At 37.1% G+C, this 56855-nt stretch carries 67 protein-coding genes, 1 other RNA gene and 2 other annotated features (2 of these 70 running past the window's edge); of the genes, 16 read left to right on the top strand and 52 right to left on the bottom strand.

Features of this window, described 5'->3' with window-relative positions; genetic code table 11:
* From QGM71_RS01570 to sigK, 8 genes are all read left to right on the top strand, one after another.
* Positions 1-991: the final stretch of a Na+/H+ antiporter subunit A gene (locus QGM71_RS01570; protein ID WP_327605753.1), read on the top strand. The gene continues 1331 nt to the left of window position 1, outside the view; 991 of the gene's 2322 nt are visible here — the last part of the coding sequence; the start codon falls outside the window, past its left edge; its stop codon occupies positions 989-991.
* A complete protein-coding gene (locus QGM71_RS01565) occupies positions 992-1330 on the top strand; it encodes a Na(+)/H(+) antiporter subunit C (RefSeq protein ID WP_327605752.1) in 339 nt (112 codons plus the stop codon).
* Entirely contained in the window at positions 1323-2804 is a 1482-nt protein-coding gene (locus tag QGM71_RS01560) for a Na+/H+ antiporter subunit D (protein ID WP_327605751.1), read from the top strand. Before QGM71_RS01565 ends, QGM71_RS01560 begins: the two co-directional genes overlap by 8 nt.
* Before the next feature lie 6 nt (positions 2805-2810).
* Positions 2811-3287, top strand: a complete 477-nt coding sequence (locus QGM71_RS01555; protein ID WP_327605750.1) for a Na+/H+ antiporter subunit E — start codon at positions 2811-2813, stop codon at positions 3285-3287.
* Positions 3284-3595 (top strand): Na(+)/H(+) antiporter subunit F1, encoded by a 312-nt coding sequence (locus QGM71_RS01550; RefSeq protein ID WP_327605749.1) that lies wholly within the window; start codon positions 3284-3286, stop codon positions 3593-3595. Before QGM71_RS01555 ends, QGM71_RS01550 begins: the two co-directional genes overlap by 4 nt.
* Positions 3576-3962: a monovalent cation/H(+) antiporter subunit G gene (gene mnhG / locus QGM71_RS01545; RefSeq protein WP_327605748.1), complete on the top strand. Its 387-nt coding sequence runs from the start codon at positions 3576-3578 to the stop codon at positions 3960-3962. Before QGM71_RS01550 ends, mnhG begins: the two co-directional genes overlap by 20 nt.
* A 210-nt stretch (positions 3963-4172) precedes the next feature.
* Positions 4173-5651: a UDP-N-acetylmuramoyl-L-alanyl-D-glutamate--2,6-diaminopimelate ligase gene (locus QGM71_RS01540; protein ID WP_327605747.1), complete on the top strand. Its 1479-nt coding sequence runs from the start codon at positions 4173-4175 to the stop codon at positions 5649-5651.
* Between the two features lie 101 nt (positions 5652-5752).
* Complete coding sequence (sigK, locus tag QGM71_RS01535; protein WP_327605746.1) at positions 5753-6457, top strand: RNA polymerase sporulation sigma factor SigK; 705 nt, start codon at positions 5753-5755, stop codon at positions 6455-6457.
* A 24-nt stretch (positions 6458-6481) separates the two neighbouring features.
* Here sigK and QGM71_RS01530 read toward each other — a convergent pair whose 3' ends face one another.
* From QGM71_RS01530 to cymR, 18 genes are all read right to left on the bottom strand, one after another.
* Entirely contained in the window at positions 6482-6715 is a 234-nt protein-coding gene (locus QGM71_RS01530) for a YrhC family protein (protein WP_327605745.1), read from the bottom strand.
* Between the two features lie 73 nt (positions 6716-6788).
* Positions 6789-7478: a 5'-methylthioadenosine/S-adenosylhomocysteine nucleosidase gene (gene mtnN, locus QGM71_RS01525; protein ID WP_327605744.1), complete on the bottom strand. Its 690-nt coding sequence runs from the start codon at positions 7476-7478 to the stop codon at positions 6789-6791.
* 27 nt (positions 7479-7505) lie between these two features.
* Positions 7506-8180, bottom strand: coding sequence for a YrrS family protein (locus QGM71_RS01520; protein WP_327605743.1), 675 nt, complete (start codon positions 8178-8180; stop codon positions 7506-7508).
* Positions 8181-8514: 334 nt separating this feature from the next.
* The gene (greA, locus tag QGM71_RS01515) at positions 8515-8991 is read right to left on the bottom strand and encodes a transcription elongation factor GreA (protein WP_327605742.1); all 477 of its coding nucleotides are present in this window, start codon (positions 8989-8991) and stop codon (positions 8515-8517) included.
* A gap of 216 nt (positions 8992-9207) precedes the next feature.
* Entirely contained in the window at positions 9208-9858 is a 651-nt protein-coding gene (gene udk, locus QGM71_RS01510) for a uridine kinase (protein WP_327605741.1), read from the bottom strand.
* Between the two features lie 16 nt (positions 9859-9874).
* Positions 9875-10522 (bottom strand): O-methyltransferase, encoded by a 648-nt coding sequence (locus QGM71_RS01505; protein ID WP_327605740.1) that lies wholly within the window; start codon positions 10520-10522, stop codon positions 9875-9877.
* Positions 10523-10684: 162 nt separating this feature from the next.
* A complete protein-coding gene (mltG, locus tag QGM71_RS01500) occupies positions 10685-11803 on the bottom strand; it encodes an endolytic transglycosylase MltG (RefSeq protein ID WP_327605739.1) in 1119 nt (372 codons plus the stop codon).
* A gap of 121 nt (positions 11804-11924) precedes the next feature.
* A complete protein-coding gene (locus QGM71_RS01495; protein ID WP_327605738.1) occupies positions 11925-12212 on the bottom strand; it encodes a DUF1292 domain-containing protein in 288 nt (95 codons plus the stop codon).
* Positions 12213-12226: 14 nt separating this feature from the next.
* The gene (gene ruvX, locus QGM71_RS01490; RefSeq protein ID WP_327605737.1) at positions 12227-12640 is read right to left on the bottom strand and encodes a Holliday junction resolvase RuvX; all 414 of its coding nucleotides are present in this window, start codon (positions 12638-12640) and stop codon (positions 12227-12229) included.
* Positions 12641-12907 (bottom strand): IreB family regulatory phosphoprotein, encoded by a 267-nt coding sequence (locus QGM71_RS01485; RefSeq protein WP_327605736.1) that lies wholly within the window; start codon positions 12905-12907, stop codon positions 12641-12643.
* 185 nt (positions 12908-13092) lie between these two features.
* Positions 13093-15732, bottom strand: a complete 2640-nt coding sequence (gene alaS / locus QGM71_RS01480) for an alanine--tRNA ligase (RefSeq protein WP_327605735.1) — start codon at positions 15730-15732, stop codon at positions 13093-13095.
* A 61-nt stretch (positions 15733-15793) separates the two neighbouring features.
* Positions 15794-16005: a binding site (T-box leader), on the bottom strand.
* A gap of 51 nt (positions 16006-16056) precedes the next feature.
* Positions 16057-17115, bottom strand: coding sequence for an AI-2E family transporter (locus QGM71_RS01475; protein WP_327605734.1), 1059 nt, complete (start codon positions 17113-17115; stop codon positions 16057-16059).
* 48 nt (positions 17116-17163) lie between these two features.
* Entirely contained in the window at positions 17164-17355 is a 192-nt protein-coding gene (locus QGM71_RS01470) for a hypothetical protein (RefSeq protein WP_327606393.1), read from the bottom strand.
* Between the two features lie 76 nt (positions 17356-17431).
* Complete coding sequence (gene recD2, locus QGM71_RS01465) at positions 17432-19744, bottom strand: SF1B family DNA helicase RecD2 (RefSeq protein WP_327605733.1); 2313 nt, start codon at positions 19742-19744, stop codon at positions 17432-17434.
* Between the two features lie 22 nt (positions 19745-19766).
* A complete protein-coding gene (locus QGM71_RS01460) occupies positions 19767-20435 on the bottom strand; it encodes a tetratricopeptide repeat protein (RefSeq protein WP_327605732.1) in 669 nt (222 codons plus the stop codon).
* Between the two features lie 36 nt (positions 20436-20471).
* Positions 20472-21584 (bottom strand): tRNA 2-thiouridine(34) synthase MnmA, encoded by a 1113-nt coding sequence (gene mnmA, locus QGM71_RS01455; RefSeq protein ID WP_327605731.1) that lies wholly within the window; start codon positions 21582-21584, stop codon positions 20472-20474.
* 15 nt (positions 21585-21599) lie between these two features.
* Positions 21600-22742: a cysteine desulfurase family protein gene (locus tag QGM71_RS01450; protein ID WP_327605730.1), complete on the bottom strand. Its 1143-nt coding sequence runs from the start codon at positions 22740-22742 to the stop codon at positions 21600-21602.
* A 27-nt stretch (positions 22743-22769) separates the two neighbouring features.
* Positions 22770-23189 (bottom strand): cysteine metabolism transcriptional regulator CymR, encoded by a 420-nt coding sequence (gene cymR / locus QGM71_RS01445; RefSeq protein ID WP_327605729.1) that lies wholly within the window; start codon positions 23187-23189, stop codon positions 22770-22772.
* A gap of 210 nt (positions 23190-23399) precedes the next feature.
* Between cymR and QGM71_RS01440 the strand changes: the two genes are divergently transcribed.
* Positions 23400-24674, top strand: a complete 1275-nt coding sequence (locus QGM71_RS01440; RefSeq protein WP_327605728.1) for a replication-associated recombination protein A — start codon at positions 23400-23402, stop codon at positions 24672-24674.
* A gap of 103 nt (positions 24675-24777) precedes the next feature.
* Positions 24778-25446 (top strand): RsfA family transcriptional regulator, encoded by a 669-nt coding sequence (locus tag QGM71_RS01435; RefSeq protein WP_327605727.1) that lies wholly within the window; start codon positions 24778-24780, stop codon positions 25444-25446.
* Positions 25447-25578: 132 nt separating this feature from the next.
* On the opposite strand, the gene ssrS is transcribed toward QGM71_RS01435, so the two are convergent.
* The 4 genes from ssrS to QGM71_RS01415 form a co-directional block, all read right to left on the bottom strand.
* A non-coding RNA gene (ssrS, locus tag QGM71_RS01430) (6S RNA) lies at positions 25579-25768 on the bottom strand.
* Positions 25769-25881: 113 nt separating this feature from the next.
* Positions 25882-27651, bottom strand: coding sequence for an aspartate--tRNA ligase (aspS, locus tag QGM71_RS01425; protein ID WP_327605726.1), 1770 nt, complete (start codon positions 27649-27651; stop codon positions 25882-25884).
* Positions 27644-28933, bottom strand: coding sequence for a histidine--tRNA ligase (hisS, locus tag QGM71_RS01420; protein WP_327605725.1), 1290 nt, complete (start codon positions 28931-28933; stop codon positions 27644-27646). Before hisS ends, aspS begins: the two co-directional genes overlap by 8 nt.
* A gap of 53 nt (positions 28934-28986) precedes the next feature.
* Positions 28987-29208, bottom strand: a binding site (T-box leader).
* 60 nt (positions 29209-29268) lie between these two features.
* Positions 29269-29442 carry a hypothetical protein gene (locus tag QGM71_RS01415; RefSeq protein WP_327605724.1) on the bottom strand — a complete coding sequence of 58 codons (174 nt, stop codon included), beginning with the start codon at positions 29440-29442 and terminating at the stop codon, positions 29269-29271.
* A 93-nt stretch (positions 29443-29535) separates the two neighbouring features.
* Between QGM71_RS01415 and QGM71_RS01410 the strand changes: the two genes are divergently transcribed.
* Positions 29536-30588 carry an N-acetylmuramoyl-L-alanine amidase gene (locus QGM71_RS01410; protein WP_327605723.1) on the top strand — a complete coding sequence of 351 codons (1053 nt, stop codon included), beginning with the start codon at positions 29536-29538 and terminating at the stop codon, positions 30586-30588.
* Between the two features lie 182 nt (positions 30589-30770).
* Here the strand turns inward: QGM71_RS01410 and dtd are convergent, their stop codons facing one another.
* The 11 genes from dtd to QGM71_RS01355 form a co-directional block, all read right to left on the bottom strand.
* Positions 30771-31220, bottom strand: coding sequence for a D-aminoacyl-tRNA deacylase (gene dtd / locus QGM71_RS01405; protein ID WP_327605722.1), 450 nt, complete (start codon positions 31218-31220; stop codon positions 30771-30773).
* 33 nt (positions 31221-31253) lie between these two features.
* Positions 31254-33455: a RelA/SpoT family protein gene (locus QGM71_RS01400; RefSeq protein WP_327605721.1), complete on the bottom strand. Its 2202-nt coding sequence runs from the start codon at positions 33453-33455 to the stop codon at positions 31254-31256.
* 202 nt (positions 33456-33657) lie between these two features.
* On the bottom strand, positions 33658-34170 hold the full coding sequence (locus QGM71_RS01395) for an adenine phosphoribosyltransferase (protein WP_327605720.1): 513 nt from the start codon (positions 34168-34170) through the stop codon (positions 33658-33660).
* Entirely contained in the window at positions 34160-36484 is a 2325-nt protein-coding gene (gene recJ, locus QGM71_RS01390; RefSeq protein ID WP_327605719.1) for a single-stranded-DNA-specific exonuclease RecJ, read from the bottom strand. The genes QGM71_RS01395 and recJ overlap by 11 nt, the downstream gene beginning before the upstream one ends.
* A 201-nt stretch (positions 36485-36685) precedes the next feature.
* On the bottom strand, positions 36686-36847 hold the full coding sequence (locus tag QGM71_RS01385; protein ID WP_327605718.1) for a hypothetical protein: 162 nt from the start codon (positions 36845-36847) through the stop codon (positions 36686-36688).
* Between the two features lie 11 nt (positions 36848-36858).
* Positions 36859-37275, bottom strand: coding sequence for a hypothetical protein (locus tag QGM71_RS01380; RefSeq protein WP_327605717.1), 417 nt, complete (start codon positions 37273-37275; stop codon positions 36859-36861).
* Between the two features lie 12 nt (positions 37276-37287).
* On the bottom strand, positions 37288-37875 hold the full coding sequence (locus QGM71_RS01375) for a replication-relaxation family protein (RefSeq protein ID WP_327605716.1): 588 nt from the start codon (positions 37873-37875) through the stop codon (positions 37288-37290).
* On the bottom strand, positions 37817-39040 hold the full coding sequence (locus tag QGM71_RS01370) for an FtsK/SpoIIIE domain-containing protein (protein ID WP_327605715.1): 1224 nt from the start codon (positions 39038-39040) through the stop codon (positions 37817-37819). The genes QGM71_RS01375 and QGM71_RS01370 overlap by 59 nt, the downstream gene beginning before the upstream one ends.
* A complete protein-coding gene (locus tag QGM71_RS01365) occupies positions 39040-39276 on the bottom strand; it encodes a hypothetical protein (RefSeq protein ID WP_327605714.1) in 237 nt (78 codons plus the stop codon). The genes QGM71_RS01370 and QGM71_RS01365 overlap by 1 nt, the downstream gene beginning before the upstream one ends.
* A gap of 153 nt (positions 39277-39429) precedes the next feature.
* Positions 39430-39609: a hypothetical protein gene (locus QGM71_RS01360; RefSeq protein WP_327605713.1), complete on the bottom strand. Its 180-nt coding sequence runs from the start codon at positions 39607-39609 to the stop codon at positions 39430-39432.
* On the bottom strand, positions 39606-39842 hold the full coding sequence (locus QGM71_RS01355) for a hypothetical protein (protein WP_327605712.1): 237 nt from the start codon (positions 39840-39842) through the stop codon (positions 39606-39608). The genes QGM71_RS01360 and QGM71_RS01355 overlap by 4 nt, the downstream gene beginning before the upstream one ends.
* Positions 39843-40014: 172 nt before the next feature.
* On the opposite strand from QGM71_RS01355, the gene QGM71_RS01350 reads away from it, so the two are divergent.
* Both QGM71_RS01350 and QGM71_RS01345 read left to right on the top strand, forming a co-directional pair.
* On the top strand, positions 40015-40206 hold the full coding sequence (locus QGM71_RS01350; RefSeq protein WP_327605711.1) for a helix-turn-helix transcriptional regulator: 192 nt from the start codon (positions 40015-40017) through the stop codon (positions 40204-40206).
* Positions 40207-40209: 3 nt separating this feature from the next.
* Positions 40210-40386 carry a hypothetical protein gene (locus tag QGM71_RS01345; RefSeq protein ID WP_327605710.1) on the top strand — a complete coding sequence of 59 codons (177 nt, stop codon included), beginning with the start codon at positions 40210-40212 and terminating at the stop codon, positions 40384-40386.
* Between the two features lie 32 nt (positions 40387-40418).
* Here QGM71_RS01345 and QGM71_RS01340 read toward each other — a convergent pair whose 3' ends face one another.
* The 4 genes from QGM71_RS01340 to QGM71_RS01325 form a co-directional block, all read right to left on the bottom strand.
* Positions 40419-40985: a D-Ala-D-Ala carboxypeptidase family metallohydrolase gene (locus QGM71_RS01340; protein WP_327605709.1), complete on the bottom strand. Its 567-nt coding sequence runs from the start codon at positions 40983-40985 to the stop codon at positions 40419-40421.
* On the bottom strand, positions 40985-41410 hold the full coding sequence (locus QGM71_RS01335; RefSeq protein WP_327605708.1) for a phage holin family protein: 426 nt from the start codon (positions 41408-41410) through the stop codon (positions 40985-40987). Before QGM71_RS01335 ends, QGM71_RS01340 begins: the two co-directional genes overlap by 1 nt.
* 137 nt (positions 41411-41547) lie before the next feature.
* Complete coding sequence (locus QGM71_RS01330; RefSeq protein ID WP_327605707.1) at positions 41548-41748, bottom strand: hypothetical protein; 201 nt, start codon at positions 41746-41748, stop codon at positions 41548-41550.
* Entirely contained in the window at positions 41735-44017 is a 2283-nt protein-coding gene (locus QGM71_RS01325) for a phage tail protein (RefSeq protein ID WP_327605706.1), read from the bottom strand. Before QGM71_RS01325 ends, QGM71_RS01330 begins: the two co-directional genes overlap by 14 nt.
* A gap of 152 nt (positions 44018-44169) precedes the next feature.
* Here QGM71_RS01325 and QGM71_RS01320 point away from each other — a divergent pair, with 152 nt between their 5' ends.
* Positions 44170-45531 (top strand): O-antigen polymerase, encoded by a 1362-nt coding sequence (locus tag QGM71_RS01320; protein ID WP_327606392.1) that lies wholly within the window; start codon positions 44170-44172, stop codon positions 45529-45531.
* Between the two features lie 216 nt (positions 45532-45747).
* Here QGM71_RS01320 and QGM71_RS01315 read toward each other — a convergent pair whose 3' ends face one another.
* Genes QGM71_RS01315 through QGM71_RS01280 form a run of 8 tightly spaced genes read right to left on the bottom strand, consistent with a single transcriptional unit; the run spans position 45748 to position 52399 of the window.
* Positions 45748-47808, bottom strand: coding sequence for a glycosyl hydrolase family 28-related protein (locus QGM71_RS01315; protein ID WP_327605705.1), 2061 nt, complete (start codon positions 47806-47808; stop codon positions 45748-45750).
* 13 nt (positions 47809-47821) lie between these two features.
* On the bottom strand, positions 47822-48631 hold the full coding sequence (locus tag QGM71_RS01310) for a phage tail domain-containing protein (protein ID WP_327605704.1): 810 nt from the start codon (positions 48629-48631) through the stop codon (positions 47822-47824).
* Positions 48632-48640: 9 nt separating this feature from the next.
* Positions 48641-50566 (bottom strand): phage tail tape measure protein, encoded by a 1926-nt coding sequence (locus tag QGM71_RS01305; RefSeq protein ID WP_327605703.1) that lies wholly within the window; start codon positions 50564-50566, stop codon positions 48641-48643.
* Positions 50566-50874: a hypothetical protein gene (locus QGM71_RS01300; protein WP_327605702.1), complete on the bottom strand. Its 309-nt coding sequence runs from the start codon at positions 50872-50874 to the stop codon at positions 50566-50568. The genes QGM71_RS01305 and QGM71_RS01300 overlap by 1 nt, the downstream gene beginning before the upstream one ends.
* 26 nt (positions 50875-50900) lie before the next feature.
* Positions 50901-51242, bottom strand: coding sequence for a hypothetical protein (locus QGM71_RS01295; RefSeq protein ID WP_327605701.1), 342 nt, complete (start codon positions 51240-51242; stop codon positions 50901-50903).
* Between the two features lie 33 nt (positions 51243-51275).
* Entirely contained in the window at positions 51276-51674 is a 399-nt protein-coding gene (locus QGM71_RS01290; protein WP_327605700.1) for a phage tail tube protein, read from the bottom strand.
* Positions 51675-52049: a DUF3168 domain-containing protein gene (locus tag QGM71_RS01285; RefSeq protein ID WP_327605699.1), complete on the bottom strand. Its 375-nt coding sequence runs from the start codon at positions 52047-52049 to the stop codon at positions 51675-51677.
* Positions 52046-52399 carry an HK97-gp10 family putative phage morphogenesis protein gene (locus QGM71_RS01280; protein WP_327605698.1) on the bottom strand — a complete coding sequence of 118 codons (354 nt, stop codon included), beginning with the start codon at positions 52397-52399 and terminating at the stop codon, positions 52046-52048. Before QGM71_RS01280 ends, QGM71_RS01285 begins: the two co-directional genes overlap by 4 nt.
* 23 nt (positions 52400-52422) lie before the next feature.
* Here QGM71_RS01280 and QGM71_RS01275 point away from each other — a divergent pair, with 23 nt between their 5' ends.
* Positions 52423-52635 carry a hypothetical protein gene (locus QGM71_RS01275; RefSeq protein WP_327605697.1) on the top strand — a complete coding sequence of 71 codons (213 nt, stop codon included), beginning with the start codon at positions 52423-52425 and terminating at the stop codon, positions 52633-52635.
* On the opposite strand, the gene QGM71_RS01270 is transcribed toward QGM71_RS01275, so the two are convergent.
* From QGM71_RS01270 to QGM71_RS01240, 7 genes are all read right to left on the bottom strand, one after another.
* Complete coding sequence (locus tag QGM71_RS01270) at positions 52604-52921, bottom strand: phage head closure protein (protein WP_327605696.1); 318 nt, start codon at positions 52919-52921, stop codon at positions 52604-52606. The genes QGM71_RS01275 and QGM71_RS01270 overlap by 32 nt on opposite strands.
* Entirely contained in the window at positions 52921-53226 is a 306-nt protein-coding gene (locus QGM71_RS01265) for a phage head-tail connector protein (protein WP_327605695.1), read from the bottom strand. The genes QGM71_RS01270 and QGM71_RS01265 overlap by 1 nt, the downstream gene beginning before the upstream one ends.
* Positions 53227-53361 (bottom strand): hypothetical protein, encoded by a 135-nt coding sequence (locus tag QGM71_RS01260; protein WP_327605694.1) that lies wholly within the window; start codon positions 53359-53361, stop codon positions 53227-53229.
* Positions 53362-53416: 55 nt separating this feature from the next.
* Positions 53417-54388, bottom strand: a complete 972-nt coding sequence (locus tag QGM71_RS01255; RefSeq protein ID WP_327605693.1) for a major capsid protein — start codon at positions 54386-54388, stop codon at positions 53417-53419.
* Positions 54389-54404: 16 nt separating this feature from the next.
* Positions 54405-55049 carry a phage scaffolding protein gene (locus QGM71_RS01250; RefSeq protein WP_327605692.1) on the bottom strand — a complete coding sequence of 215 codons (645 nt, stop codon included), beginning with the start codon at positions 55047-55049 and terminating at the stop codon, positions 54405-54407.
* Between the two features lie 158 nt (positions 55050-55207).
* Entirely contained in the window at positions 55208-55552 is a 345-nt protein-coding gene (locus QGM71_RS01245; RefSeq protein ID WP_327605691.1) for a hypothetical protein, read from the bottom strand.
* A 13-nt stretch (positions 55553-55565) separates the two neighbouring features.
* Positions 55566-56483, bottom strand: a complete 918-nt coding sequence (locus tag QGM71_RS01240) for a phage minor head protein (RefSeq protein WP_327605690.1) — start codon at positions 56481-56483, stop codon at positions 55566-55568.
* 65 nt (positions 56484-56548) lie between these two features.
* Here QGM71_RS01240 and QGM71_RS01235 point away from each other — a divergent pair, with 65 nt between their 5' ends.
* Positions 56549-56855: the 5' portion of a hypothetical protein gene (locus QGM71_RS01235; protein WP_327605689.1), read on the top strand. It continues 2 nt past the right edge of the window; 307 of the gene's 309 nt are visible here — the first part of the coding sequence; the start codon lies at positions 56549-56551; the stop codon is cut by the window's right edge — 1 of its three bases falls inside, at position 56855.

The following is a 56855-nucleotide window of genomic DNA, read 5'->3' as shown; positions in this document are numbered from 1 at the left end:
AAAACCCCATGAAGCACCAATTGGAATGTTGATTTCACCTATTATACTGGTTTTAGGTGTTATATTAATCGGTTTATTCCCAAATTGGGTTAATGCTCCCTTCCTATTGCATGCAGCGGAGTCTGTAAATAGTGCAGTGGAATTTGAAAGTGTCTATTTCTGGCATGGTTGGGATAGTACAGCATTTATCATGTCACTAATTGTAGTGGTTATTGGAACTCTTCTATTCCTTACACGAAAACAATGGTATCCCGTTTATAATGTCCTACCAGGTAAATGGAGTTTTAACAAAGTATATGACAGACTGATCGAAAAGGTTGATACCTATTCAGCAAATATAACGAATTATTATATGACAGGATCGCTAAAGACATATATGTCTCTTATCTTAGTTGCCATTTTGGTTGTCACCTTTGGATTTATGATGGTTACAGATGGGCTTACGATTAATTATGATAACCTTGCCGAGATTACAATTCTTGAATTATCAGTAGTAGGAATTATGATTATTGCTGCTTTAGCAACCATTTTTACAAAGAACAATCTTGCCGCTATATTAGTCTTAGGTGTAGTCGGTTATGGTGTGGCAATACTTTTCGTTATTTATCGCGCACCAGACATTGCGTTGACACAACTTGTGATTGAAACAGTCACCGTTGCATTATTTTTACTATGCTTTTACCATTTGCCTAAACTTCGAAAAACAAATGAAGCTGCTGGTTCAAAAATTGTAAATGCTTCAATTGCAATTGGTTTTGGTACATTATTGGCTATTATAGGAATTTCTGCACACAGTACGAATGGCTTTGATTCAATCTCTGAATATTTTCTGGAAACTGCCTACACACTTGGTGGAGGTAAAAATGTAGTTAACGTAATACTAGTAGATATGCGTGGGTTGGATACATTACTTGAAGTAGCCGTACTGGGTATTGCAGCCCTAGCTATCTTCAGCCTCATTAAACTGAGAAAAAATAAGGAGGCAGAATAAATGGAAATAGTGACTTCAATTTTAGCAGGAGTTTTATTTGCAACAGGAGTCTATAATTTATTACAGAAGCAAGTACTCCGTATTGTTATTGGTACAGGATTAATCACCCATGGTGCTCACATATTCATACTCACGATGGGTAAATTAAAAACCGGGCAACCCCCTGTCTTGACAGATGGGATAACCGAGTATACAGACCCATTGCCACAAGCATTGATTTTGACCTCAATTGTAATAAGTTTTGGAGTAACTAGTCTTCTATTAGTGCTGGCTTATCGAACAGCACAGGAGAATAACACAGACAATATGGAACAGTTAAGGGGTAATTCAAATGAGTAACCTGGCAATATTACCAATCATTATTCCGTTAATAGCAGCGATAATTCTTGTATTTACAAACTCAAAGAAAAATATTTCTCGAGGATTGGCGAAGGTGTTTTCTTTAATTAGCTTAGGTGTCTCTGTATACATCACATGGTATGTATTAGAAAATGGGGCTGTTATACTAGAGACAGGTGGATGGGCAGCCCCATATGGTATCGTCTTGGTGGCTGATTCACTCGCAGTAATTCTTGTACTAACAACAAATATCATTGCGACAGCATGTGCATTTTATGTACCATATGCCGGCCTGGGGGACAGAGAAAAATATTACTTTCATCCTTTTTTCTTCTTCTTGATTACGGGTGTTTCTGGAGCATTTCTAACAGGTGATTTATTTAATCTTTTTGTCTTTTTTGAAGTATTGTTGATGGCTTCATATGGACTTATTGTTTTAGGGGGAGGAAAGGTACAGCTTAGAGAATCGCTTAAGTATTTACTAGTAAATCTTTTCTCCTCCATGTTATTTGTTACTGCAATTGCTTTCATTTACGGAGTTGTCGGAACAGTTAATTTAGCGCATATTGCTGAACGTGTTCAGGAAGTGGAGCAACAAGGTATCTTAACAACAATTGGCATTTTGCTATTCTTTGTGTTTGCAACGAAAGCGGCTCTGTTTCCGTTATATTACTGGTTGCCAAATTCGTATATAGTACCTAACCCTGTCGTGTCGGCATTATTCGGTGCATTGCTTACAAAAGTCGGGATTTATTCCATTATACGAGTCTTCTCTTTAATATTTGTTTATAGAATTGATCTGACACATGAAATATTCATATGGATTGCTGCTCTTTCCATGATATTTGGAGTCATTGGTGCACTTTCTACAACTAATATTAAATTGATTATAGCTTATAATATTATACCTGCTATAGGTTATATTTTAATGGGTGTTGGACTTTTCACCCAGGATGCGTTAAGTGGGTCCATCTATTATTTAGTTCACGATATGATTATAAAAGCTGCTCTCTTTTTACTAGTAGGAGTTATAGTTTATGTTGCAGGAACTTCTGATTTACGAAAAATGGGTGGCTTGATTCACTACTACCCGTTCTTAGGCTGGCTGTTGTTCATTTCTGGTTTTGTTTTAGCAGGTATTCCACCTTTCAGTGGTTTCATAGGCAAACTATTACTGCTTAAAGGTGCATTTGCAAGTAATGAAATAGCAATTGCGATAATTGGTTTATTGACCAGCTTATTAATCCTTTATTCTATTATGAAGATTTTCATCCAAGGCTTTTGGGGAGATAAAGATACATCTGGTAACTTTAAGAAAAAATCGACAAAGGGACTTATAGCCCCTATCATTGTACTTTTATCAATATCTGTTGTTTTAGGTCTAGGAGCAGAGTATTTTTATCCAATTGCAGACTCTATTTCAGCCTATTTACTTGATCCACAAATATACATTGATTCTGTATTAAAGGAGTAATCGACTATGGCCTTTCAAATTGTAATCAATTTAATTATTGCATTTATGTGGATGTTTCTAAGTGAATCCTACTCCACACCAAGTTTTATCTTCGGATATTTATTAGGGATATTCTTGTTACTCCTACTAAGAAGATTTGTGCCTGGCACATTTTATTTAAACCGTTTCATAAAAATATTTTTATTAATATTTTTATTTATAAAAGAGTTGATTTCATCTACATTTGACGTGGTAAAGCTTGCTTATATTCGAAAACCGAATGTGGAGCCGGGAATATTTGCACTTCCACTAGATGTTAAAAGCAGTTGGGAAATCACACTGCTATCGCTTTTAATTTCCTTGACACCAGGGACGTTAACGGTTGCTGTATCCAATGATAATAAGCAGTTATTTATTCATGCAATGAATATCGATAATATTGACCAATCAGTAAACTCAATTAAAAACACTTTTGAAAAAGCGATTATGGAGGTGACTAGATGATGGAGTTTCTGGAACTAACAGAAAATCTTATTGAAATCGCCTTGTATATTTGCTTTATCGGGATTTCAGCATCTCTTATTCTTCTTTTATACCGGATAATTGCTGGTCCCACTAATGCTGATCGTGCAGTAGCTTTGGATGCAATAGGCATAAATTTAATGGGTGTTGCTGGATTATTAGCTATCTTCCTAATAACTCCCAACCTGAACGATGTCGTATTATTAATAGGTATCCTTGCATTCTTAGGGACACTTGCCATTGCAAAATATCTAGAAAAGGGTGTTATTATTGATAGAGATCTGGAGTAATATCATCATAAATATTATCATTATAGTCTCTATATTAGTTGGAACGTTTTTTATTTTTTCAGCGTCTTTGGGTATTCTTCGCTTCCCGGATGTTTATACACGCCTTCATGCTGCAACGAAAGCTGCTACTTTAGGAATTTCAACCATCCTTATTGGTGCATTTTTGTTTCTGTATGTATCCCATTCTATTGTAAGTGGTAAACTGCTATTGGCAATTGTCTTTATCTTTTTAACAGCTCCTGTATCTGCACACATGTTAGCAAGAGCTGCTCATGAAAATGGGGTAAAGCCTTATTTAAAAAATAGAACAGACGCTTACGAAGAAGCTTTAAAGAAACGAAGGAAGAAACCAGGGAAACAAGCTTAGCCGGATAACTAAAAAAGAATGACTTTAAAACAGTCATTCTTTTTTAGTTTCTTATCAATTAAAAATAAAATGCAACAAATACTCGATTAAAACAATTAGATCTCGGGAATAAGGGATATAGTTATCAAAAAATACATATTTACTTCTGGTTTATAACTTGCCTGTTTGGACAAATTAATAATAGTACTATGAAGGATGAGGATTTCAACTATGAATACGTATAAATTATTATCAAGTTTACTGTTAAAAAAGATATATGGGACTCTACCAAGTGAAATAAACTCCATTCAACAAGACTCCAGAAAATGTGAAGATGGTACGTTATTTGTTTGTATTCGTGGATTTACCGTTGATGGGCATGACTATTACAAGGATGCCATAAAAAATGGTTCCACTGTCATAGTTGCAGAAGAAAAATTGGATATAAACCTGGAAAATGCCGCGTTAATTGTAGTTAACGACAGCGCAAAAGCATTGGCTATACTTGCAAATGAGTATTATAATTACCCTTCTACGAAAATGACTCTGTTTGGTGTTACAGGAACCAACGGTAAAACTACTGTAACAAGCCTGATGAACGCGATGCTTCGAAAAGATAATCAAAAAACAGCCCTTTCTGGAACGATTGGTTTTGATATTGATAATGAACTGGTTGTTAGTGACAATACCACCTGTGATTCCCTGACTAATCAGAAATTACTTAATCAAGTAAGTAATCAAGGGGTGGATCACGTCATTATGGAGGTATCCTCCCATGGCCTTTCTCAGGGCAGATTATGGGGTGTTGATTTTGATGTAGTAACATTTACTAATCTTACACATGATCACATGGATTACCATGCTTCAATGGAAGAATATGCCTATGTAAAAGGTTTATTATTTGCACAGCTTGGAAACAATTTAAGAGAACCGAAGTATGCCGTCTTGAATAGAGATGACCCTTGGTCAGAACGATTCAATTCTCACACTTCGGCCGAAGTTATAACGTATAGCATTTATGAAGATTCTGACTTCAAAGCTGTCGATATTAAATACCGCCAAGAGAGTACTTCGTTCACATTGCTTTCTCCTGAGGGAGAATTCTCAGCTGAGATGAAGCTCTTAGGTGAATTCAATGTTTACAACGCATTAGCTGCAATTGCTTCCCTATTCGCTAAAAGAATGCCAATTCGAAAATTAGTTGATATGTTAAAGGATCTTAAACCGATCAACGGAAGAATGGAAAAAGTAAATATTGATTCACCGATCACTATGTATATTGATTACGCACATACCCCAGATGCAATTGAAAAATCTATATTTTCTGTAATGCCGTTTAAAGAAAAAAGATTGATATTCGTCGCTGGTACTGGTGGTGATCAGGATGCATATAAACGTCCATTAATGGCTGAGAAGGCATCGCTTGCAGACTATGTAATATTAACAGTTAATGACCCTAGAAATGAGAGTACATCCAGTATATTAGCTGACATGGAAACAGGAATGCAGCATGAAAGATATTTATTAATCTCAGACCGGAAAGTGGCTATAAAAAAAGCAATTGAGTTAAGTGAACCTGGTGATATTTTAATTATTGCTGGAAAGGGTCAAGAAGAATACCAAATTATTGGTAACAAAAAAGTTCCTCACAGTGATGCTAATGTAGCAATAGAACATTGTCAGCATAAATATAAGCAATTAAGCCCATAATTTTTACTTACTTATACTGGACAGACACGAAATCCCCTTATGCTTCATAAAGATGTTATATAGGCAGATGCCCAGGGAGACATTTAAGGAGGTTGATGTGTTTGTCCGGAATTTTAAGTGTTCTTGCTCTTCTCATAAAAGAAGCTCTCTTTTTTGTATCCTATGTTAAAAATCACGCTTTCCCACAGCCTCTACCCCCAGATGAAGAAGCTAAATACATTAAAGAGATGCAAAATGGCAGCGGGACTGCCAGGAATAAATTAATTGAACATAATTTGAGATTGGTTGCACATATTGTTAAAAAATTTGAGAATACCGGAGAAGATGTAGAAGATTTAATATCCATCGGGACAATTGGCTTAATTAAAGGAGTGGAGAGCTTCTCCGCAGATAAGGGTACTAAATTGGCGACTTACGCTGCCAGGTGTATTGAAAACGAAATTCTGATGCATCTTCGTGCCTTAAAGAAGGTTAAAAAGGATGTTTCATTACATGATCCAATTGGCCAGGATAAGGAAGGTAACGAAATTAGTTTAATTGATATATTAGAAGCAGAAAACGAAAATATAATTGAGTATATTCAATTAAACATGGAGATTGCAAAAATGCAAGACTATTTTTCTATACTTGATAATCGCGAAAGGGAAGTGATTGTCTATCGCTACGGTCTAAATGACTATAAGGAAATGACTCAACGCGAAATAGCAAAGAAACTGAACATCTCTCGGAGTTATGTATCCCGAATTGAAAAAAGAGCTTTAATGAAGGTATTTCATGAGTACTACCGAAAAGAGAGAAAAATTTAAAAAATGAGCGCTTATGCAAAAGCATTAGCGCTCATTTTCCAATTCCCTTTCTATACGGTACTTTTGGAAATATAATATTATACCTGAAACTACAGATGTAAGTGAAAGGTATAATAAAATAACACCATCACTTGAAGGGCTAATATACGTATTAATAACCGCGCCCATATATAAATAACAACTTAAGATTAACAACGCTGCTATGAATCGTTGGTAGTCTTTAAGTTTAAGTTCTGCTTGTTTTGCTTTATCTTCCATCAAAAACTCTCCTTTCCTATATCGAATCATAACATAGATTGCTAGAGGACTTGAGAGGTAAATCATGGTTAAGTCATAGTTCTTTTATCATTGACATAATTAAACCAGCAGCATTTTTAGCTGCCTTTTCCAGGAAAGCATCGAAGGATACCGACGATTGTTTCCCAGCTATATCTGATAAAGCGCGTATAATAACAAAGGGTTTATTATACTGATAACAAACTTGAGCTATAGCTGCTGCTTCCATTTCTGCTGCAATCATTGAAGGAAACTTATCACGAACAAAAGCAACATGAGTCTCCTTATCCATAAAGGTGTCGCCTGTGGCAATAACACCTTCTTTATAATGTATATCCAATTGCTTTACTGCCTGACATGCCTTCGCTACTAGTGCGGTATCAGCATCGTACAATGCAGGCATACTGGGAACTTGTCCATAAGCATAATCGAAGGCCGTTACATCTACATCATGATGCACTACCTGTGTTGATATAACTATGTCCCCCACTTCCAGATCCTCAGCAAAGCCTCCTGCTGATCCTGTGTTGATTATGTGGGTAGGAGAATAACGCTCATGCATGATCGTAGTTGCCATTGCTGCATTAACTTTTCCAATTCCGGACTTTAATACTACAGTCTCTTTTCCTTTTAGAATTCCTTTTACGAATAAACAACCGGCGACAGTTTGTTCTTCTTTCTCTGTCATATTTCCCAGTAATAAAGCTACCTCTTCATCCATTGCTCCAATGATTCCTATTGTCATATATGTTCCTCCGATATGATTGTTTTATTAATAGTCCAATTTTTTTAGAACTTCAACCTTAGTTGGTTGCCAGCCTTCATTGTCAATCCAGGATAAAAAGACACGATAGCTCTCTGATTTATCACCATTTGAGACTGTTGCAACAACCCTTTGCTCTCCATCATTACCAACCCAGTAAGTTCTCATTTCATTTTCATTTAAACCAGTAGCAGCAGCTGCTGCTCTATCTATCTCAATTCGATCCTGGGAACCATCACTGTAATTAGTAGTATGTGGCCCCTCCTGCTCTGTTCCAACAGGTTGCCAATTACCAGTATAAGCCTCGATAACATTATCATCAGACGGCTCTGCCTGCTCTGTTACCACATCTTGATTATTCTCATTATTTTCTTCATCAGAATCCGTTGTCTCTTCCTCATTTCCTTCATCCGAAGTATCATCCTCTTCAGATGAGGTATCTTCCTCATTTGCATCATCTTCTGTATCTTCATCTGAGTCCGTATCATCATTTATTCTAATATCAGATGACTGTTCAGTCTGATCGTCGGAAGCCTCTTCATCGTCCCCACCACCAAATATCCACATGCCTAGCAAAAATATAACAAAAATACTACCAAGCAGGAGCATAATAGTAATAGATTTAGTGATTTTTCTGCGTTTTTCAAACTTATTTACTCTTGAATTTTTATCATATTCATTCATAGCTTTTATCCTCCCTGTGTTTACTCTATTATAGTATCATATTTCATAGTTGAATTTATATGTTTGAAACTTTACAGTTTGATTAAACAAAATGATTATTCACTGATAAGATCAGCAAATAGGGAAAGCAACAGCATGTCTCTCTGTTGTTTTCCCAAAGTTACAGGTAATAAAAACATGAATACCTAATTTATATGTTAAGCTGTGGTTTTACTAGAGGAGATGTAACTGTGACCAGTACTAGACAGTCTAACCACATATAAGGACGGAACAAGTAGTATCAACGAAGTAAAAAGAAAGAATGCGGGTCACTATCCACCCGCATTTTTTCTTTTTAATGAACTTTTACAATTTTAACTTGAATGTCTCCACCAGGTGTTGCTACATTAACCTCTTTTCCGATCTCGTGGCCTAAAAGGCTCTTTGCCATCGGAGAATCGTTTGATATTTTTCCTTCAAATGGATCAGCCTCAGCGCTTCCCACTATTGTATAAGTTTCTTCATCTCCATTTGGTAATTCTTTAAAGGTTACAGATTTACCTAAAGAGACGACATCAGGATTATCATTATCATTTTCAATGATGACTGCATTACGAATCATCTTCTCAACTTGCGCAATTCTTGATTCTACAAAAGCCTGATCTTCTTTGGCAGCATCATACTCAGAGTTCTCCGAAAGGTCTCCAAAATCCCGCGCTACCTTTATACGTTCAACTACTTCTTGTCTTCTTTCAGTTTTGAGATGGTGCAGTTCATTCTCTAACTTTTCTTTCCCCTCTACTGTCATATAAAAGCTTTTCTCTATTGCCATTTTAAAAACACTCCTTTTCTTTCTTCACGTGGTCATACAACTGCTACCATAATATAGGACTGTTCTGTGGTGAGTTCAATGAGTAAAAATATACTAATCATTACTATGGCAGAGTTTATTTAAATTTTCAATACTTTTCTTTCGTCTTTTCAATAAACTTTATGCTTAATTATTAAAAGTAGTATACAAAATGAAAAATCAGCAAATTATCCTATTTTAAGCGTTATTACTACTCTTCTGCCGGTTCTTACTCAATATAGTTTCGATCTTTGTAGCCATAATGTCTATTGCAACTAAGTTTTGTCCACCTTCTGGAATAATGATGTCAGCATATCGCTTAGTTGGTTCAATAAATTGCAAATGAGATGGCCGTACATTCCCTAAATATTGATCAATAACCGAGTCTAATGTTCTGCCTCGTTCTTTTATATCTCTTAAAAGACGCCGAATAATGCGCAAATCAGCATCTGTATCTACAAATACTTTGATATCCATTAACTCAACCAGCCTGGGATCCTCTAAAATAAGAATGCCTTCAACAATAATTACTTCTTTTGGTTCTACATCAACTACTTTATCGGATCGTGTATGAACCTTATAATCATAGACCGGCTTTTTAATATTATTATGGTTCATCAATTCATGAAGGTGGTTTATTAACAGGTCATTATCAAAAGCAAGTGGATGATCATAATTTGTGTTTAATCTTTCCTCCAAAGGTAAGTGACTTTGGTCTTTATAATAGTAATCCTGTTCAATAACAAGAATTGTTTTATCAGAAAATCGTTGGCATATAGAACGAGTTACAGACGTTTTCCCGCTGCCACTGCCTCCTGCTACACCAATAACGACTGGTTTGTCATGCATGATTTTGGTACCCCTTTCAGCTGTTTTTTACACTGATGGCAACTCCGTCTCCAATTGGTACTATTGACGTTGTGAAATCTGGATGATTAGTAAGCCACTCATTGTACAGTCGAATTTTTCCAACCATTTGTTTATGTCTTGGGTGGGCATTCTCTGGATTAGCCACATAACCTCTAAATAATACATTATCCGAGACGATTATGCCATCATTTGCTAACAATGGGCTTACCAGTTCAAAAAAACGTTTATATTGTCCTTTCGCAGCATCAATAAAGATAAGATTAAATGAAGATTTATGCAATTTAACGAACTCATCATTCAACACTTCCAATGCATCTCCCAGGACAGCATTTACATGATCATTTTTAGTTTGAGCGGTTATGTTTTCTATAGCTTGGTGATACCGTTGCTGATCTCTTTCAATAGTAGTTATGTTTGTTTCAGGGTAAGCTTCCAGCATGCGCAAGGCTGAGTAGCCAATCGCTGTGCCTATTTCCAATGTTTTTTTAGGCTTACTGATTTTTATTATTTGCATGAGGAAATTCATACTCACAGGTTCCATAATAGGCACCTTATTTTCCATTGCCTGTTTTTCTAAGTCTATTACCCATTGTTGCTGTTCTGGAATCCCCTGTTGCAAATAATTTGTAAGATATTCTTCCATTTATGACCCTCATTCTCTAAAAAAAATGGGAAATGTGAATAATGCCTTCACACTCCCTGTCTATTAATTAGGCTCTAATCGTACGTTTTGTTGTTTTTAATTATTGCAGCTTCTATAAACTGCAACGTAATCCGCTGCTAATATAGTATTTAGAAAAAGCCATTAATTTATATATTGTTCTCTATTTCGCAAATGTTCTTCATCAGTCTCTGCATAATGAATGTTCCCTTCATTATCATGCAAAAAATACATATAATCTGTATCCTCTGGATTGATAACTGCCTCTAGAGAGCTCTCTGCAAAATTAGCGATTGGTCCAATTGGCAATGCATCAATATAATAGGTGTTATACGGGGATTCAATTTCTAAATCAGCATATAATACCCTATCCTTATGTTCTCCTAATGCATACAAGACAGTAGGATCGGTCTGTAGTTTCATACCGTCTGCTAAACGGTTATAAAACACTCCTGCAATCTTATTACGCTGCTCCATTGTACTTGCCTCTTTTTCAACCAATGATGCAAATGTAATAGCTTCATGCATAGTAAATTCCTTAGCAGTTATTTCTTCCTGATAATTTGATACAACCGTTTGCGTTTTTTTAAGCATTTCTTCTACCACTGCTTCAACAGACGGCTCTTCTTCATAGAAGCTATAGGTTGCTGCAAATAAATAACCTTCTAGAGGTGTGCGAATATCTGGAGCTAAGATCTCTTCAGTTAATAGCGTTGGATATGTTTCCATTAATTGTTCAATATAGCTGAGTTCGTTTACCTTTTCAAGAAAATCATCTTTTTTAAAGTGCAGCTTTTCAGAGTAGATTGCTGCCATCTCTTCAATTGTTTTCCCCTCTGGAATTGTAATCGTGTGTACAGGTTCAGCGATTACTCTTCCACTTTGTAATGATTCAATTAGTTCATCGATTGTCATTGCTGTTGTAAACGTATATTCACCGGCTTGAAAGTCAGATTCATTCTTAAATTTTATGTAAAAACTAAAAATACGCCCATCTTTTATTAAGCCATTTTCTTCAAGGATCGTGGCAATAGTTGATGTAGAAGATCCAATGGGAATATCAACTGATACCTCCTCTTCATTTTCGGGGTCGACAGGTTGTAAAGCAGATTTCACATACATATAACCTGATATACCTCCAACTAAAAAGATAAGAACAAGTGAGATAATAATAATTGCAACGATTTTACGAACAGTTCTTGCTTCTTCGCTTCGAGCGATGAGATTGTCCCTAAAATTAATAAACTTTTTCTTCTTGGACATAAGTATCCCCCTCTCATCCGGTATATTATACTAAATTTCTACAAGATATTCCATTATTATCTTACTACCGTCTTTTAAAACAGAAAAAAAGCTGATGTTTATTGACATCAGCTCACATCTTTTATTCTTCATTCTCTTCTTCTGCCAGTGTATTAAGCATTTCCTCTACCATTTCCCATTCTTCATCTGATTCAATTGGGAAAAGGGAAAGATCATTATCGTCATTGTTTTTTTCTTCGTACCGGAAAGCATAAACCTCAACCTCTTCATCTTCTGTTTGTTCAACTGGTACAACAGCAATGTAAGAGTGATTTGTTTCATCTACATCAAAAGTAAATAAAACCTCAAATAGATGTTCTTCTCCATCTTCATCTGGAATTACAATTCTTTCTTTTTCTTCAAGTGCCATAAATAGTCACTCCTTTACTTTTGATTTAAATATCCCTGTAATATCATCGCAGCTGCCATTTTATCAATAACTTTTTTTCTCTTTTTTCTACTGACATCTGCCTCCAGTAAAACTCTTTCAGCTGCTACTGTAGTTAGGCGTTCATCCCATAGAACAGTTGGTATACCATGGGTTTCCTCTATATACCTTGCATAATCCTGTGATGCCTCTCCACGCTCTCCAATTGTTCCGTTCATGTTTTTAGGGAGGCCAACAATAGCTTTCCCTATTTCATGTTCGGATATAATTGCTTTTAATTCCTTGTCAGCAGATTGGAAGTCTTCTTCATTCCATTTAATTGTGGTTAAACCTTGTGCAGTCCATCCAAAAGAATCACTTACTGCAACACCAATTGTTTTGGATCCGACGTCTAGACCTAGTATTTTCATCTATTTTTCCTTTTGCTGTTCTAAATAGAATTTTACCAACTCTTCAATAACTTCATCACGCTCGATTTTACGGATTAAGTTCCGAGCATCTTTATATCTTGGGATATACGCAGGATCACCAGAAAGTAAATAACCGACAATCTGGTTTATCGGATTATATCCTTTTTCCTTTAACGCTTCATGTACAGTGAATAGGATTTCTTTAATATCCTGGTCAAATGGTTCCTCTGAAAAATTAAATTTCATTGTTTTATCAATAGAGCTCATAGTGACACCTCGTTCTTAGAATAAACTATTCCTTGTCTGATAAGTAGACACCGGAAAGCTTTTATTATACTTTAAACCATAAAAGATTAATATTCCTGAACGTACAAGTTTTACCATCATCTAATATTCTAACATGTTTAGATGAATTATTATATCTTTTTCACTTCCTTGAGTGTTAGCGAATGCTATTTTAAATTGTCTATTACATACTGCTCAGCAAATTGTAGAGCTTCAGTAATTTTCGCTGGATCCTTCCCACCAGCTTGTGCCATATCCGGTCGACCGCCGCCACCACCACCGCAACGTTGGGCGGCCTCCTTTATTAGATTGCCTGCATGCAGTCCTCTTTCATTTAAATCTTTTGATACACCTGCGGCTAACTGTACCTTTTTATTATTTTCTGCTGCTAATAAGATCATAACAGATCCTACCTTCTGTTTAATATCATCCACCATATTTCTCAACTGATTCATATCATTTACGTTAACCTTTTGAGCTATTACCTTAACACCCTGTACTGTATTAACCTGATCTAAAATGGTGGATACTTCAAGATTTGATAATTTAGCACTTAATGACTCATTTGCTTTTTGTAAGGTCTTTGTTTCTTGATACATATCTTCAATTCTTTCAGGAAGTTTTTCTTCATTAGTTTTTGCTAACTTTGCTGTCGTTTGTAAAAGATTTAACTTATTACTTGTATATATATAAGCATTTTTACTTGTTACTGCTTCAATTCTTCTTGTACCAGCACCTATTCCTGCCTCAGAAATAATTTTGAATAAGCCGATTTCAGATGTATTTCCTACATGACAGCCACCACATAACTCGACGCTGTACTCGCCTATTTGAACAACACGGACAATATCACCATATTTCTCTCCAAATAGGGCCATTGCCCCCATTTCTTTTGCTTCTTCTATTTTTTTATTATCAATTTCCAAAGGAAGAGATGACCAAATTCTTTTATTTACTGTTTGCTCAATTTCTTGCAGCTGCTCCTGTGAGACAGCACTGAAATGAGAGAAGTCAAACCTGAGTCTATCAGGTGTCACGAGTGAACCTGCCTGGTTAACATGACTTCCAAGCGTATCCTTTAGTGCCTGATGAAGCAAATGCGTAGCTGTATGGTTTTTTATTACATCCGAACGAAATTGTGAATCCACGATTGCTTTAACCACATCGCCTGCTCGTAGTTCACCATCTTTTATCTGAACATGATGGATGTGTTGCCCTTTAGGTGATTTCTGAACATCTTTCACATAAGCAGTTGCACTATCTGTGTAAATCCAACCTGTGTCTGCAACTTGACCACCGCTCTCAGCATAAAACGGGGTTTCGGCTAAGAATAGATACACTTCCTCATCCGCACACGCAGATGTTACGGCCTCTTTTCCACTTATAATTGTCGCAATCGTTGTTTCTGTTTCTAAATCGCTGTACCCAATAAAGTCACTTGAAACATTTATTTCACTTATAATGCCATCCTGGACTTGCATGGAATCTACTTTTTGTCGAGCATTCCTGGCTCGCTCTCGCTGTTTTTGCATTTCTTCGTTGAACCCTGCTTCATCAACCTTAAAGCCTTGTTGTTCAACGAATTCTTCTGTTAATTCCTTTGGAAATCCATACGTATCATATAAACGGAAGACCTCAACCCCTGGAAACACAGAATTGCCTTTTCCCTTTTCTTTATCCATGATTGAATTTAATATTTCCAGTCCATCATTCAATGTTTCATGAAAGCGTTCTTCTTCAACCTTCACTATGTTCTCAATTAACTCTCTTTTCTGAAGAACTTCAGGATAGAAGTCCTTCATAATATCTCCGACTGTTAACACTAATTCATACATAAACGGTCTCTCAATACCAATTTCCTTCGCAAAGCGAACAGCTCTTCGTAACAACCTCCTTAATACATACCCTCTGCCTTCATTTGATGGAACAGCACCATCACCAATTGCGAAACTGACAGTTCGGATATGGTCTGCAATGACTTTAAAAGCAGTATCACTTCCTATAGCCTTTCCATAGGTAGTTGTTGCTAACTCCTCCGTTTTTTTGATGATGGGCATGAATAGATCGGTTTCAAAATTTGTAGGAACATCCTGAATAACAGACACCATACGCTCAAGCCCCATGCCGGTATCAATATTTTTCTTGGGAAGTGGTGTATACGTATCATCTGGATTATGATTGAATTGAGAAAAAACCAGATTCCAAATTTCTAAATAACGATCGTTCTCTCCACCAGGATACAATTCGGGATCTTTTGGATCATTTCCGTATTTTTCACCACGATCATAAAAGATTTCTGTGTTGGGGCCACTTGGTCCTTCACCAATGTCCCAGAAATTTTCTTCCAAACGAATAACTCGTTCCTTTGGTACCTTTATATCATTTATCCAGATATCGTAGGCTTCATCATCTTCCGGATGAACGGTTACTGACAGCAACTCAGGATTAAACCCAATCCACTTATCGTTTGTTAAAAACTCCCATGCCCATTCCATGGATTCCTTCTTAAAATAATCACCAATCGAAAAGTTGCCTAGCATTTCAAAGAAGGTATGGTGCCTTGCTGTAAATCCAACGTTTTCAATATCGTTGGTGCGGATTGATTTCTGTGCATTTACCAAACGCGGGTTATCCGGAACAGAACGGCCATCGAAATATTTTTTTAGTGTTGCTACTCCACTGTTTATCCATAATAAAGTAGGATCATCTTTTGGTACTAGTGAAGCACTTGGCTCAACTTGGTGGCCTTTTTCTTTAAAAAAGTCTAAAAACATTTGTCTCACTTCAGCTGATGTTAACTGTTTCATTTGAATACCTCCGTTTATCTGTATAGTCTTACTAATTAAAAAAACCCCATCTCTGCATAATTGCAGGGACGAGATTTTCGCGGTACCACCCTAATTATGAACATATACCTAAAATGTTCATCACTTAATCATGTTAACGGTATGTAACCGACGGGTGTTAACCGTACTCCAGTTTAGCTTTCCATGATTCATTACATAGGATTTCTCTCAGCCAGTGAAAATCCCTCTCTTTTAAATCGATTATCATGTACTTAGAACCTTCAACGTTTTATTTATACTAGTTAAGCGATATTATAGAAAACTTTACTCATAATGTCAATTATATCACTTAAAAGCTAACATATGAGTGGTCATAACTTTCAGGATTGTCATTACTGGAACAGCAATAATCATTCCAATTATTCCAAATAGCTGCCCACCCAATAATAACGCAAAAATGATGGCAACAGGATGAATATTGATACTTTTTCCGACAATGTATGGTGCTAATAAATTACTTTCAACTAGTTGTATTACAAATATACCTATTACAACAAATATAACCAACTTACCAGACATTGTAAAAGCTATCGCAATCGCTGGGACTGCACCGATTATTGGTCCAAAATAAGGAATCAGATTAGTCAAACCCATTATAACGGCTAGTAATAACGCGTAGTTAACGCCGAGTAAATAAAACAAAACAAGGGACGTTATACTGACAAAAAGAGATACAATAAATAACCCACGTATATAATTTCCCAGACTTTCATCAATTCCATGTACTATTTTACTGGTCTGTCTACGATACCTCTCAGGGATGAATTTCTTAAAAAAGGATTTAATTTTACCATAGTCTTTTAAAAAATAAAAAACAAGCACAGGTATTACAGTTAAAAGCACGATCATATCAAAAATTCGTGTAAATCCGGATACTAGCTTAGTAAGTAGATTATCTACAGCTGTTTCTATTCGATTAATTAGCTGGTCCATTTTATCATGAATAGTTTCAGGTAAAAATGAGGTATATTCATATGCTTGATAGATTAAATTTTGATACGTAGCTATAAATTCAGGCAATTGGTCGTTAAAATCACCCAATTGCTGAATCATTGCGGGATATACACGATAAATTAAGTAAGCAACACCGCCAAAAAACAATAGATAGATGAGTGAAATTGCCAAGCCTCTAGGGATGTTACAGCTATGTATTTTATCTATGATAGGATACAGTAAATAAGCAATTAGGCAAGCGATAATAAAGGGGGACAACAGACGCCAGGAAAATGAAAGTACTGTACCATACATCGGAAACAGTTTGACAAGCAAGTAAAAAAACAAGAAAAGAAAAATGCCAATAATAAGCCAGTAAAGAAGCGCTAGACTTTTTTTGTATCGAAACATGGTGTCCACTCCTTAGTACAAGAATTTAACATTAATTGCATCTAAGGTTTACCACTGCATCTTTCTTTCATCTTCAGAAAACAGATCATCCAGTGAACTTAAAGACCCGTCAGCCTCTACCTGGTGAACAGTCATTTCATTTTCTATTATTGACATCTCAATAAAACAGGTCCAACAATAATATTGGTCTGTACCGATCTTTCCCAGATCTTTTCCACTGCAATTCGGGCATCGCATCATCACAAATAAAGCTCCTCACATAAACTAAATTATTATGTTATGCTAACCCGAATTTTTAAAAAATATACATGAAGTATTACATAAAGTCATATGGTGAGATTTCTTTTTCATCAGATTCCGCCTCAGATGACTGCATAATTGGGATTCTTTCCAACAAATGCTCTCTTAAAGAGGTGTATCGCTTATTCGTATCCATTGTCTGTATACCTCGTAAGAATGCATGTACTTCTCCGCAGATAATAAGTGATTCTTTACTTCTAGTTATAGCTGTATATAATAAATTCTTCCGAAGCATACGATTATACGCGGAAACAACAGGTAAAATAACAATCGGGAATTCACTTCCCTGTGATTTATGAATTGACACACAGTAGGCATGCATTATATTCATATAGTCCTTACGTTCGTATACGATTTCTTTTTCTTCAAATAAAAGTACAAGCTGTTCCACATTATCCGTATTTTCATCTTCTTTAAAAATCGCCACGACTTCGCCAATATCCCCGTTGTATACACCATCTTCCGGCTGATTAACAAGTTGGATTACCTTATCACCGACTCGATAGGTGATATCATTTGCTTTCACTTCTCTTTTTTGTGGAGTTTTAGGATTAACTAATTGCTGCAGCTGCTTGTTTATCAAAGTAATACCAGCCTGGGAACGATACATTGGAGCAAGAACCTGTATATCCTTTATATCGATCCCTTTAGCGATTGCCTTTGAAATAATTTTTGTAATTACATCGATTACATGGTATTCATTGCAATTTATAAAACTAAAATCTTCATCATTTTTAAGTTTATCAATCGTACAAGTGTCATTTTTGATATCGTGGGCGAGTTGAATTATTTTAGATCCTTCTTTTTGGCGGTATACTTCATTAAGACTGACAAATGGTATCAATTCACTGCTTAATAAATCAGAAAGCACTTGTCCTGGACCAACAGAAGGAAGTTGATCCTCGTCACCTACAATAAGAACTTGCATATCATCTGGGATAGCTTTAAAAAGGTTATTAGCAAGCCATATATCAACCATTGAAAATTCATCAACAATTAGAAATTTCCCAGATAAAGGGTCATTCTGATTTCTCTCAAACCCATCCTTTCCGTCCCATCCCAACAACCGGTGTATCGTCACAGCAGGTAGTCCAGTAGATTCCTTCAGTCGCTTAGAAGCTCTACCTGTAGGCGCTGTAAGTACAAAAGGGTACTCATCTCCATTATCGTAATCTTTCGGATCCAAAGATAGCTCTTGAATAGCTGCATATGCATTAAGAATTCCTTTAATTACGGTGGTTTTACCTGTACCCGGACCACCTGTAACAATCGCAACCTTAGAATGCAGTGCTTGGTTGATAGCTTCGAATTGATCTTTCCCATAGCTTAATATTTCTGTTTCTTCAATATCCCCAATTATTTTCATCAATTCAGCTAATGGTATATCCTTTTCAATTGGTTTCTCAATAATTCTCTTTAAGTGAGAAATAAAGCCATCCTCAGCATAATAAAGAGAAGGCAAATATATATTTCCATGTTGAATAATGACTGATTTATCGGTATTCATTTCCGTTAGTCTAGTAGAGATGACTTGATCTGATAACTCCTGGTTCGATAATAGATCCAGCACTTGCCGTACGCAGATTTCTAGTGGCAAATACACATGGCCCTCTTGAACACTTTTTTGGAGAACATAAATACACCCAGCTCCGATCCGATTTGGATGTGTCAATGAGAGGCCGTTTTTTCTCGCTATTTCATCCGCCGTTTGAAACCCGAATCCTTCAATATCAAATACATATCGGTACGGATCTTCTTCCAAAGTATCTATAGCCTCATCTTTATATGCTTCATAGATTTTTTGTGCCATTTTTAATCCAACGCCGTAGTTGGACAGATAAACGACTACATGTTCAAAGCCTTGGTTTTCCTGTAAACTTTTTGTCAAAAGCTCTGAAGTTGCCTTCTTTATACCTGGGATAGTTGATAAGATATCTGGATTATTTAGAATTTTTGAGATTGCGCTTTCTCCTAAATGCTCAACAATACGAGTTGCTGTCTTTTCACCCACGCCAAAAAAAAGATCACTTGAAAGATAGGAGATTAACCCATCTTTTGTACTGGGGATAAACGTTTGATATGCGTTTACTTTATACTGCAGTCCAAATCTCGAATGTTTTTCAAAATCACCAAAAAAATAGTAGGTTGTTTGTTCCTGAAGATTAGTAAAGTAGCCTTTTGCGACAACCTCTTTTTCATTAAAATCTTCATTTGTTTCCTGAACTTTAATTTTTGCAATTGAAAAGTGTTCTGTTTCATTATGAAAAATAGTATAAAGAACTTCGCCCTTTATATATCCTTTTTCATTAGATTGTCCATCAAGTCCCATCAAAAACAACCCCACTATCTTCTTACTTTTCGTTATTGTTTACTATATTTTCAACATTTTTCTTGCCATTCGCCGCTAGTACGTGATCAGGTTGTACACGAAGTGCCTCATCAAAATGTTGCATGGCCGTTTGTATATTATCGTTAAATAAATTTATTACACCAAGATTATAGTGAGCGTCACTATGATCAGGGTTCATCTTTAAAACTTTGATCATGGCGGTTTCTGCATCTTTAAGGTGGTTGCTCTGCGCCAGTGAGAGTCCATACTGGAATAACATTTCTTCATCATTGGCATCAAGCTCGGTAGCACGGAGCAGGTATGGCAATGCCAATTTATAATGTTCCTGTTGTTGAAATGTCATGCCCAACAAATAGTATACATCTGCCTCCTCTAATCCAAGATCAATTGCTTTTTGAAAATTTTCCTGCGCTTTTGGATAAATTGATTGCTCCAGATAAAGGTTCCCTAAACCATAGTATGCAGTTGCAGCATGTTCATCTAGTTCAATTGCTTTTTCAAAAAATCGTTGCGCCCTTTCCAAGTCATTTACATGTACTAATAAATTACCAAAGTTTATATAGCCAACTGGGTCATCTGGTTGTTCATCAATAATGTCAGAAAACAGATTAGCAGCTTCTTCGTATTTATTTTCTTTCATGAATTTAATTGCTTGTTTATTTTTATCCATTTAAAGAACTCCTTATAAAGTGAAACTTCGTCCGGTTTAACCTACATAATCCAGTGACTGGCTGTCTTTCATAATTTCATCAATTGTTCCGCCACCAAGGCACACTTCACCGTCGTAAAACACGACAGCCTGTCCAGGTGTTATTGCACGTGTTCTCTCCGCGAATTCAACATTTACTTTTCTATCTTCAAGTAAAGTCACAGTGACTGCACTGTCTTTTTGACGATAACGAAATTTCGCTGTACAAGTAAATTTATCGTTGATCAAATCCGGATTTATCCAATTTACATCTGTGGCGAGTAAGCCATCAGAATATAAATGTTCATTTTTAAATCCTTGCTCTACGTATAATACATTTTCTTTTAAATTCTTTCCTATAACAAACCATGGATCACCAGAGCCACCAATACCAAGGCCTTGACGCTGACCAATGGTATAATACATTAAGCCATCATGACGTCCTATCACTTCATTGGACAGAGTTCTCATTTCTCCAGGCTGTGCTGGTAAATATTCACTTAAAAATTCTTTGAAATTTCTTTCTCCAATAAAACATATTCCAGTACTATCCTTCTTTTCAGCTGTTACAAGTCCCCGGTCTTTGGCAATTTCTCTTACCTCCGATTTTGGTAAGTGACCTAAAGGAAACATTACTTTTGCTAACACATCTTCTGTTAATTGGTTTAGAAAATACGTTTGATCTTTGTTGTCATCGACACCACGTAGCATTTCAATCCGACCATCCGTTTTTCTAACCTGTGCGTAATGCCCTGTTGCTAAATAGTCAGCCCCTAATGACAATGCATGATCCAAAAATGCTTTAAACTTAATTTCTTTATTGCACATAACATCAGGGTTTGGAGTCCTTCCTGCTTTGTATTCATCTAAGAAATAGGTAAACACTTTATCCCAGTACTGTTTTTCGAAGTTAACAGCATAGTAAGGAATATCCAATTGATTACAGACCCGAACAACATCATCAAAATCTTCCGTGGCTGTGCATACACCAAATTCATCTGTGTCATCCCAATTCTTCATAAAAATACCGACTACATCATAGCCTTGCTCTTTTAGCAGCAATGCTGTTACTGAAGAATCGACACCTCCACTCATTCCAACTACTACTCGTGTATCTTTATTATCCTTCATTACATTCACTATCCTTTACGAATTTAATCGTTTAACAATTTTCGCCACCCGCTCAGCAGCTTCTTCTACATTCTCCACTGTGTTATATAAGCCGAAGCTAAAACGGATTGAATTCGTGGTACACTCATTATCTTCACCAAACATAGCAGATAATACATGGGAAGGTTCTACAGATCCTGCTGTACATGCACTTCCGCTTGAAGCTGCAATCCCTGCCAGATCGAAATTAGTAAGAAGTGTCTCCACATTAGTCCCGGGAAAACTTATATTTATAATTGAAGCTATGGTTGAATTATAATCACCATTGATTTCGAATTGAACATTTTTTTCTTTTAGTTTTTTCATAAACAGTTTCCTGTAGCTTTGATATAACTTCGTTCGCTTCACCCTGTTATCCATTGCCAGCTCTACTGCTTTTTGAAAGCCTGCTGCACTAACTACATTTTCGGTGCCGGCACGCCGCTTGCGTTCTTGTTCTCCCCCGAATTGGAGAGGACTGAGTTTTATACCTTCAGCAACATATAGAAAACCAATTCCTTTGGGCCCATTTATTTTATGGGAGGATACGGATAACATGTCTACCATCAATTCGTTGACATTTATATCTAATAAACCATAGGCCTGCACTGCATCTGTGTGAAAGTAGGCTTGATGATTACGTAATAATTCGCCAATTTCATGAATAGGCTGAATGACGCCTGTTTCATTGTTCACAAACATAATAGACACCAATATGGTTTCTTCTGTCAGACTGTTTTTAAGATCACTAACAGCTATTTTCCCAGTTTCATCTACAGGCAGGTAGGTTACGTCAAATCCCTGATTTTCCAGATATTCTACTGTATGCAAAGCAGCATGATGTTCCTGCATTGTTGTAATAATGTGATTCCCTTTGTTTTTGTTACTTAGGGCTGCTCCAATAATTGCCATGTTATCAGCTTCGGTTCCACCGCTGGTAAATATAATTTCTTTCTCATTAGCATGAATACTTTTTGCCATAACTCTTCTTGCCACATCCAAATGCTGCCTCGCCTTTCTGCCAAAAGAGTGAACACTGGACGGATTCCCAAATACTTCGTCATATATAGGATACATTACATCAATAACTTCTTTGTGAACTGGCGTGGTTGCTGCATGATCCATATAAATTGGTTCCATGGTTACATTTCCTTCCTGTATGAAAGCTTAAATATAAAACATATAAGCTTCTTGTGGTTCGTCATTATTATGATGCATCAAATCATCTAAAGTAGTCGTATCCAATACGTCTTTCACTGCATCTCGAATACGAATCCATAATGCTTGCTTTGCTGGCTCTTCATCCTCAATACCTTCTACTGGAGTTATTGGTCCTTCAAGCACGCGAATAATGTCCCCGGCATTTATTTCTTTCGGTTCCCTTGCCAGTACATATCCACCATACGCACCTCTTATACTCTTGATTAACCCTGCATTACGAAGGGGTGAAGCAAGCTGCTCTAAATAATGCTCAGACAAGTTATTTTCACGAGCTATTGATTTTAAGGACGTAGGTCCATTACCATATTTTTTTGCTAATTCTATCATTATTGTTAAACCATATCTTCCCTTGGTTGAAATTTTCATATCGTACACCTCTATTTTCCTATAATGCTACATTACATGATATTATAGCATGAATAGTATGGTTCTTGCATTTTATCAGGATCAGGATTACGCTAGATTATAGAGATTCGAAACGTAATAAAATTCAAATATTTTAATCATCGCAGGATTCCTGGATTTCGTTTCCAAATCAGACAATAAGCTATTATTTTATTATAAAGGAAGATTTAAATGAAACAAAAACCACTTGCACTTCGTATGAGACCAGATAATATTAAAGAAATAATTGGACAAGAGCATCTTGTAGGAGAAGGAAAAATAATTAACCGCATGGTTCAAGCTGAACGCTTAGCTTCCATGATACTATTCGGGCCTCCCGGAACAGGGAAAACTTCCATGGCAGTAGCTATTGCCAAAAGTCTTGAAAGACCTGTAAAAATGCTGAACGCAGTAGCAGATAAAAAAAAGGACATGGAAATTGTTGTAGAAGAAGCGAAAATGATGGGCCAGGTAGTTTTAATCCTTGATGAAGTGCATCGTTTGGACAAAGCAAAACAGGACTTTTTACTTCCGCATCTAGAAAGTAATCTTATTACCCTTATAGGTTGTACGACAAGTAATCCATATCACTCGATAAATCCTGCCATCAGAAGCCGGTGCCACCTTTTCGAACTGCATGCATTAACTGCAGATAATGTAAAGACCGCTGTTAAACGTGCTGTAGATGATAAGGTGAATGGGTTTGGAAATGAAGCTGTTTTACTGAAAGATCAGGCTTTGAACCATTTTGCACAAAGTGCCAATGGGGATATGCGATCCGCTTTGAATGGTCTTGAACTAGCCATTTCTTCTACACCAAAAAACATAGATGACCAGATTATTATTAATTTGGAAACAGCTGAAGAATGTATGCAGAAGAAAAGTTTCTCGCATGATAAAGGTGGAGACGCTCACTACGATGTACTGTCAGCCTTTCAGAAGTCTATACGCGGCAGTGATGTTGATGCTGCACTTCACTATTTAGGTAGATTGATTGAAGCAGGTGATCTCGATAGTATTGCCCGTCGTATGATCGTTACTGCCTACGAAGATATCGGTGTTGCTAATCCACAAGCAGGTCCACGAGCTGTAGCTGCAGTACAGGCTGCTGAGCGTTTAGGTTTTCCTGAAGCCAGAATTCCACTTGCGGTTACTATAGTTGAATTATGCTTATCACCGAAATCAAACACGGCTTATAAAGCGTTGGATGCAGCGTTGGGGGACATACGCAATGGTAAAAGTGGGGATATACCTGCACACCTGAAAGATTCACATTATCAAGGTGCTGAAAAGATGGGACGCGGAATTGATTATAAATATCCTCATAATTATGATAATAGTTGGGTAAGCCAGCAATATCTTCCCGACTCTATAAAAAATAAACAGTACTACAAACCAAAAAATACGGGGAAATTTGAACAGGCTATTAAACAAGTTTATGAAAAAATACAACATGATAATAAATAACTAGGTATAAATATCTTTTTTTACGGTAACAATAACTATAAAAATATGAAATCTACTTAAGGACTAATGAATTTATTGTTATCGGAAAAAGGAGTTGAATATAATGGTGAAAGTTAGACAAGATGCTTGGTCACATGAAGATGATCTATTATTAGCAGAAACAGTCTTGCGCCACATTAGGGAAGGCAGTACACAATTAAACGCATTCGATGAAGTCGGTGATAAGTTAAACCGCACGTCAGCAGCTTGTGGGTTCCGCTGGAATGCTGAGGTAAGAACAAAGTATGACAGTGCTATTGATCTTGCAAAAAGGCAACGAAAAGAGAAGAAGCGGGAGATGGCAAATCAGTCCCAGAAACTAAGAAAGCCTGTGGTTGCACTCCCACCTAGTTATCAAGACTTACCAGTTAATGATCCAGATATCCTTTCTTCACAAATTACAGAAGAGCCTTCCATTACGATGGATATGGTAATTCGCTTTCTGAGAGATGTGAAAAAAGACTATCATGCTTCAAATCAATCAAAAGCGTCACTTGAACAAATTCAAAAAGAAAATACGAAACTGAAAGAGCAAGTAAGTAACCTGGAAAAACAATTAACTCAAACAGAAACACAGTTAACTACTATACAGGAGGACTACCAGGTGTTTATTCAAATTATGGACCGAGCTAGGAAAATGACGGTACTTGATGACAAAGGATCTATGCCAGCCCCAGCCTTTCGAATGGATAAAAACGGAAACTTGCAGCAGTTGGCACATGGATCTAACTAGTAGCATTACTGGTGAAATGGAAAATGGAAAGCAGATAGATCACAAGATAAGATAACAGTATACCTATTAAAAAACTGATTCGATTATACGCATATTACGTTATAATCGAATCAGTTTTATTATTATGTAATCTCAAATCCCAATTGTGCGTCTGCACTAAGTTTTGATCCCGCTCATGGCAGGTGGGTACTCTGTTCTATATTTGTTATGCTTCCACAGATTATAAAAATGAGGCATGCACGCAATATAGAAACAAATCAAGTTCCCAAATTTACAATTGTTCGGTCAAAACACTTTGACGAGACGAACACATCAGGATTGATAATCAATTTACTTGTTTATAAATTAATCTTACCATAGAGATTTATCTTTTTCAATCTGGAGAAATATGAAGTCCTCGTTACATATATTACAGTTTAGCAACATTTCTCCATATTAGTCATCTTTAGTTTGTAGGTCAATAGCTAGTTCATTTAATTGTGCAACACTTACTTCACTAGGTGCGTCTGTTAATAAATCCGATGCGGAAGCTGTCTTTGGAAATAATATCGTATCTCTTAAATTAGATCTCCCAGCCAGTAACATGATAATCCTATCTAATCCTAACGCTACACCTCCATGTGGTGGAGCACCGTATTCTAATGCCTCCAGCAGGAAACCAAACTGTTCTTCTGCTTCACTTTCTGAAAAACCTAGTACCTTAAACATCTCATCTTGTTGTTCCTTCTTATAAATTCTGATTGATCCCCCACCTAATTCATACCCATTTAAAACGAGATCATATGCGTTAGCACGTACACTGCTGGGATCTTCACTTAATTTATTCATATCTTCGTCGACAGGAGCCGTAAATGGGTGATGAGCAGCAAAGTATCTGCCTAATTCTTCATCATATTCAAGTAAAGGCCAGTCAGTAACCCATAGGAAATTGAATTTTGACTGATCAATTAGATTTAATTCTTTACCAAGCTTTAATCGAAGAGCGCCTAAGCTGTCATACACAACGGAGGTCTTGTCTGCGCCAAACAATAATAAATCCCCATCTTCTGCTGCTGCTCGATCCATTAAGCCTGCAGCTTCTTCCTCTGTTAAGAATTTAGCTATTGGGCCCTTAAGCTGATCGCCTTCTACTTTTAGCCAAGCCAGTCCCTTAGCATGGTATACTTTCACAAAATCAGTCAACCCATCTATGTCTTTTCTGGAATAATTCGATGCTTGATTTTTCACATTTAAAAGACAGACTTTTCCACCTGCTTCTATTGCTCCCTTAAATACTTTAAAAGATGACGCTGCAAGCAAATCGGTCACATGAATTAATTCCATGTCAAATCTTGTATCGGGTTTATCTGATCCATACCGCTGCATAGCTTCGTCATAGGGCATCCTTTGCAATGGTAAAGACATATCAATATTCTTAACTTCTTTTACAACGTGTCTCATCATTTCTTCGGTCATTTTCATAATCTCATCACTCGTCATGAAAGAAGTCTCAATATCAATCTGTGTAAATTCCGGCTGACGGTCTGCACGTAAATCTTCATCACGGAAGCAGCGTGCAATCTGGTAGTACTTTTCGAAACCACCAATCATGATAAGCTGTTTAAAAAGCTGTGGTGATTGTGGTAAGGCGTAGAATTCTCCGGGATGAACACGACTTGGAACTAAATAATCACGTGCTCCTTCCGGTGTGCTTTTGGTTAGGATCGGTGTTTCCATTTCTAAAAATCCATCATTATTTAAAAAGTTTCGCACAGCTTGTGTAGTTTTGTGACGAAGTTTAAACGTTTCCTGCAAGGAATTTCTTCTTAAATCCAGATAGCGATATTTAAGCCGTAAGTCCTCTGAAACCTCACTCTCATCCTTAATAGCAAATGGTGGTGTCTTCGATTTGTTTAAGATCGAAACTTCTGTTGCCATTACTTCTATGGTTCCTGTTTGCAACACAGGGTTGATAGTCGACTCATCACGGGCAACTACTTTACCTTGTATTTCTAGAACGTATTCACTTCTCACCATTTCAGCTATTTCCAGCGCTTTCGTGGAATTATCCGGATTAAAGACAACTTGTACCAAACCAGATTTATCTCGAAGATCAACAAATATTAACCCACCCAGATCCCGGCGTTTTTGTACCCAGCCTTTTAATAACACGTATTGATCAATATTATTTGCACGTAAAGTACCTGCCAGAATTCTTTCACTCATTTTCTATTCCTCCCAGAAGCCTTTCTTGCATGCTTTTTACTAGTTGTGAAATGGGCACTTCATCCTGTTCGCCCGTTTCCATTGATTTAATAGTAATGATCTGCTTTTGAAGTTCCTCTTCGCCCAGAATCATTACATATTTTGCCTTGAATCGATCTGCTGCTTTAAATTGGCCTTTCATTTTACGGCCCAGATAATCTTTATCTACCTGAATTCCATTTATGCGCAGATTATGAACAAGTCGTACCGCTTCTTTTTCAGCTTCTTCACCAACTGAAATTAAGAAACAATCCAACGCTTCATTCAGTGATAGTACTTTGTTCTCTGCATCAAGAGCCATAAGCAAACGTTCCAATCCCATTCCAAATCCAATCCCAGGTGTTTCGGGTCCTCCTAAATCCTCAACCAGTCCATTATATCTTCCACCGCCAGCCAATGTGGTTATGGCACCAAACCCTTCTGATTCACTCATAATTTCGAAAGCTGTATGATTATAATAATCAAGTCCACGAACCAGGTTTTTGTCTACTACGTATGGGATTCCCATCATGGTTAAGTATTCTTTTACTTGCTCAAAATAAGTACTGGAAGCTTCATTCAAATATTCTAAAATAGACGGGGCAGTCTTCATCGCCGGGTGTTCATGATCTGTTTTACAGTCCAAAACACGCAAAGGATTTTGAGCAAGACGGGATTGACAGTCAGAGCAGAGTTCATTTTTGTGTGGCATAAAATGTTCCACTAATGCTTTACGGTGGTTATTCCTGCTCTCATTATCACCTAGTGAATTAATTACTAATTTTAAGGAATTAATTCCTAACTCCTTATAACACGTCATTGCCAAATCGATTACCTCAGCATCCACAGCTGGATTGGCACTTCCCAGAACTTCTACACCGAATTGGTTCAATTGTCTCATTCTACCTTTTTGGGGACGTTCATATCGAAACATCTGTGCAAAGTAATACAATTTGGCAGGTTGATTTGGGTCACCAAACAGTTTATTTTCAACAAATGCTCGAGCCACTGCTGCAGTTCCTTCTGGTCGAAGTGTTAAGCTTCTCCCACCTCTATCTTCAAAAGTATACATTTCTTTTTGTACTATATCTGTTGAATCTCCTACTCCCCGTTGAAACACTTCAGTATGTTCAAACAGCGGGGTGCGAATTTCTGCAAAGTGATACCTTTCACATACATCTTTCAGTTGAGTTTCTACATACTGCCACTTTTTAACATCCTTTGGTAAAATATCAGCTGTCCCTCTTGGCGCTCTCATACTCATTTAAATACCCCCTGATTTTAATTGACATAGAAAAAACCCCCATCCCTTATAAAATAAGGGACGAGAGTTTACCCGCGTTGCCACCCTAGTTGATGCTTTACTGCGCATCCGCTCTTCACAGTTAACGCCTGCAAGACGTCTATACCTACTTCATTCGATATAGATCCTTAGGAATGTCCTTCATCAGATTATCATATGAAAATGCTCTCAGCCCTGGGCATTTTCTCTCTTTATACGTTCATAAATCCAATTACTTTTTCCTTCAACGGTTACATATAATACATTAATTTTCTAATCTTGAATGATTATTATACTAATCTTTACATAAAGTAATGTCAAGTACGATTGACCTTTTTCTTTAACATTTTTACCTCACCTAACGATATACCTAGTTCCTGGGCTATTTCCATGTGATTGGAATTACCTTCTATTTCCATAAATCGATGAATATTTACTCCAAATATCTCTTTATTAGTTCCAGAATTCCATTGTTTATCATGAGTACGCATCAAAAATAACCTCCTTCCTATCTCTTAGCTTTGCCTAAAAGGAAGGTTTTTATTATACTTCTAGTATAATGAAAAATAATAGGGAGGTAAGAGATGGCATTCCGAAATAGCTTCATTTTAATGCTCTGTATGCTGCTGATAAGCATCACGCTACCAAGTATTGCTCAAGCAGATCAAGCAATTATTAATGCAGATAACTTAAATATTAGAAATGGTCCTGGAACAGAGTACAATGTGATTGGAAAAGTTAACAAAGGGGAAGACTATCCTATTTTACAGATAGAAAACGATTGGGTAGAAATACAATTGGAAGAAGGCACAGGCTGGGTAACCAATGAATACATAACTGTGAGAACAGATTCTACTAACAATGGTTCTCGGGATAGTAATTTTGAAGAAGAAAGTATTATCATACAGCATAATAATACACAAATGCGAAGTGGTCCCTCAACAGAAAACGAGATTACCAATTTTGCTGACAGAGGCGAAGTATATGAAGTTCTTTCAATAACAGGAGATTGGTATGAACTAAGTAAAGAAGGTTACACAGGGTATGTTCTGAAACAACTTGTTTCTAAAAATAAAACACTATCGTCTACCGGCTTTAAAAATAAAACAATAGTAATTGATGCAGGTCATGGGGGACGTGATGTTGGTGCGATAGGAGCTACTGGCATTTTTGAAAAAGATATTGCCTATTTAACCGCCCAGGAATTAGCACAAGAACTAAGAGTTCTTGGGGCAGAAGTGTTATTAACAAGGTCAGAAGATGAATTTATCTCTCTAGGCAGCAGGGTAAGTTATACCAATATGATAGATACGGATGCTTTTATTAGTATACATTACGATAGTGTGCCGGAACTTCCGCAAGTTACTGGAATCGAATCTTTTTTTTATCATTCTCAGGATCAAAAACTAGCGGAATATATCCAATCGGAACTTGTTAAAGAGACAGAGGCCAAAGACCGTGGGACTACACACGGTAATCTGCTAGTAATCAGACAGAACTTAAAGCCTTCTGTATTACTCGAGTTGGGATTTCTATCAAATACAGAAGAAGAGGCATTATTAACTACAGGCAGCTATCAAAAATCAATTGTATCTGGTATTGTTAATGGACTAGGAAGATACTTTTCAAATGAATAACTAATAGGCCCTAGACCTGATACTTCTCAAAATTCCTACTAAATGATGAGGGCCGTCGTAAATAAATACGATCAATTTCAAGACTAATTAAAGAAGGTGGCTCTGTCTAGTACAGAGCCACCTTCTTACGTCAGTATATTTTTTAAAAATCTATTTCAAAGGGAACAACTATAATTTTGCGTTCATTTAGTATCTTTGCTATCCAGTATTAATGTTACAGGTCCATCATTCGTCAATTGTACTTCCATCATCTCTCCAAATTCACCTGTTTCTACGTGTAAGCCTTGACCTGCAACCAATCGATTAAAACTTTCATACAATTCTTTTGCGTGATCAGGCTCAGCAGCGTGAAGAAAATTAGGCCTTCTCCCTTTTCGGGTTTCTCCGTACAGCGTAAACTGAGAAACAGATAAGATGCTTCCTTCCACATCAATTAGAGAAAGATTCATTTTTTTATTTTCATCTTTAAAAACACGCAAATGAATGATTTTGTTAGCAAGATATTTAGCGTCTTCAATTGTGTCCTCATGGGTTACTCCAATAAGAACGACAAACCCGTACTTAATTTTTCCTACGATTTCCCCATTCACAGTAACATGTGCATCTTTTGCCCGTTGAATAACTGCTTTCATATCTAAAAGTACCCCTTTGCGTATACTAACTGTCTACTGAATTGTACGAGTTACACTGTAGACATCCTTGATTTGTTTAATTCGCTCAACTATTTTTCTTAGATGATTTGTATTATGAATTAGAATTGTTATCTGAATAATGGCCATTTTATTTCTGTCTGACCTTCCATTTACTTGTGTAATATTCGTTTTAGTTTCATTTACTGCTTGTAAAACTTCATTTAATAAGCCTCTACGATCATATCCTGAGATTTCTAAATCCACATGATATTGCTTTTGTGCTGTTTGATTTTCTTCCCATTCTACATGCAGGAATCGCTCTTTCGCTTCATCTGTCTGAACGTTTGGACAGTCAGCTCTGTGCACGGAAACTCCTCTACCTTTGGTAATATAACCGAAAATAGTATCTCCTGGGACCGGATTACAGCATTTAGATAAACGTACTAACAGGTTATCTACACCCTCCACCTGGACACCGGAATCTTTTTTTTGGGATTTTTTATCTTTAACTTCAGTCTTTTTTACTTCTTCAATTGTTTGAGCAAGATCTTGTTCTTTTTGTCTGGTCTCCCGAACTTTATCAGTAAGCCGTGTTGCAATAAGCGCTGCAGTTATCCCTTGATATCCAACGGCAGCATACATATCCTCTTCATTTGTAAAGTTGAATTTTTCATATACCCGCTGCAAATTATCATTTGTAAGCACTTCTTTAGGTTCAATTGATAAAGCACGGATTTCTTTATCCACAGCTTCTTTACCTTTTACAATATTCTCATCTCGTCTTTGTTTTTTGAAAAATTGTTTTATTTTATTTTTCGCTTGTGATGTTTGAGTGATTTTCAGCCAGTCCTGTGAAGGTCCATAGGAGTGTTTAGATGTCATCACTTCAATAATATCACCATTTTTCAGCTGGTAATCCAGTGGTTCCATCTTACCGTTAATCTTCGCTCCTATTGTCTTGTTACCAACCTCTGTATGAATACGATAGGCAAAATCAAGAGGAATCGACCCAGATGGTAATTCAATAACATCTCCTTTAGGCGTAAATACATATACCATATCAGAAAATAAATCAACTTTCAGTGATTCCATAAATTCTTCAGCATCATGGGTTTCATTTTGAAATTCTAATATTTCTCTAAACCATGTGAGTTTTTCTTCAAATGATTTTTTATCTTTACTCTGCTTTCCTTCTTTATATGCCCAGTGTGCTGCAATACCATATTCAGCAATTTCATGCATTTCCTTCGTACGAATTTGAACTTCCAGCGGATCTCCCTTAGGTCCGATCACTGTCGTATGCAAGGATTGATAAAGGTTTGGCTTTGGCATTGCAATATAATCCTTAAATCTTCCGGGCATCGGTTTCCAGCATGTGTGAATAATCCCTAATACAGCATAACAGTCCTTAATACTGTTAACTAGAATCCTCACTGCTAAAAGATCATAAATTTCATTAAATTGTTTGTTTTGTTTTACCATTTTGCGGTAAATACTATATAAATGCTTTGGTCTTCCAGACATTTCAGCCTCTATATTCACTTCATGAAGCTGGTTGGAAACTTCGGTCATTACTTCCTCTATATAAGATTCGCGTTGGTTTCTTTTTTGTTTCATTAACTGAACAATACGATAATATTGCTGAGGATTCAGGTAGCGTAGTGCAGTGTCTTCCAACTCCCACTTAATTGTTGAGATACCTAGGCGATGTGCCAGCGGTGCAAATATTTCCAGTGTCTCATTAGAAATCCGACGTTGTTTCTCAGGTGTTAAATGCTTCAATGTACGCATGTTGTGCAAACGATCTGCGAGCTTAATTAAAATTACACGTATATCTTTTGCCATGGCCACAAACATTTTGCGATGGTTTTCCGCTTGAATTGCTTCTTTTGACTTGTACCGGATTTTGCCTAATTTTGTAACTCCATCAACAAGCATAGCAACTTCACGATTAAATGTTTCTTCTATTTTTTCAAGCGTAACATCTGTATCTTCGACAACATCATGTAGAAAACCACCTGCAATTGTTTCTGCATCCATCTCTAAATCCACTAGTATACCAGCAACCTGAACAGGATGAATAATATAGGGCTCTCCAGACTTTCTATATTGGTTAGCATGAGCGTGCTCTGCAAATTCGAATGCATCACGAATAAAGGTAGCATCCTCCTCCGTTAGATACTCCCGAGCCTTAATTATAATGTCTTCTATTGTTACAATATCAACTTTTGCCATCTAATCACCTTGTCTGGAATAATTCAGATACTTTTATGAATTTATAAAAAGTAAAGGAAAAAAATTCGAAATTATATATTCGATTATATGCTTTTCTTAGTTATATGTACAATAATTCTATGTAAATGCATCTATATGAATAGGTCTGACAAAATAATTTATTCGTTTCGTCAGACCTTTTACATATACTAGTGTTATTAATTTAATAGCTCATGAGGGACAGAACGTCATAGCCGTCAAGTTTTTTCATACCATCCAAGTAGCTAAGCTCTATTATAAAGGCACATCCCGCAACTACTCCACCAAGTTCTTCTACTAGTTGAATTGTTGCCTCAATTGTACCTCCTGTTGCAAGCAGGTCATCTGTAATTAATACGCGCTGTCCTGGTTTGATTGCATCTTTATGGATCGTCAATACATTTGTTCCATACTCCAGACCATAATCAACTTTGATTACTTCTCGAGGTAGTTTTCCTTCTTTTCTTACCGGAGCAAAACCGACTTCCAAAGCATAAGATACAGGACAACCGATAATAAATCCTCTCGCTTCGGGACCTACAACGATATCGATTTCTTTTTTACTGGCGAATTCAACAATTTCATCCACTGCAGATTTGAAAGCTTTTCCATTATCCATTAATGGAGTTATATCCTTAAATTTAATTCCTTTTTTTGGCCAATCTTCTACTATCTTTACGTACTGTTTATAATCCATGGGCGACTTCCTCCTTGGCGCTTTCCAGATAATCCATACAATTGCTGAACCATTCTTTTAATTCATTGTAATTTGAATAATACAATGTCTTTTCTATCTCTGCTCGTTTTATACGGTCTTGATATAAAGGTGAATCCTGTAAATCTTTTTTTAATGGTTGTGGGTTTAAATGAATAACTCCATTCTCTATAGTAACAAACCCTAATTCAAAAAACACTTTTGACATAAATATAATTCTTTCTTTACTCCAACCTCTTGTATTCATTATAGCCGTCATTTCTTGTTTCATATCAACTACTTTTCTTTTTAACAGTAGAGCATAATACCATTTAAACTCCTCTCTTGAAGGAAATGATTTTAAATAGGTACTATCTTCAACATAATAGCATACGTGAATATTAGCCGGATTTGTCTTCCTTATTATTTCCTTAAATTGGCTCAGATCCGGTGGCAGGTCATATACATATAATACGTCGATTTCGGTTAGACTGCTCAGCTCTGCACTAAAAGCTACTTGGTCTACGTCAGAATATAGTTTAGTTGACCGATTACTTAATAATAGGTTTCTTTTACTATTATCTAGAAAAGGTGATATATCTGCATTTTTTTTGCCTCTGTGATCAAACAACTGCCAACTCTCAATCCTCATGTCCTGCAACACTAATTGAATTTTTTTGTTGCCATTCCATTCGTTTATTCCCAGTTCACCCACTAGGGAGATGGCCGTATGTGGAGTTATATAAGGACGCAGCTCTCCCATTCCAAATCCAATACCCTCAAGCATCACATTATCTTTTTTGAATAGTAGTTTCAGGTGACTTTGATTACTTCCAATTTGCCGTGACTCAAATGGAATATCATTTACTTCGAATACTGGCTTTGGATTTTTCATTCCAAACGGCGCCAATTTATCAATTTCTTTTAGCAGCTCTTCATTTATGTCAGCAACAGAAATCGTATTACTTATTTTAATAACCTGTTTAAAGTCATCTTCGGTTAGCTCTTCCTGTATAATTTTATTCAGGCTCTCTTCCAAACTTTCCAGGTTTTCCCGTGGCAATGTCATACCTGCTGCCTGGGAATGTCCCCCAAAATGTGTAAATAGCTCCCTGACCTTCATACCATTACTAAATAGATCGAATGCAGGTATACTTCTTGCGGAGCCTTTGACCTCAGAAGTGTCCGGTTTAATAGTTAAGACAATTGCTGGTCTATCATACTTACGAACAAGTTTAGACGCAACGATTCCCAGAACTCCTTCATTCCATCCTTCCTTAGCAACAATAATTACGCTTTTTACTCTATCTGAATGAACTAACTTCTCTGCTTCTTTCACAATATCATTAACAATTTGTTGCCGTTCCTGATTTAATAGTTGAATTTCTTCTGCTAACTGATTTGCTTCAACTTGATCTTCTGTCATTAATAGCTGAACAGCTAAATCCGCATCCTGTAACCTGCCCACTGCATTAATCCTGGGTCCTATTAAAAAACCAACATCTTCTTCTGTAACTCTGCCTTCAATTTTACAGATTTTTTTCAAGGCTTTTATCCCTGGATTATCCGACGCAGTTAGAGCTCGTAGTCCATGGTATGCCAAAATCCTATTTTCCTTAACTAATGGAACTAGATCTGCTATTGTTCCAATTGCAACGAATTCCAATAAGTGTTTTGGAAAGTACCCTAATAAATGCTCTGCAAGTTTAAATGCAACTCCCACACCAGCAAGTTCCTTAAATGGGTAATCTGGGGAACATTTTGGATGTATAACAGCAAAAGCGTCCGGTAATTGCTCTTGTACTTCATGGTGGTCAGTGATAATTAAGTCGATTCCCAATTCTTTAGCTACAGACGCTTCATGAACTGACGCAATTCCTGTATCAACCGTTATAATTAAACGAAATCCATGGTCGAAAGCTTCTCTGAAAGCTGTTTCATTCGGTCCATATCCTTCACTAAAACGATTTGGTATATAATAATCACAGTCTGCGCCCAATTCCTGCAATGCTTTTAATAATACTGTGGTTGAACTTACTCCATCAGCATCATAATCTCCATAAATCAAAATTTTCTCTTGTTTCGTTATAGCCATTTGTATACGCTCCGTGGCTTTATTAACAGCTGCCAGTCCACCCGGGCTATGCAAAGTTGTAATATCTGGAGATAGAAAGAGAGAAGCCGCTTCTGAAGTCGTAATACCTCTTTGCAGTAAAAGTTCTTTTATTATAGGAGATAATTTAAAAGTATCGTCCTGTAAATCAATTGTACTATCTTGTTTTTCAGCAAATTCCCATTTAGCCTTACTATGTAACATAAATTCACCCCTGACTAATCCATTATACAAAGGTGATTATACCCTTCGCATAAGTTTAATTAATACCATTTAGCTTGATACATCAATGTTTTACGCTTTTTTATTTATGTGATCTAGTGACTAAAGTTGTTTGTGAGTGTCTAAATTTATTGAGTTGGACACTAAATCGGTCACTCATGGTCACTAGATTATTATAACATATCAATCATCTTCATTGTGAAAATCCGATATACAACCCCTGTGAATATCCGTAACGTGTTGCGTAGCGTTAATTAAGTCTGTACGTCTTTCTTTATTTTCTTCGGCATCTACTGCCTTCATCAGAATTTCTATAGCTTTCCAAAGTCGGTTTGCGTTATTCATTTTATCCCTCCTTATTGACAGCCTTTTCGGCAGTCGTCTTTTACTGATTTAGGTGCATCCATTACACCATACATAAATACTAAATATAATCCTGCATAACCTAGACCGATGATGTTACCAGTAAATAGACAAATTCCTGCAAATGTTAATCCTGGCAAATAAAACAACTTTTTGTACGAATACTTGGGTATTTCGATAGGGTCATTTAATACGCTTTCTATTTCTTGTAATTCTTCGTCGCTTCGTGTAATAACCTTCGCATGTATATAATCAACTAATTCAAACGGTTTAGTTTTACCTCTTAATGTGTCGGTTACTAGCACCTTGATTGTTGGCATTTCCCTGTCTACCACATAGCCCTTAAACTCTTTAAAGTGATTAACGTGTACGTAGTCACCTACGTGTACGCCATCAATTAATACTTTCATGGCATTACCTCCTTATAATTTAATCTCTTCGTGCAGATAAACTTCACAGAAAAGGTCCATTTCCTTCGCTAGTGCTTTGATCTTTGGTTTTCGTGATTCTAATTTGACTACCCATATAATAGGAGGGAAGTATTTATATTGTTTTTGGAATGCTTTGGTTTCTTTTAATGATTTGTAGTTTTCCATCTTTTTAACATTGATGTTCCATTTTTGTGTATTGTCGACTTCTAAAAATTTATAAGATGATCCAGAATAAAAGTAGGCATCTGGTACAACTGTAACTGTCCTCACTTTTATTTCTTGTTCGATTTTCCATTCTGTCGGCTTAAAGTAAATATAAGCATCATTACGCATGAGTTTATGAGTAGTCTGATCTGTGTACTTAAATTGACTTTTAGCGCCTACTAGGTCAATGCCTTTCTTATTTAAGTAGTAAGTGTTTTCGTCCAGACGCACCGAGTTGATATACTGTTTTAAAGACTTCATGATAAAATTTGTATTACGGGCACTCTTCGTATTATGGAGGGTTTGGATTTGTGATCTAGTCAATATCTCTAATTTGGATAAGTTCGTTAGTATCTCCATCTGCCTGTTGTTCATCGGTAATATCCTTTCTCTTTGTGACGTAATGATCTTGCAGCAACTTTTCCATTTGCTTATCATAGATACGCGGAACTTGTAACTTATGCATGGTAGCGCCATCCTTGAACATAGCCCTGCCTGGTATCTTTTCTAAATCGGCAGCCTGTGTGTTGCCTTCGCCCAAAACAACTTCGCTAGAATAACCATTTTGCAATTTAAAGCTAATCTTTGCATCACAATTTTGTTTTATCTGTCTCGGCAAAACATCTGCTGTAGTGTACTGTGAGAAAAATAATTCTCGAAATCCAAACGCTCCACCTATTCTTGCAATATGCGATAACATCCATTGGCATTCTTTGTGCATATCCTTTTCGTCTTTATCCATAAATGATTCGGGTACTAAGTCGCCAGCTTCATCAATGATTACGAATGTTCTTTTTTTAATTGGTGATTCGATTACGTTTGACCACCCATTATCTCGATAGTAGCCTTTTTCAACTTCTAGTTTGAGCATAACTTCTGTAAGTAAATCGTATGTTTCTGCGACGTTTGTAGCGACCATTTGTACTTGTTTTAAATTTCTGTATCGGTAAAACTCCACTCCTGATTTTAGATCAATTAAATATAACTCCACATCTTCAGGATGGTTAATAATTAATGATGTGATGATCCCCTTTACAAGATTAGTCTTTCCATACCTGGTAGTACCTCCACCTACCAAATGCGGTGTAGAGTCAAAGTCATGCATGATTAATTCTTTATACGTCTTCCCTATCGGCACTTTCCACCCTTCCAATTTTTCGTCTACATAATCCCACGACTTCGGCAGATCAGCTTCATAAACATTCAAGTGCATCATCCCTTCATTAAAATCTATCTCCACATTCTTGTGAAGACCATCTTTAAACACACCTACGTTTTCGTTGAGATACTCTAACTTTTTGAATGGCATACCCAAAGGCAGCCGATATACATATTCAATCCCGATTACCTTTTCATCAGCAGTTATATTATCCTCTCTTATAAATTGTGGCTTTTTAATATCGTTTCCTTGGGTAGTTACCCATGTTTTCGTGTATTCAAATATTTTTTCTATTTTCTTTTTGTCTGGCATGTTATTGGTACGTATGGATGTCAACATTGCAGACGACACCAACAAACCTAACCCAGTTTCAATTAACATTAAAACTCTCCTTTCGTTAGCTGTTTTTTATAATCCTTTCCCCATTTTACTTTCCAGACTGGGTCTGGATCAGTGATCCCTACGTCATAATCTACGTTCGGCCTACCGTTTGTCATTGATCCGATTCCATAACACATACTGCAATTATCCGTAAATCGTTTAATGTTCCCATTTCTAACCTGAAGCACTTCCTGTACCCCGTTACCTCCACATGTTGGACAATCATAAGATACCATTACCAATCCCCTTTCCTACTTAGTTACCTGACAAGTTACCTGATGTATTACCTGCATCATTACTCGACCAGTAATGCAGTCGGTAATTCGATTATCGCTTATATGGCGCGTGTGTACGTGTTGTTTTCGCATTACCTTTTGATCAGGATGTCTTTAGGTTTTCAAGAGGAATGTTTCTAATATCACTTCCACCCCCCACCACCCAACCAAAACAGCGATTAATCCTACTATGATGTACAAGACTGTTGTATTAATGGATAGTTTACCTTTGGTTTCCAGATAAGCTAACGTGACTAAAGTTGTTCCGATGATCCCAAACCCCAATACAATCACTTGTAGTCATCCCATATTTGATTTGCTATCTCTTTCCACTCTCCAAAATCCTGCATTTCGTGGTCGCTAATGTGTTTGAGGATAGATGCTTTTTGTTCGTGGTTTGCATTGCTATACATATTTTTAAGCATGTGCGGTGGATGTAAGTATGGTGAGTACTCTAAATTGTCATACGCCCAATTTGATTTACGTTTCCCGCTAGTGACATCGTAAGCCGATTTAAACCAATTCATGTTATCCCTCCTTGATGTTATTAGAGTGTATGTGAGGTGGCTTGTAAACTTTCATGTTAAGTTGAAATATTTTTGTTATTTATCGGTATTAATGTTATAATAAAATTAGAAGGAATAAACGAAAGGGAGGTCGAATATAATAGTAAGTCGTTTTTTAGAAGGGGTAACAATAATGAAATCAAACATAGCTGAACTAAGAAAAGAAAAAGGGTTACTACAAGGATATGTAGCTAAGAAAATCGGAGTATCTCAACAAACGTTAAGTGATTGGGAAAGAGAAGAAGCATACCCAAAATATGTTCATGCCTATAAATTAGCTAAGATTTTAGGTGTGCCAATGGAAAAATTATATAAGGAGGGGTAAATGATGACAAAAGAAGAATTCAAACAAAATTATTGCGCTCGATCAGGAATAACAGAAGAATTTTATAATCAACACTTTGTAACGCTCCCTTGCAATTGCGGGGATAGTTCTTGTGAGGGATGGGCAACCATAGGAAATAATTCGACATCGATAACAACACATAATGAGTTATATAGATAACCCCCACTAAATAAATAGTGAGGGTTTTATCTTTAAAATCTAGCTTTCCATGCCCTTGTATCAACATGTGTAAACGTATTGTACCTGCCTACACCGTTAAAAAACTTATCGGATGCGCTGTATACTCTGCTAGGAGATACACCACGAACAACAATGTCTGCTGCTTTGCCGTATAGATGCTGTGATCCACTTGCACCACCTACTACTCGATTGTGGGCAACAGAACGATACCCCGAATTGATAACAATGGCATTGCCACCTAAATCATAGCGCAATTCTTCTAGCTTTAACAGAAGATTGTTGTCTATGCCACCCTTTGACAATCCACCACTACCCTTACAACGAAACTCGCTTATATTAAAGTTTTTTGTACCTTTTACACCAGCTTGGTTTCGTGCATGATCGAGTGCTCTATTTGTTTCAGGCCCAGGCACACCATCAACTTTTATACTTTTATTAAATATGCGGTTATAATCCTTTTGAAACGATTCAGTAGCATTACTTGTTTTTGTTCCAAATTTACCATCAGCACCATATGGGCGCAATTCCTCGCCATAACCTAATTGGATTAATTTATTCTGTGCATTTTGGACACTCATTACTGATCTTCCTTCCTAGTGCTCATTTCTTCTCTTACCTCATCCGAAAAGCTTTTACCGCCATCTATACCTTTTAATTTTTCAGCTAGTCCGACTGGCACCAATACGCCTACATCTGCTAAGTTCTCTGTTATGGATAACCCTTCATTCGCAATATAAAAAAGAACCGTCGCATAAGTGACCGCTCCATTTAAACCAAGTATTTGATCTACTACGTTGGCTAAGATGATCACTACCAGGACTAATATCTTCCTGGCATACCCAAACAATGATTTTCTACTCCATAGATTCTGATTTTTCCATGCCTTAAATACTCCAGTGACAATATCTAAAGCCATTAGCAATAGCAATAGATGCAGGAATTTCACATCTCCAAATAAATACAACCTCGCCGCCTCTAAATGCTCCAAATTAAAACCACCCATACATCCGTCATCTCCTTCATTTTTATGACCCCCTAAAATTGTATTACTTCCTCGTAAAACTTAAATAACCGCCAATTTAGACCCCTTGGCGGCTAGAGGGAATGCGCGTTCCCTCGTTTTTCCATAAAAAACACGCCTTACTTCTTGGCGTTTGACTTCGCTTCCTTATCCATTTCCTTCATTTGTTCCTGTCGTAATTCTTCTAACTCTTTCTCAAGTTCTTTAATCTTTTGATGTTGTTCGGTTATCATTGCATCTCTTTCGGCTATTTTCATAGATGATTCAGCTATCTGATTGACTAATGAGTGATTAATATAATCTTTATTAGGCTGTTCCATTTTCTAACACTTCCAATCGTTGTGATAATTCTTGTACTGCATTGATAATAGGAAAAATCAACTCTGTTTCCTTTACTCCCAACATTCCATCCTCTGATTCAGAAACGAAATCATGGTCGCCTAGATTCAATCCACTTTCTTCTAACGCTAATTGTAAATCCTGTGCAATAATCCCATACTGATAAGGGTTTTTGTCAATAGTCCCTTTTAACGTATCTGCATTAGTTAACTTCATACGGTATTTCATAGGATTTAATATATTGATAAATCCTAACCCTAATTCAGATGGTTCAATATCTTCTTTCAATCTTCTGTCAGATGATACGTCAGGGCTGTTAGTAAGATAAATATTTCTGATGCGATGAACAGTATCGCCTATTTGATAGTTGTAGTCTTGTGTACTGTATCCTCTCAATCTAATATCAGCACCACTGCCAGCGTAATTTGTTTCTACCATCCAACCGCTTGTTCCGTTAACATAGTTTAATACTTGGAACTCTTGTCTTGTGTATAATCTTTTAAGTGTTCCTATGGAATATTCATTCGTTCCACTTCCGATGAAATTCATAGACGGACTACTTCCGAAAAAGTCAAACGTGACCCCCTTATCCCAACCGACTGCTTTGTTTCTAAGCTGAAATCTGTATCCACTAATACTGTTAGAACCGCCCTCTGCAATACGCGCTGTGGTATTGGCAATGAATCCACTATAATATTCGCTTAACGTGTCTAATTCGCTCGCCCCGTTTGTACCAAGGTACGTAAAAGGGTATCGACCACCTAATGCAGTACCAAATCCAACTCCTGCTGCGCGACTGAAACTACTTTCGGAATCGAACAATCGGTATGTCATTTTGTTGTTATTGTCATTAAAGTTGATCTGAGCACCGCCACCAAGATTAAAATTGGCGCTCTGCATATTTAAGTCACCAGTGTTTAAGTCAAACTCGGTATTGTCATTAAGCGATTGAAGTATACCGCCCGCTATTCTGTCAGCAAGCATTGTTCCTGTGACAATAACACTTGCGTTAATCCCGTTACCTGTCATAGCTTGTTTAAACGTTGCTCCACCATCATCTGATACGCCGAATCCTGCGCTGTTATGGATGGTAACTAAATTTGGATCATTCTTATCTATCGCCAATATGCCGTTATCACTAAATATCAATTCAGACTGTGCAGCTTGCAAGGCTTTTGTGGCTTCAGCAACCGCATTATCTAATACGCTGAATGGTAGTTTTATCCTACCTTCCAACAAACTTGTTATATTCGATATAGCAGTTTTCATATTCGATTGATGACGTTTAACTATGCCCTCTGACCCAAAGACTAAATTAAGATTAAGGATATTTCCTTTCCAATCTTTCGTGACAATTAGATTTACTACTCTTACTTCATCTTTTAGCCCGATGCGTTCATCAATCAAGAATGTTCTATCGCCTAATTGTGGTTGTGCTAATTTATACCCTTGTTTGCGTAAATCGTGACTATCTGCTGATACGCTTATTTTAAGGCTATCATCTACTAAAGTTTTGAGTTGTTCATCCATGGTCTCGATAGTTGTTATAGTGCCATTCTTGATAGGTGGCGCATGTCTCATGCCTATGATTTGTGCAATAGGTGAAGTGTATTCTCTAATTAGATTAGCGTTCTGCTCGTCACCCTCCGCATAATCACCGTAACCCTTCGCATATGTCCACAATGCCCCTGCATCAATCTCCTGTATGATGTTACTAGCGTTTAACTTGTGTCGATACATAAACTGTGTATCTCTGCCTATTTGTGATTCCAAGTAGATAGTATTACCGCTAATACGAAACTCTGCTTTATAGCGATTGAGCGCTTTTTTAAATAATGTTAAACGTGTATCTCCTGCTCCGAATCCTTCCCATTGGATCGCATCGAAAGAATCCGATAAAACAAAGTTATAACCGCTGTCTTGAAATATTAACGTAAAACAAGCATTAGCAGTCATGTGTTGGTTGTATTCTTCGTATATTCTATCTGTATCAAAGTCATCAAAAAACAACGGGATAGCCTTTATATCAACGGTTAAGCTGTTGCCTTCTCCTTTGCGTTTTGCATAGATGATCTTGTATGTTACATCGTCTACTACTTCCCACATTTTGGTTATGTCATTAATGAATTGTTTGTTTACCTTGGTCGGCAGAACTTTGAAGGACAGCGACTGATTACCGTTTAATTCTAAGTTGTGCGTTGTTGTGGCTTGTAATGGGTATTCGTCACCATTTAGATTACGTACATGCATTTATTCACCTCCAATAGGAAAAGACCACCTATTTTTAGGCAGTCTTTAAATATTCATTCGTTCGTTTTTTGTTTTGAATCTGTATTACCCATAAAAACTTATTTACCAATCCAAAATACATGATACAATGTAAGAGTTAAAATTTGATTGGAGTGAAACCTTTGCTTTCTTTAATTTTCATTATAACCCCCATCTTGTTATTGTTAATTACTTTGTATCTAAGGATTAATGTCAAAGATAATTATCTGTTTTGGCTTTTTTTCACTATATTTAGTTCACTTTTTTATTTTATACCAGCTATTAACTATGGTTCCTCTGGTTTCGATTTTATACAGTTAGACTCATCTGCCGCAGGCTACATACATGATGTTGAGTCAGTGATAAAAGTGTACTTATTTCAAACTTTGTTCTATTTCATGTTTTTAATTGGATATAAAATGTTGAGATCAAACAAGGTTAAGAATACAGACAATAATGTATTAATTTCTCATGTAAATTCAATAGTACTAATATCAAGCGTTTTGAGTTTACTTGGTACAATAGGCGCTATCTACTTTTCGGGTATGTCCATACAGCAACTTATATCTAGCTCTAGATTTGATTATTGGGAAACTAAATCAACAATTCCACATTTATTTAGCAGTTATTTGCAAACTACTCTTGTAGTATCTGCTTTTTTATTCCCTTTCGTAAAGAAAAAATCATTAAAATTCATAACTCTTATTTCATTATTTGCTTTGTTTTATGTCGAAATGATGATTTTCGGTTCGAGATCTACATTCTTAGCAGTAGGAGCAGCGTTTGCATTTGGAACAATAAATTATATGAAATCAACCAACAAAAAAATAAAGTTTGGTAGAGTTATATTTGTCGGATTATCACTTCTACATCTAATGGTAGTCTGGCAGTACGTCAGATATAACAGTAGTAGCTTTCTATCTTTGAGCGATTGGTTATTTGCTATTTTTAACTTCAAGGAAGCGTATTCCATCTCCTTGTTTAGCGGTGATTTAAATTATTTTTTCGGAGCGTCTGTAGCTGCATTTAACGCTGTTCCTAGTACGCACGATTTTCTTTATGGTTCTACCTATTTTAGACTATTCCTTTTCTTTTTACCGAGTTCTATAGTCCTTTTTAAACCAGAAGAAACCCAAAGGATTTTCGCAAGTATAATAAATCCCCAACAATACAGTATAGGTGCTACATTCCCACCATCTTTTATTGGTGACAGCTATATTAATTTTGGTTTTTTTGGTATCGTAATAGGTCTATTACTTGGTTTACTGTTAAAAACATGGCAAATCATATTAAATAATCCTCTCAGTATAAATAAAATCACCGTCGGTTCTGCTGGCTTTTTATTCTTATTTCTATTTATCCGAGGTACTTTTAACGGATTATATAATATGATATTCATTTGGATATTTTTAATTGGATTTATTTTTGTACTTAGAGTTTTAAACAAAAAAACCTCTAGTAAAAATAGTGCTATATTAAATAAAACACCTATCTAAAAGATAAGGTGTTTTATTTGAACTTTCCCATTAGCCATTCAAAAAAAGTTTTATTATGCTCTTTCTCGATCTTATTATCGATTTTTGCTGTAGCCAAACCTGCCAAAAGCATAATAATTAAAAATATCACCATTAAAGTAATAGACATAAAACCACCAACTCACCGATATATTATAGCCATCATATCACAACTAAGCAAATTCAGTATAATGATTATCACGACATTAATCCGATTTTTTTTAACATGAATTTTAATTTATTTACTTCTTGCTCTAACTCGACTAAAGTAGCAGCAGAAGTCTGTGGTATGTTTTCGGGTTGTGCAATAGGGATAGCGCCCCAAAAAGCCATTTTTTGTGCGGGCGAAGAACCAAATCTACTCCCCGTACCACTGCCAAATTGTATATCCTTTCCGTCTAAGAATGTCATACCATTTCGGAAATAAACCGTTCTCTCACCGTTAGAGACAAAAGCAAGTTCACCGTCTGAACGTCTATAAAAACCAGTGTCAGGGTCGGATGTGAAATGAATAGATGGTGAGCTATAACTACCATCTTTAAACCCTTCCACAACATCCATCATTTGCCCATTGAAGATGTTTTCCAGTATCATTGTGTCTGTTCCGTTATCCCCAACGTGATAAATACCGCCATCCATCTTATTGAATCGGATAATGTTACCTGTGTTATCTACGTCAACAATTCTGACGTGCGTTCCAAGAGTGCTATCAGTTGAACCGACAAACGATTTGTTGTTTTCAATGATATTATGATTTGAACCGAATAAAACTTCTCTAATTGTGTTTGACTGTAGTGAAATAGATTGTGCACCACCAGAGTTTCGATTCAAACTATTATCAATTAAGTTGTTGTTGCGAATTATGTTATACGATGCACCAATTAAGTCAATTGCGATATTCGTGTGACCTACAATCGTGTTACCTTCGATAATGTTGTGTTCAGCAGGTATATGGTTTTGAACAGTTTGGATTGATATACCATTAACATTCTTTTTCGGGTCTGTTGTTTGTCCACCATTGATAATATAATTACCGCGTGCAGCGCTGTAATCTGTTCCAGCTAAATTGATTCCAACTGTTCCGATCATATTCTCTATAACGTTATTCTCAACGTTTATCCGTGTGCTTTTCCTTGGAATTTCAACTCCAGCTTGTTGATGTGAGTCGTCAATATAAATCCCGATGTTGGTACATCTAAAAATTTTATTCCCTGCGACTTCAACACGTCTACCGTCATTATAAACCATGATAGCATCGCCACACCAATCAATATAATTATTGATTACCCAACCATCATGAACCCCTTGAGGTAACGTTTCATTGTGTGTATTAAATCCTGACAGGTGAACCCCCTTTCCGTCAATGGCTTCGATGTAGTTATTTTCAATCAATACATTGTTCGCATTATCAACTCTAATTCCGTGTCCATAACCTGCATAAGTGTCATCAATTCGACTACCTGTAATTCTAAGTTTGGTCCATCTTAAATTGTCATATCCCTCCGAATAGAATATTGAGAAATCGCTCTGTGCGTTAATGTGGCTACTATATCCCTCACCAATTACAGAAATATTATCCCCATTTCCTTTAATAGTGGCGCTTACTATATATTCACCTGACGGGAAATACACCGTTCCGCCACCCGCTGTTGCTACGTGATCCATAGCATTTTGGATAGATTCGGTATCATCTGTTATCCCATCACCCTTTGCGCCAAAAATTTTAACGTTGGTTGCTATTTCTGCCAAAGATGACTCGAATTCATTTTGCCTTTCGTAAAACTGAGTTGCGTCAACTCCGTTCAGTTCGTCTATTCTGGCTTGTGCGTTATCCATCACAGTTTGTGCATCTGCCATCACAACTTGGATTAACGTTTGTTCACTCTCTGATGGTTCATACCCTGCACCTGTAGGGTCTTTAATTACGTTATAAGAAAACTGTACAGTCGATATTCTGTTTTCTTCATCGTACAGTTGCACCATAGCAGTTACTTTGCCTACTCGTTCTGTTTCGCTTGTTCCTAAGTCAAATATAGCTTTGCTGTCCTCTAGTGTTCCAGATGTTACTACGGTTGTTCCACCTTGTCGCACACTTGCCAGTGATACATAGGTTATACTCTGTTCTTCTAACGGTTTTCCGTCATCTGTAATGTTGATTACAAAACGTATGGAATCGTTCTGTACAACTTCGGGCATCTTGGTGTAGGTGTTTTTAATCTTGAAGTCTACCTTCAATTCGAATAAATTTGTTATAGCCACCATTTTACCTCCCTTAATAGAAGTAGAGCCTAAAATCAAACTCTACCTTTGCGCTTGTTGCGCCTGTTAATTCAAAATCATTCCAACCTGTTTCTAACTCGATAAATTCTTTGTTTGTATTGCGTAAATATTGTAATCCGTTTGATGTGATATTCGGCCCATCTAATACGATAGTCTGATTAGCCACACCTTCATTAACACGGAATGGTGTTCCATTTGTTACATTCTGCAGTTGCAGATAATTGGTTGATCCCTCAACTTCGGATATAGTGATTTTTAATTCCTGCTGAAATGGGTGAATAGGCACGTTGCCTGCGTTGTATATTCGAAATGATGTGCCTGTATGCGTGTATTCTAATTCGTTCATGACGACAGGCGGTATACCTCTGTATGGGTAATCTTCTATGCCTTCTGATGTTGTGTTGATAGACTCCGCATAGGGTAGTTCTGTAGTCTCAAACAAAAGTTCACTTTGTCCGACTTTATAAATTTGTTCAATGCTGAATGAATTGGATAACCTTACTTTATACCGCTTACTTTGCTGCCTTGGGTCGGTTACAAAAAAAGAGTTTTTACCTCCTATTAAATGAAACAATTCATCACGTATTAAAGAAAAATCTTCAACAATATGCGATTCAAAATAAAAAGGAACAGTGATCTCGCGAGTGCCATCTGTAGACCCGTAGTCAACTGTTCCGCTTCTGCCTTCTAATTCTTCGTAAATAGGTCGCAAGGGAATTGACGATACATTAAAGTCCGTTGCAACTATGCCATATTCACTAAGTGAAATAGTCTTGTTGTTTTTTGTTATTAGAATATCCATGTCAACCCCCTAAAACTTCCTATGATGTGAATCGAGTGCATTCTGTTCGTTTACATATGCCCTAATCGCTTCATTGTCGCCTTCAATGCGGATGATAGAACCTTTTTGTTTGCGTAATTCGTCTCGTATTTCTTCTAATATGCTAGTGTCGTTACCTTCACTCATTCCGCTTAATGCAGGATTAAATTTCTTCGGTACAATCATCTCGCCTTTATGAATCTGCGCTAACATATCATTAGGCACTACGTTTGTCCCTACATCAAATGACGGCACTCTTGGTAGTGATATAGTAGGGATGTTAGGTAATCCGAATTTATTTCCACCGACTACAGGAACCCAATTAGGAATGTCAAAGCTGGGCAGTTTGTTGATTGCTCCTGCTATGCCATTAACAACTGCTTCAATACCCGCCATGATACCGTTTAGTACTCCTGCAATTGGTGCTGATATAGCCTTTGCGCCTTCTTTGATCGAATCCCAAACCTTACCGAATACATCGGCAAACTTTTGTGCTGCTGAACCTATACCGCTGAATATCGTATCAAAAAATGATTTAATGCCATTGAATACCGATTCTGTAGTTGATTTAATGCCATTCCATACGGTCTTAATGATACTTAACACGATATTTATATATCCTTTTATGATAGACACGTAGGTGCTCCAAATTGATGAAAAGAAGCTTCCTATTGCGGAAAATATAGTCATTGTTGTTTTCTTTATCCAATCCCACGCTGCCTTTACAGCAGATATAACCAGTTTTATATATCCAGTAACAATTGATATATATAAATTCCAAACTTTCATAAAAAAATCACCTATTGCGGAAAATACCGTAATGGTGAACTCTTTTATTTCATCCCAATATTTGAATATAAGCACAGCCAACAAAATTACGATGCCTATTATTATACCTATAGGTCCTGTTATCGCCAGGAACGCCACTTTAAGCGCTGCGAATACAGGTGCTAGTAATGTCGTTAATGATAAGATGCTGCCGATTGCGCTTGCTAGGAATCCGAATACTATCAGTAACGGTCCTAGTGCTGCCATAACTAACATAAATATCCCGATGATTTTTAATACTGTTGGCGACAATCCCATGAACCACTCAATTACTTCGCCGATGATTTCGCCCACTCGTTGAAAGCCCGGGACTAGCGTATCTTCTATAAATGGCATGAGTGATCCTTGTATGACAGGCATTAAGTCAGACATAATATTTCTGCCCACCCCTGCCATTTGTGCGCCCAATTCATCCATACTTATTCTAAAGTTGTTCGCATCGCTTAAAGCATCCTCGCCCATGACTGTTCCCAACTCATGCGCCCTATTCTTGGCATCGTCTATCGCATCAGCGCCCATAGAAACAACAGGCGCTATTTCTTTCCATGATCCTCTTAATAAGTCTGTGCCATATTCAGCACGTTTAGCATCATCTTCTACTTCTGACAAAGCTTGCGTTAGCATGTTCATCCGTTCGTCTGGGGATGCTGCTTCTAAGTCTTTATACTCGATGCCTAGTCCTGCTAATGCTTCGGCTTGCTTACCCGTTCCATCTGCCATAGTAGACATTTGTTTGGTTAACTGTTCCGATGCAGTAGTCATGGAATTAGTAGAAACCCCTGCAACCTTGGCTACGTGTTGCCACTCTTGGATAGAATCGGTTGACATGCCTGTGATAGCTTGTAAATCGAGTACTTCATCAGCATAGTTACCTGTTTTTTTGGCTAAGGCTAACATTCCTGCGCCCACCGCAACCATCGGGCCTGTTACCATCTTAGACATCTTACCGCCTGCGGTTTTCATGCTTTCACCTGTAGCCTTCATTTTGCTACTAGCACCTTCCATACCCTTTGTAACTTCGCCCATTTTCTTCTGAAAGTCGGTAATAGTAGCGCCTATCCTCACATTCATTTCACTTACTGTTGTCATTATTTCACCTGCCTTCTGCGTACAGGGATTGCATCTGCGCCCATTAGCGCATTAGCTTCTTCAAATCTTTTCTTGTGTTCTTCTATTGATACAACATTATCCGCCTTATTCGGATTAAATAAATCAGTACCCTTGTATGTTTTTCCTTTGCCACGATTAGAATTAATAATCTGTGCTGCAAAGTGTGCATGTAGTTCCATTTCGTTCTCTAATCGGAAGTTGTAACCTTTGATTTCCAGTAGAATCTCTTTGATTGTCATATCCCAGAATCGATCAACAGTTATTCCGCATCTGGTAGCGTTACGCAATAATTCATCCCACGGGATAGATGTATCTACTTTCCCGCTACCTTTTGTAAGTTTTTTGCTTGTTTCGTCTTTTCATCGTCTGGGAATATAGCGCTCATTGCATCGGGTAGTTTTTCCAATACTTTAGGCAATCCTACTTCGTCCAGAATGTCTCCTGCTTCCTCGGAAGTTAAGTCCTCGTTCTGATGTTTTAGTCCAGACCATATCAACGCACGAATAACTTTAAACGATAGTTTCCCATCCTCTAAATCCCCGAACGCTTCCATAAATCCCACTCCACTTATATCTTCAAAATCTACCATTCTATTAGTTGTGTACTTTAAGTAATAATCATCATTAATCCATACTTTTCCGTTAGCTTTTCCCATGCTCTACCTCCTATAAAGAGGGGCGTTATGCCCCTATGCTATTACTACCGCTTCCCAATCTGTGTTTAACTGATAAGATATACCCATTGTTGCCCCGTCATTATCGGGCGCATCTCCGCTCATGGAACTAATGAGTCCTTCTGCTTCTTCAACTTCTGTACCATCCTCTGAACGCCTAAGAATTACTGTTTGCCCGTTTCTCTGCGCTTCTTTTAACGCTTGGTATGCAGGATCGTTAGGCACATAAAATCCTTCTTGATCGGCTGTTCCGTCTCGTTTGCCCGCTAAATACTTCTTGTGTTCATTGTCTTTGCTTGTTACATCTATCATGTCTGTTGAGGATTCCCATGAAAAACCTGTCGATTCAGCACACGGGATAAACTCCCCGTTTACATCAACCAGAATTAATATATTAGAACCATTCTTAGCCATTTAATTCACTCCTTCTTGTATTCTCATGCGTATACGTAATATTCCATGCTTCCAACCGCTAGGGTCGGTTAATACGTCCATATATTCAACGTTGCTAAGCCATAAATTAAACCCATCCATCGTTAATGATGAAAGGGCTTGTTTGACTTCTGCTAATAATTGTTTTGCTCCGTAACCTGATGTTTCATGCCATACGTGGATAGTAACGGTAAAGTCCTCACCACTTCTATTTTTCGTGCTGTCGTTAGTCATTGTTGTATTGCCTATGACCACATATGGACTAACCGCACCCTCGCTTGCTTCGTCAACATATACGTTCATGTTTGGCGACAAGGCAGCATATAATAATATTTGAGTATCTGCTATTGCGCTCATAGTCTCAACGCCTTTTCTAATGCTTTCATATACTTAGGCCTTTCCATTTCGTAACTTGGGAATAGATAAGGTTGTGCGCTTTGGTAACGAGTACCCATTTCTACGAATATCGCATACGTAACTGGCGTACCTATTTCTGCGCTCATCGCTGAATTGTAGTAAGATACAGATATACTGTTTTTTAGAGTACCGCCATTAACCATAGCAACTGGTGCTAATGCCTTAGCTTGCGATGTTATCATCTCGGCTGATTCTGCCACAGTTGCTTTTATTTCATCAGGTGCTTTTCGTGCATAATCTTCAATCATTCGTGAAAATCCTGCATCATCAAAATCAAAATCTATCTTCATATTCTCACCTCGGAGGTGTAAACTTGGTTAACCTGTCTTACGATCTATATTTAATACTGCTTGACCACAATAAAGTAAGCTATCAAGAATACGCTAGTCATGTACCACAAGACGAACGTCCCAAAGAATACCTAACATATGCCTTGTACCTAAAGAATAAAGGGAAGGCTCTTAAACGTGTTCAGAAACAGGCTGAATGGGATGCTACCGCAATGATGAAGAACATTTTAAGATAAGGCTTTCGTATTCTCCCTCAAAGTCGGGCATCGTTGGTAATACAACGTGTATATCTAATTCCATGTCACCAAAAAACACCCTCATATATGGTTTAATACGATTGTCATAATCCATGTGCACCATATAATCTAATGGATTGGTTAACTTCATGGCTTCCATTAATTCTGATCCTGTTGGTGTGGTTACTTCTCCTTCAAATGAATCTAGTAATACCCACTCTTTAGTAGTTTCGCCTGTGATCGGGTCTTGTGATTCCACATAATCCTTTACAGTAAATTCATGCATCAGAATCGCAACCTTTTATATGGTCTTAGGAATGATTTAATGCTGTCGGGTACGTTTACATCATAGGAATAACTAACGCCCTGTGATCGCCCTGTAACCCCTGCTTGATTTGTGTTGTATTCTATCCATTTGGCTACGGCTATTTGTACGCCACCAGGTAATGATTCCTTCCCGTTTTCATCAATGAATGGATTGTTACAATCATCTTTAACCGCTTCAATCATTAGAGGTAGCATAGTAGTTGTGTAGTCATCGTGTTTGGTTGTTTTCCATCGTAGGATTGATTTTACGTCTGATACTTCCATCTAATCACCTACTTTTTCTTTTTGTTTCTTTTTAGGCGCTTGTCTTTTTTTGTTCCTTTGTTCGGCTTTCCTTTTGGCATTAGCTTCACGCTCCTGTTTTTCTTTTTCTAACAAATAAAAAGTAGTTGCTCCCATTTCCTGCACCTCCATAAAAAAGAGACTAGGAAATATATCCTAGCCTTCTATTTAATTAGCCATTTGTAACGATTTTTGTTACACGTACTTTTTTCTTTTCATATACGCGGTCATAGTTTAATGCATTAGCCATTTCTGCAAGTGTAGGCATTTCTCCTACTACTGCACCTTCTGTCCATTTAAAACCACGTGTATGCATAATGAATTTCTGTCTGTTAATCAGAATGTCCTCACCTTTAAGAGAATTACGGTCTGTTTCCGTTGGTGTTTTTGGTTGTCCTGCAACATAACCTACTGCCCCTGCTCCAAACAAGTAAGAAGTGTATTTCTTACCACTTGTAGCACCGTCAAGCACAGGCAAACCATCATCAACAATAATAGTCTTACCTTGGTACGTACCAAAACCGATATCAATAGTTGATTCTGGAAGGTATTCAATTAATTGTGCTTTTTGTAGGTTAGCATGCACTCGTGAATGAACAGCGATTGCAGTAAATTTGCCCTTTGCATCCCCTAGCAATTGTGCCCCATCAATAAATACTTCTCCGCTTGCTTGTTGTCCTGTTCCATCTTCTGCGGAAACGTCAAGAATCAAGTCTCCACCGTCATTAGTAGAGTTATCAGCGAATACACCTTCTAATTGATTTAACAACATACGTTGCTGTGAACGCGTCCAATAAGCCGCCACTCGTGATGCGATAGCTTTCATAGGGTCGCTACCCGCCAATTCCGCTGCTAAATCCTCTGAACTCCACGCTTTACCGAACTGGAACACCCTCGCAACGTCTTTGCCTGTTGTGATTTTCTCTGGCGTTAATGCGAAATCAGATTGAATCGCTTCTGGGTCGCCTTCCAAATCGTTAAAGAAAGGCATATTAATAGTATCTCCACCGTTTGGTACGGTTACATTGGGTACACTTCCCATAATCCCAGATCGCACCAATGCGCTCTTTTCTTCAATTTCGTTAATTAAATATGGATTGAATACCTCTGGAATTATAATATCGCTTACTCTTGTTACTGCCATTTAAATCTCTCCCTTTTTATAGTCCGTATAATGCAGGATTTTTCCCTGCTTGTTTAATTAAATCTCTTGCCTTGTCTGGTTCGTTTCTGATTAACTGCCCTTGTTCAGTCATATTAAAATCATCTTTACTAAATGGGTTTTTCTGTGTCGCTGGTTTGTTCGGGTCTGTAGGATGCGGGTCTCTGCCGCCTAATCTGTCACCTTCACCAAACAAATAACTGTCCGATTCCTGCAATGCTTTTAACTGTTCATCTAAGCCTAGTAACTTATCTCCATCTAGTTTAATAGATTCAGCATCTAGCAACGCTTTAACTGCTTTAGGATTCTTAGCCTTAGCATTTAGCAAGGCTAGGTCTAATTTGGAATCTTTGCGAGCTTTGGATAGGTTTTCTTCGTTTTCTTTCTTGGTGTTCTCATTTTCTGCTTGCAAATCTTTAATCTGTTTTTGTAGTTCTTCATTTCCTTCCGCTTTCTTACCTAATTCCTCTAGTTGTTTGTCGCGGTCTGCCACTTCTTTCTTGTAGTCCTCAATCTGTTGCTTATATTCATCCACTTTATCAAGGTCATCTTTCAAAGAGTTGACAGTAGCACCATGCTCTTTCATGATCTTTTCTACTTGTTCTGATTCTAGTCCTAAGTCTGTTAAAAATTTACGTTTCATATATATTTCTCCCTCACATTTATTTACGTAGTATTGTCTACGATAGGTTAGTCAGTTAACGCATGACTGCGAATGATTGCATAATAAAGAGACAGTTTAATGACTTATCTAGGTCAAGTAGCTAGCGTATGCTACAAACGAGATATAGGATCACCTCCTTATTTATTCTTGGGTGCATCTACATAAGAAATATCGTATGTCATAAAATCATCTACACTTGTTCGCATTTCTAACCCTGTCCAATGTTCAACTTCTTTCCCATGAAGAAAAACCTTCTCTTTGTTATGCCCGTGTGAGACATACAGGAAAGAAGGCTCTTCATCAAACTCTAATATGAACTTCTTTTTCACGGGTACACTCTCCTTTAGCGCTCGCTCTTTCTGTACTTTCATTAGTTTAACTAATCCTAGGGTTTCTTCAAAAACCATTTCTCCAATAACATCTTCATCAACATTGAAACGCTCTACTAATTCATCGCGTATTTCTTTGAAGGTTAATTCCATTTATAACGCCACCTTATTTCTTTAATCGTTCCTTCTCCCAATCCTTATAATTAACATATGGTATTACCTCGTTATCGCCTGTTTCTGTCCTTGCTCGTCTAAGTTCTGGCTCTCTACCGTTTACCAAATATAAGCATGAACAACGACAGCGAATATCATCCGATGCTGAATTTAGTGATGAAGGATAAGGTCCTACTCCACCATTAGGGGACTTGAAATCTTCATCCATGCCAATAGTTACACCGTCCAAATCTTGGTGTGCGCTACGAGTTGATCCATCTAATGCTGCACTCCATTTCTTTTCTAACTTGACATATTTCTCGGCTTGTCTAGCTGATGCATCTCTACCTTTAACTTGCGCTCTATGGCTTTCCGTTTGCACAACTGTTCTAGCTTTGTTCATATCCATATCTACTGCTTTACGGACGATTGTAGTCATTTCCCTGTAAGATGAACCTCTAGCTAGTCCTTGTGCTATATCGTTGCGTATACGGTCAACAACGGCTTTTCTGTTCCTACTCTTTACTGCTGGCAGTTTAAGTTTATCAATCGGATTTTCAACTGCTGCTTTAATTGTGTCATTGTCCACTAAGCCAAATCCTAGCTTGCGCTGTGCGGTAAATTCGTACATGTGTGCGCTTCGGTAATAATTTTCAAGGTATTGCTGTTCGGCTGTACGTTGCGCCAATCTACAGGCTTGATTCTGCCCTTTGAGTAGTTCTCTTGTGATGCTATCGAGCGACTTGTCTAGTCGGTTGTATCTGTTCATTTCATTTAGCGTTAACTTACCGCCTACTTCGTAATTCTTATACATTTTATCGATTTCTTTTGTTATTTCCTTGTATCTCGCTGCATATATTTTAGTGACTTGATTCTCTGATTTGCGTATGAGCCTGTCTAGGTGCTTATCGAGATCATTCTGATTTTTCATGCTTTCACCTCATATTGAAACAATTTTCTGCATATGATATAGTATAAGAAAAAAGGAGGTAAATAATGGGATATTTAAAAGATGCAATTAAGAGTAATAGTTTCACCCCTAACAAACAAGCAAAGGAAAAGGTTGATTATTGGGAAGCATGCCCTCGTTGTGAGTCCAAGAATGTTCATAAAATGGGATTCCTTTTCGTTCTGTTAGTCGGTATCGGCATGTTTGGTATTAGCATATGGTTGTTGATCATTCCACCTGTAGGCATACTAGGCATGATAATAGGCTTAGTCCTTATGGTAGTGTCGCCTTTTACTGCTAAACAACTACAATGCAAAGACTGTAAGAAAACATGGAAACCTAAAAAACTTGCCT

The sequence above is a fragment of the Virgibacillus tibetensis genome (assembly GCF_036026595.1).
Classification (GTDB): Bacteria; Bacillota; Bacilli; order Bacillales; family Amphibacillaceae; genus Virgibacillus_P; species Virgibacillus_P tibetensis.
The sequence above is the reverse complement of the archived record's forward strand: the minus strand, read 5'-3'. Positions and strand labels throughout refer to the sequence as shown.

Bases quoted from the DNA above. Each gene is read 5' to 3' on its own strand.
- QGM71_RS01565 (WP_327605752.1), top strand. From the start codon at position 992: ATGGAAATAGTGACTTCAATTTTAGCAGGAGTTTTATTTGCAACAGGA.
- QGM71_RS01560 (WP_327605751.1), top strand. From the start codon at position 1,323: ATGAGTAACCTGGCAATATTACCAATCATTATTCCGTTAATAGCAGCG.
- QGM71_RS01555 (WP_327605750.1), top strand. From the start codon at position 2,811: ATGGCCTTTCAAATTGTAATCAATTTAATTATTGCATTTATGTGGATG.
- QGM71_RS01550 (WP_327605749.1), top strand. From the start codon at position 3,284: ATGATGGAGTTTCTGGAACTAACAGAAAATCTTATTGAAATCGCCTTG.
- QGM71_RS01540 (WP_327605747.1), top strand. From the start codon at position 4,173: ATGAATACGTATAAATTATTATCAAGTTTACTGTTAAAAAAGATATAT.
- QGM71_RS01530 (WP_327605745.1), bottom strand. From the start codon at position 6,715: ATGGAAGATAAAGCAAAACAAGCAGAACTTAAACTTAAAGACTACCAA.
- mtnN (WP_327605744.1), bottom strand. From the start codon at position 7,478: ATGACAATAGGAATCATTGGAGCAATGGATGAAGAGGTAGCTTTATTA.
- QGM71_RS01520 (WP_327605743.1), bottom strand. From the start codon at position 8,180: ATGAATGAATATGATAAAAATTCAAGAGTAAATAAGTTTGAAAAACGC.
- greA (WP_327605742.1), bottom strand. From the start codon at position 8,991: ATGGCAATAGAGAAAAGCTTTTATATGACAGTAGAGGGGAAAGAAAAG.
- udk (WP_327605741.1), bottom strand. From the start codon at position 9,858: ATGCATGACAAACCAGTCGTTATTGGTGTAGCAGGAGGCAGTGGCAGC.
- QGM71_RS01505 (WP_327605740.1), bottom strand. From the start codon at position 10,522: ATGGAAGAATATCTTACAAATTATTTGCAACAGGGGATTCCAGAACAG.
- mltG (WP_327605739.1), bottom strand. From the start codon at position 11,803: ATGTCCAAGAAGAAAAAGTTTATTAATTTTAGGGACAATCTCATCGCT.
- QGM71_RS01495 (WP_327605738.1), bottom strand. From the start codon at position 12,212: ATGGCACTTGAAGAAAAAGAAAGAATTGTAATTCCAGATGAAGATGGA.
- ruvX (WP_327605737.1), bottom strand. From the start codon at position 12,640: ATGAAAATACTAGGTCTAGACGTCGGATCCAAAACAATTGGTGTTGCA.
- QGM71_RS01485 (WP_327605736.1), bottom strand. From the start codon at position 12,907: ATGAGCTCTATTGATAAAACAATGAAATTTAATTTTTCAGAGGAACCA.
- alaS (WP_327605735.1), bottom strand. From the start codon at position 15,732: ATGAAACAGTTAACATCAGCTGAAGTGAGACAAATGTTTTTAGACTTT.
- QGM71_RS01475 (WP_327605734.1), bottom strand. From the start codon at position 17,115: ATGTTTCGATACAAAAAAAGTCTAGCGCTTCTTTACTGGCTTATTATT.
- QGM71_RS01470 (WP_327606393.1), bottom strand. From the start codon at position 17,355: ATGATGCGATGCCCGAATTGCAGTGGAAAAGATCTGGGAAAGATCGGT.
- recD2 (WP_327605733.1), bottom strand. From the start codon at position 19,744: ATGGGACTTGATGGACAATCTAATGAAAAAGGATATATAAAGGGCGAA.
- QGM71_RS01460 (WP_327605732.1), bottom strand. From the start codon at position 20,435: ATGGATAAAAATAAACAAGCAATTAAATTCATGAAAGAAAATAAATAC.
- mnmA (WP_327605731.1), bottom strand. From the start codon at position 21,584: ATGAAGGATAATAAAGATACACGAGTAGTAGTTGGAATGAGTGGAGGT.
- QGM71_RS01450 (WP_327605730.1), bottom strand. From the start codon at position 22,742: ATGGAACCAATTTATATGGATCATGCAGCAACCACGCCAGTTCACAAA.
- cymR (WP_327605729.1), bottom strand. From the start codon at position 23,189: ATGAAAATTTCAACCAAGGGAAGATATGGTTTAACAATAATGATAGAA.
- QGM71_RS01440 (WP_327605728.1), top strand. From the start codon at position 23,400: ATGAAACAAAAACCACTTGCACTTCGTATGAGACCAGATAATATTAAA.
- QGM71_RS01435 (WP_327605727.1), top strand. From the start codon at position 24,778: ATGGTGAAAGTTAGACAAGATGCTTGGTCACATGAAGATGATCTATTA.
- aspS (WP_327605726.1), bottom strand. From the start codon at position 27,651: ATGAGTGAAAGAATTCTGGCAGGTACTTTACGTGCAAATAATATTGAT.
- hisS (WP_327605725.1), bottom strand. From the start codon at position 28,933: ATGAGTATGAGAGCGCCAAGAGGGACAGCTGATATTTTACCAAAGGAT.
- QGM71_RS01415 (WP_327605724.1), bottom strand. From the start codon at position 29,442: ATGCGTACTCATGATAAACAATGGAATTCTGGAACTAATAAAGAGATA.
- QGM71_RS01410 (WP_327605723.1), top strand. From the start codon at position 29,536: ATGGCATTCCGAAATAGCTTCATTTTAATGCTCTGTATGCTGCTGATA.
- dtd (WP_327605722.1), bottom strand. From the start codon at position 31,220: ATGAAAGCAGTTATTCAACGGGCAAAAGATGCACATGTTACTGTGAAT.
- QGM71_RS01400 (WP_327605721.1), bottom strand. From the start codon at position 33,455: ATGGCAAAAGTTGATATTGTAACAATAGAAGACATTATAATTAAGGCT.
- QGM71_RS01395 (WP_327605720.1), bottom strand. From the start codon at position 34,170: ATGGATTATAAACAGTACGTAAAGATAGTAGAAGATTGGCCAAAAAAA.
- recJ (WP_327605719.1), bottom strand. From the start codon at position 36,484: ATGTTACATAGTAAGGCTAAATGGGAATTTGCTGAAAAACAAGATAGT.
- QGM71_RS01385 (WP_327605718.1), bottom strand. From the start codon at position 36,847: ATGAATAACGCAAACCGACTTTGGAAAGCTATAGAAATTCTGATGAAG.
- QGM71_RS01380 (WP_327605717.1), bottom strand. From the start codon at position 37,275: ATGAAAGTATTAATTGATGGCGTACACGTAGGTGACTACGTACACGTT.
- QGM71_RS01375 (WP_327605716.1), bottom strand. From the start codon at position 37,875: ATGAACAACAGGCAGATGGAGATACTAACGAACTTATCCAAATTAGAG.
- QGM71_RS01370 (WP_327605715.1), bottom strand. From the start codon at position 39,040: ATGTTAATTGAAACTGGGTTAGGTTTGTTGGTGTCGTCTGCAATGTTG.
- QGM71_RS01365 (WP_327605714.1), bottom strand. From the start codon at position 39,276: ATGGTATCTTATGATTGTCCAACATGTGGAGGTAACGGGGTACAGGAA.
- QGM71_RS01355 (WP_327605712.1), bottom strand. From the start codon at position 39,842: ATGAATTGGTTTAAATCGGCTTACGATGTCACTAGCGGGAAACGTAAA.
- QGM71_RS01350 (WP_327605711.1), top strand. From the start codon at position 40,015: ATGAAATCAAACATAGCTGAACTAAGAAAAGAAAAAGGGTTACTACAA.
- QGM71_RS01345 (WP_327605710.1), top strand. From the start codon at position 40,210: ATGACAAAAGAAGAATTCAAACAAAATTATTGCGCTCGATCAGGAATA.
- QGM71_RS01340 (WP_327605709.1), bottom strand. From the start codon at position 40,985: ATGAGTGTCCAAAATGCACAGAATAAATTAATCCAATTAGGTTATGGC.
- QGM71_RS01335 (WP_327605708.1), bottom strand. From the start codon at position 41,410: ATGGGTGGTTTTAATTTGGAGCATTTAGAGGCGGCGAGGTTGTATTTA.
- QGM71_RS01330 (WP_327605707.1), bottom strand. From the start codon at position 41,748: ATGGAACAGCCTAATAAAGATTATATTAATCACTCATTAGTCAATCAG.
- QGM71_RS01325 (WP_327605706.1), bottom strand. From the start codon at position 44,017: ATGCATGTACGTAATCTAAATGGTGACGAATACCCATTACAAGCCACA.
- QGM71_RS01310 (WP_327605704.1), bottom strand. From the start codon at position 48,631: ATGGATATTCTAATAACAAAAAACAACAAGACTATTTCACTTAGTGAA.
- QGM71_RS01305 (WP_327605703.1), bottom strand. From the start codon at position 50,566: ATGACAACAGTAAGTGAAATGAATGTGAGGATAGGCGCTACTATTACC.
- QGM71_RS01295 (WP_327605701.1), bottom strand. From the start codon at position 51,242: ATGGGAAAAGCTAACGGAAAAGTATGGATTAATGATGATTATTACTTA.
- QGM71_RS01290 (WP_327605700.1), bottom strand. From the start codon at position 51,674: ATGGCTAAGAATGGTTCTAATATATTAATTCTGGTTGATGTAAACGGG.
- QGM71_RS01285 (WP_327605699.1), bottom strand. From the start codon at position 52,049: ATGAGCGCAATAGCAGATACTCAAATATTATTATATGCTGCCTTGTCG.
- QGM71_RS01280 (WP_327605698.1), bottom strand. From the start codon at position 52,399: ATGAAGATAGATTTTGATTTTGATGATGCAGGATTTTCACGAATGATT.
- QGM71_RS01270 (WP_327605696.1), bottom strand. From the start codon at position 52,921: ATGCATGAATTTACTGTAAAGGATTATGTGGAATCACAAGACCCGATC.
- QGM71_RS01265 (WP_327605695.1), bottom strand. From the start codon at position 53,226: ATGGAAGTATCAGACGTAAAATCAATCCTACGATGGAAAACAACCAAA.
- QGM71_RS01260 (WP_327605694.1), bottom strand. From the start codon at position 53,361: ATGGGAGCAACTACTTTTTATTTGTTAGAAAAAGAAAAACAGGAGCGT.
- QGM71_RS01255 (WP_327605693.1), bottom strand. From the start codon at position 54,388: ATGGCAGTAACAAGAGTAAGCGATATTATAATTCCAGAGGTATTCAAT.
- QGM71_RS01250 (WP_327605692.1), bottom strand. From the start codon at position 55,049: ATGAAACGTAAATTTTTAACAGACTTAGGACTAGAATCAGAACAAGTA.
- QGM71_RS01245 (WP_327605691.1), bottom strand. From the start codon at position 55,552: ATGGAATTAACCTTCAAAGAAATACGCGATGAATTAGTAGAGCGTTTC.
- QGM71_RS01240 (WP_327605690.1), bottom strand. From the start codon at position 56,483: ATGAAAAATCAGAATGATCTCGATAAGCACCTAGACAGGCTCATACGC.